The sequence below is a fragment of the Sphingorhabdus buctiana genome (genome assembly GCF_042680825.1).
GTDB classification, from domain to species: domain Bacteria; phylum Pseudomonadota; class Alphaproteobacteria; order Sphingomonadales; family Sphingomonadaceae; genus Sphingorhabdus_B; species Sphingorhabdus_B buctiana.
Genome location: NZ_JBHUEL010000011.1, coordinates 113,971 through 170,567 on the forward strand (window position 1 = coordinate 113,971; position 56,597 = coordinate 170,567).

Annotated in this window: 53 protein-coding genes and 1 tRNA gene (2 of these 54 only partly in view); 35 read left to right on the forward strand and 19 right to left on the reverse strand. The window is 58.0% G+C overall.

Annotated elements, in window-relative coordinates; all coding sequences use genetic code 11:
- A protein-coding gene (locus tag ACFSAG_RS13075; RefSeq protein ID WP_381515592.1) for a PHA/PHB synthase family protein crosses the window boundary here: on the forward strand, positions 1-379 show its 3' end. 1,283 nt of this gene lie to the left of the window's left edge; only the last 379 of its 1,662 coding nucleotides appear in the window; the start codon falls outside the window, past its left edge; it ends in the stop codon at positions 377-379.
- Here ACFSAG_RS13075 and ACFSAG_RS13080 read toward each other — a convergent pair.
- A complete protein-coding gene (locus tag ACFSAG_RS13080; protein ID WP_381515596.1) occupies positions 361-1,560 on the reverse strand; it encodes an MFS transporter in 1,200 nt (399 codons plus the stop codon). The two genes, ACFSAG_RS13075 and ACFSAG_RS13080, sit on opposite strands and share 19 nt — an antisense overlap.
- A gap of 174 nt (positions 1,561-1,734) precedes the next feature.
- On the opposite strand from ACFSAG_RS13080, the gene ACFSAG_RS13085 reads away from it, so the two are divergent.
- The 4 genes from ACFSAG_RS13085 to clpS all read left to right on the forward strand — a co-directional run bounded on the left by ACFSAG_RS13085 (position 1,735) and on the right by clpS (position 5,466).
- The gene (locus ACFSAG_RS13085) at positions 1,735-2,928 is read left to right on the forward strand and encodes an acyl-CoA dehydrogenase family protein (protein ID WP_374612690.1); all 1,194 of its coding nucleotides are present in this window, start codon (positions 1,735-1,737) and stop codon (positions 2,926-2,928) included.
- A 14-nt stretch (positions 2,929-2,942) separates the two neighbouring features.
- Positions 2,943-4,079, forward strand: coding sequence for an acyl-CoA dehydrogenase family protein (locus tag ACFSAG_RS13090; RefSeq protein WP_374612692.1), 1,137 nt, complete (start codon positions 2,943-2,945; stop codon positions 4,077-4,079).
- Positions 4,080-4,245: 166 nt separating this feature from the next.
- Complete coding sequence (locus ACFSAG_RS13095; protein ID WP_381515601.1) at positions 4,246-4,866, forward strand: phasin family protein; 621 nt, start codon at positions 4,246-4,248, stop codon at positions 4,864-4,866.
- 234 nt (positions 4,867-5,100) lie between these two features.
- A complete protein-coding gene (gene clpS / locus ACFSAG_RS13100; protein WP_381515604.1) occupies positions 5,101-5,466 on the forward strand; it encodes an ATP-dependent Clp protease adapter ClpS in 366 nt (121 codons plus the stop codon).
- 4 nt (positions 5,467-5,470) lie between these two features.
- Here the strand turns inward: clpS and ACFSAG_RS13105 are convergent, their stop codons facing one another.
- Complete coding sequence (locus ACFSAG_RS13105; RefSeq protein ID WP_381515607.1) at positions 5,471-7,156, reverse strand: amidohydrolase; 1,686 nt, start codon at positions 7,154-7,156, stop codon at positions 5,471-5,473.
- A 90-nt stretch (positions 7,157-7,246) separates the two neighbouring features.
- Here ACFSAG_RS13105 and ACFSAG_RS13110 point away from each other — a divergent pair, with 90 nt between their 5' ends.
- The 4 genes from ACFSAG_RS13110 to ACFSAG_RS13125 all read left to right on the forward strand — a co-directional run bounded on the left by ACFSAG_RS13110 (position 7,247) and on the right by ACFSAG_RS13125 (position 10,608).
- A complete protein-coding gene (locus ACFSAG_RS13110) occupies positions 7,247-7,972 on the forward strand; it encodes an SDR family oxidoreductase (protein ID WP_381515609.1) in 726 nt (241 codons plus the stop codon).
- Complete coding sequence (locus ACFSAG_RS13115) at positions 7,966-8,571, forward strand: 2-hydroxychromene-2-carboxylate isomerase (RefSeq protein ID WP_381515612.1); 606 nt, start codon at positions 7,966-7,968, stop codon at positions 8,569-8,571. The genes ACFSAG_RS13110 and ACFSAG_RS13115 overlap by 7 nt, the downstream gene beginning before the upstream one ends.
- A gap of 36 nt (positions 8,572-8,607) precedes the next feature.
- Positions 8,608-9,891, forward strand: coding sequence for a UDP-N-acetylglucosamine 1-carboxyvinyltransferase (murA, locus tag ACFSAG_RS13120; protein ID WP_381515615.1), 1,284 nt, complete (start codon positions 8,608-8,610; stop codon positions 9,889-9,891).
- Between the two features lie 102 nt (positions 9,892-9,993).
- Positions 9,994-10,608 carry a LuxR C-terminal-related transcriptional regulator gene (locus ACFSAG_RS13125; protein WP_381516171.1) on the forward strand — a complete coding sequence of 205 codons (615 nt, stop codon included), beginning with the start codon at positions 9,994-9,996 and terminating at the stop codon, positions 10,606-10,608.
- 303 nt (positions 10,609-10,911) lie between these two features.
- Here ACFSAG_RS13125 and ACFSAG_RS13130 read toward each other — a convergent pair whose 3' ends face one another.
- The 5 genes from ACFSAG_RS13130 to ACFSAG_RS13150 form a co-directional block, all read right to left on the reverse strand.
- Positions 10,912-11,160: a ribbon-helix-helix domain-containing protein gene (locus ACFSAG_RS13130; protein ID WP_381515618.1), complete on the reverse strand. Its 249-nt coding sequence runs from the start codon at positions 11,158-11,160 to the stop codon at positions 10,912-10,914.
- Positions 11,161-11,162: 2 nt separating this feature from the next.
- Positions 11,163-11,885, reverse strand: a complete 723-nt coding sequence (gene phbB, locus ACFSAG_RS13135) for an acetoacetyl-CoA reductase (protein WP_381515621.1) — start codon at positions 11,883-11,885, stop codon at positions 11,163-11,165.
- 91 nt (positions 11,886-11,976) lie between these two features.
- Positions 11,977-12,975 (reverse strand): ferrochelatase, encoded by a 999-nt coding sequence (gene hemH / locus ACFSAG_RS13140; RefSeq protein WP_381515624.1) that lies wholly within the window; start codon positions 12,973-12,975, stop codon positions 11,977-11,979.
- A gap of 16 nt (positions 12,976-12,991) precedes the next feature.
- Positions 12,992-15,262, reverse strand: a complete 2,271-nt coding sequence (locus ACFSAG_RS13145) for a xanthine dehydrogenase family protein molybdopterin-binding subunit (RefSeq protein WP_381515627.1) — start codon at positions 15,260-15,262, stop codon at positions 12,992-12,994.
- The gene (locus ACFSAG_RS13150) at positions 15,259-16,236 is read right to left on the reverse strand and encodes an Mrp/NBP35 family ATP-binding protein (protein WP_381515630.1); all 978 of its coding nucleotides are present in this window, start codon (positions 16,234-16,236) and stop codon (positions 15,259-15,261) included. The genes ACFSAG_RS13145 and ACFSAG_RS13150 overlap by 4 nt, the downstream gene beginning before the upstream one ends.
- Before the next feature lie 76 nt (positions 16,237-16,312).
- Here ACFSAG_RS13150 and hflK point away from each other — a divergent pair, with 76 nt between their 5' ends.
- The 5 genes from hflK to ACFSAG_RS13175 all read left to right on the forward strand — a co-directional run bounded on the left by hflK (position 16,313) and on the right by ACFSAG_RS13175 (position 22,160).
- The gene (gene hflK / locus ACFSAG_RS13155; protein ID WP_381516175.1) at positions 16,313-17,452 is read left to right on the forward strand and encodes a protease modulator HflK; all 1,140 of its coding nucleotides are present in this window, start codon (positions 16,313-16,315) and stop codon (positions 17,450-17,452) included.
- A complete protein-coding gene (gene hflC, locus ACFSAG_RS13160) occupies positions 17,449-18,309 on the forward strand; it encodes a protease modulator HflC (protein ID WP_381515633.1) in 861 nt (286 codons plus the stop codon). Before hflK ends, hflC begins: the two co-directional genes overlap by 4 nt.
- A gap of 157 nt (positions 18,310-18,466) precedes the next feature.
- Positions 18,467-19,969, forward strand: coding sequence for a trypsin-like peptidase domain-containing protein (locus ACFSAG_RS13165; protein ID WP_374612714.1), 1,503 nt, complete (start codon positions 18,467-18,469; stop codon positions 19,967-19,969).
- 42 nt (positions 19,970-20,011) lie between these two features.
- Positions 20,012-21,220, forward strand: coding sequence for a M20 metallopeptidase family protein (locus tag ACFSAG_RS13170; protein WP_381515637.1), 1,209 nt, complete (start codon positions 20,012-20,014; stop codon positions 21,218-21,220).
- Between the two features lie 34 nt (positions 21,221-21,254).
- Positions 21,255-22,160, forward strand: coding sequence for a DUF808 domain-containing protein (locus tag ACFSAG_RS13175; RefSeq protein ID WP_381515640.1), 906 nt, complete (start codon positions 21,255-21,257; stop codon positions 22,158-22,160).
- On the opposite strand, the gene nadB is transcribed toward ACFSAG_RS13175, so the two are convergent.
- Positions 22,157-23,755: an L-aspartate oxidase gene (nadB, locus tag ACFSAG_RS13180; protein ID WP_381515643.1), complete on the reverse strand. Its 1,599-nt coding sequence runs from the start codon at positions 23,753-23,755 to the stop codon at positions 22,157-22,159. The genes ACFSAG_RS13175 and nadB overlap by 4 nt on opposite strands.
- Before the next feature lie 197 nt (positions 23,756-23,952).
- Between nadB and ACFSAG_RS13185 the strand changes: the two genes are divergently transcribed.
- A complete protein-coding gene (locus tag ACFSAG_RS13185) occupies positions 23,953-24,630 on the forward strand; it encodes an OmpW/AlkL family protein (RefSeq protein ID WP_374612721.1) in 678 nt (225 codons plus the stop codon).
- Positions 24,631-24,666: 36 nt separating this feature from the next.
- Here ACFSAG_RS13185 and ACFSAG_RS13190 read toward each other — a convergent pair whose 3' ends face one another.
- A complete protein-coding gene (locus ACFSAG_RS13190; RefSeq protein WP_374612723.1) occupies positions 24,667-25,590 on the reverse strand; it encodes an ABC transporter ATP-binding protein in 924 nt (307 codons plus the stop codon).
- Between the two features lie 175 nt (positions 25,591-25,765).
- On the opposite strand from ACFSAG_RS13190, the gene ACFSAG_RS13195 reads away from it, so the two are divergent.
- The 11 genes from ACFSAG_RS13195 to ACFSAG_RS13245 all read left to right on the forward strand — a co-directional run bounded on the left by ACFSAG_RS13195 (position 25,766) and on the right by ACFSAG_RS13245 (position 36,505).
- Positions 25,766-26,266 (forward strand): DUF4402 domain-containing protein, encoded by a 501-nt coding sequence (locus ACFSAG_RS13195; protein ID WP_381515647.1) that lies wholly within the window; start codon positions 25,766-25,768, stop codon positions 26,264-26,266.
- A 118-nt stretch (positions 26,267-26,384) separates the two neighbouring features.
- On the forward strand, positions 26,385-26,894 hold the full coding sequence (locus ACFSAG_RS13200; protein ID WP_381515649.1) for a DUF4402 domain-containing protein: 510 nt from the start codon (positions 26,385-26,387) through the stop codon (positions 26,892-26,894).
- Positions 26,895-26,938: 44 nt separating this feature from the next.
- Positions 26,939-27,142 (forward strand): zinc-finger domain-containing protein, encoded by a 204-nt coding sequence (locus ACFSAG_RS13205; RefSeq protein ID WP_381515652.1) that lies wholly within the window; start codon positions 26,939-26,941, stop codon positions 27,140-27,142.
- A 40-nt stretch (positions 27,143-27,182) separates the two neighbouring features.
- Complete coding sequence (tldD, locus tag ACFSAG_RS13210) at positions 27,183-28,610, forward strand: metalloprotease TldD (RefSeq protein ID WP_381515656.1); 1,428 nt, start codon at positions 27,183-27,185, stop codon at positions 28,608-28,610.
- Complete coding sequence (locus ACFSAG_RS13215) at positions 28,607-29,182, forward strand: DUF924 family protein (protein ID WP_381515659.1); 576 nt, start codon at positions 28,607-28,609, stop codon at positions 29,180-29,182. The genes tldD and ACFSAG_RS13215 overlap by 4 nt, the downstream gene beginning before the upstream one ends.
- Positions 29,183-29,279: 97 nt before the next feature.
- Entirely contained in the window at positions 29,280-30,479 is a 1,200-nt protein-coding gene (locus ACFSAG_RS13220; RefSeq protein ID WP_381515661.1) for a hypothetical protein, read from the forward strand.
- 82 nt (positions 30,480-30,561) lie between these two features.
- Positions 30,562-31,122 carry a pyridoxamine 5'-phosphate oxidase family protein gene (locus tag ACFSAG_RS13225; protein ID WP_381515663.1) on the forward strand — a complete coding sequence of 187 codons (561 nt, stop codon included), beginning with the start codon at positions 30,562-30,564 and terminating at the stop codon, positions 31,120-31,122.
- Positions 31,123-31,124: 2 nt separating this feature from the next.
- Positions 31,125-31,826 (forward strand): endonuclease/exonuclease/phosphatase family protein, encoded by a 702-nt coding sequence (locus tag ACFSAG_RS13230; RefSeq protein WP_381515666.1) that lies wholly within the window; start codon positions 31,125-31,127, stop codon positions 31,824-31,826.
- Between the two features lie 141 nt (positions 31,827-31,967).
- A complete protein-coding gene (locus ACFSAG_RS13235) occupies positions 31,968-32,306 on the forward strand; it encodes a P-II family nitrogen regulator (protein WP_374612740.1) in 339 nt (112 codons plus the stop codon).
- Positions 32,307-32,340: 34 nt separating this feature from the next.
- Entirely contained in the window at positions 32,341-33,804 is a 1,464-nt protein-coding gene (locus ACFSAG_RS13240) for an ammonium transporter (RefSeq protein WP_381515670.1), read from the forward strand.
- Positions 33,805-34,096: 292 nt separating this feature from the next.
- Positions 34,097-36,505, forward strand: a complete 2,409-nt coding sequence (locus tag ACFSAG_RS13245; RefSeq protein WP_374612743.1) for a TonB-dependent receptor — start codon at positions 34,097-34,099, stop codon at positions 36,503-36,505.
- A 71-nt stretch (positions 36,506-36,576) separates the two neighbouring features.
- Here the strand turns inward: ACFSAG_RS13245 and dnaN are convergent, their stop codons facing one another.
- Positions 36,577-37,692: a DNA polymerase III subunit beta gene (dnaN, locus tag ACFSAG_RS13250; protein ID WP_374612745.1), complete on the reverse strand. Its 1,116-nt coding sequence runs from the start codon at positions 37,690-37,692 to the stop codon at positions 36,577-36,579.
- A gap of 187 nt (positions 37,693-37,879) precedes the next feature.
- On the opposite strand from dnaN, the gene ACFSAG_RS13255 reads away from it, so the two are divergent.
- From ACFSAG_RS13255 to ACFSAG_RS13270, 4 genes are all read left to right on the forward strand, one after another.
- Positions 37,880-38,524, forward strand: a complete 645-nt coding sequence (locus tag ACFSAG_RS13255) for a histidine phosphatase family protein (RefSeq protein WP_381515676.1) — start codon at positions 37,880-37,882, stop codon at positions 38,522-38,524.
- The gene (locus tag ACFSAG_RS13260; RefSeq protein WP_381515679.1) at positions 38,521-38,994 is read left to right on the forward strand and encodes a hypothetical protein; all 474 of its coding nucleotides are present in this window, start codon (positions 38,521-38,523) and stop codon (positions 38,992-38,994) included. Before ACFSAG_RS13255 ends, ACFSAG_RS13260 begins: the two co-directional genes overlap by 4 nt.
- Positions 38,995-39,044: 50 nt before the next feature.
- Positions 39,045-40,280, forward strand: coding sequence for a dual-specificity RNA methyltransferase RlmN (gene rlmN / locus ACFSAG_RS13265; protein ID WP_381515682.1), 1,236 nt, complete (start codon positions 39,045-39,047; stop codon positions 40,278-40,280).
- An 82-nt stretch (positions 40,281-40,362) separates the two neighbouring features.
- Positions 40,363-41,607, forward strand: coding sequence for a class I SAM-dependent methyltransferase (locus ACFSAG_RS13270; RefSeq protein ID WP_381515685.1), 1,245 nt, complete (start codon positions 40,363-40,365; stop codon positions 41,605-41,607).
- On the opposite strand, the gene ACFSAG_RS13275 is transcribed toward ACFSAG_RS13270, so the two are convergent.
- Positions 41,608-42,381 carry a thioesterase family protein gene (locus tag ACFSAG_RS13275; RefSeq protein WP_374612755.1) on the reverse strand — a complete coding sequence of 258 codons (774 nt, stop codon included), beginning with the start codon at positions 42,379-42,381 and terminating at the stop codon, positions 41,608-41,610. It lies immediately after the preceding gene.
- Positions 42,382-42,469: 88 nt separating this feature from the next.
- Between ACFSAG_RS13275 and ACFSAG_RS13280 the strand changes: the two genes are divergently transcribed.
- Entirely contained in the window at positions 42,470-43,030 is a 561-nt protein-coding gene (locus ACFSAG_RS13280; RefSeq protein ID WP_381515689.1) for an AraC family transcriptional regulator ligand-binding domain-containing protein, read from the forward strand.
- A 60-nt stretch (positions 43,031-43,090) separates the two neighbouring features.
- A protein-coding gene (locus tag ACFSAG_RS13285; RefSeq protein ID WP_381515692.1) for an IS3 family transposase occupies positions 43,091-44,259 on the forward strand; the annotation gives its coding sequence in 2 pieces (ribosomal slippage) (positions 43,091-43,352 and positions 43,352-44,259; 1,170 coding nt in all).
- A gap of 299 nt (positions 44,260-44,558) precedes the next feature.
- On the opposite strand, the gene ACFSAG_RS13290 is transcribed toward ACFSAG_RS13285, so the two are convergent.
- Positions 44,559-44,633, reverse strand: a tRNA-Val gene (locus ACFSAG_RS13290).
- A gap of 56 nt (positions 44,634-44,689) precedes the next feature.
- A complete protein-coding gene (gene cpdR / locus ACFSAG_RS13295) occupies positions 44,690-45,067 on the reverse strand; it encodes a cell cycle two-component system response regulator CpdR (RefSeq protein ID WP_381516178.1) in 378 nt (125 codons plus the stop codon).
- Positions 45,068-45,184: 117 nt separating this feature from the next.
- Between cpdR and ACFSAG_RS13300 the strand changes: the two genes are divergently transcribed.
- Positions 45,185-46,078: an N-formylglutamate amidohydrolase gene (locus tag ACFSAG_RS13300; RefSeq protein ID WP_381515695.1), complete on the forward strand. Its 894-nt coding sequence runs from the start codon at positions 45,185-45,187 to the stop codon at positions 46,076-46,078.
- Between the two features lie 223 nt (positions 46,079-46,301).
- Here ACFSAG_RS13300 and ACFSAG_RS13305 read toward each other — a convergent pair whose 3' ends face one another.
- From ACFSAG_RS13305 to ACFSAG_RS13315, 3 genes are read right to left on the reverse strand one after another with little or no spacing between them, the layout of a single operon-like run.
- The gene (locus tag ACFSAG_RS13305) at positions 46,302-46,829 is read right to left on the reverse strand and encodes a cytochrome b (protein WP_381515698.1); all 528 of its coding nucleotides are present in this window, start codon (positions 46,827-46,829) and stop codon (positions 46,302-46,304) included.
- A gap of 42 nt (positions 46,830-46,871) precedes the next feature.
- Complete coding sequence (locus tag ACFSAG_RS13310; RefSeq protein ID WP_381515701.1) at positions 46,872-47,651, reverse strand: SapC family protein; 780 nt, start codon at positions 47,649-47,651, stop codon at positions 46,872-46,874.
- Positions 47,652-47,696: 45 nt separating this feature from the next.
- A complete protein-coding gene (locus tag ACFSAG_RS13315; RefSeq protein ID WP_381515704.1) occupies positions 47,697-49,142 on the reverse strand; it encodes an FAD-binding oxidoreductase in 1,446 nt (481 codons plus the stop codon).
- Positions 49,143-49,265: 123 nt separating this feature from the next.
- Here ACFSAG_RS13315 and ACFSAG_RS13320 point away from each other — a divergent pair, with 123 nt between their 5' ends.
- Complete coding sequence (locus ACFSAG_RS13320) at positions 49,266-49,745, forward strand: hypothetical protein (RefSeq protein WP_381515707.1); 480 nt, start codon at positions 49,266-49,268, stop codon at positions 49,743-49,745.
- 106 nt (positions 49,746-49,851) lie between these two features.
- Positions 49,852-51,159: a DEAD/DEAH box helicase gene (locus ACFSAG_RS13325; RefSeq protein WP_381515710.1), complete on the forward strand. Its 1,308-nt coding sequence runs from the start codon at positions 49,852-49,854 to the stop codon at positions 51,157-51,159.
- 61 nt (positions 51,160-51,220) lie between these two features.
- Here ACFSAG_RS13325 and ACFSAG_RS13330 read toward each other — a convergent pair whose 3' ends face one another.
- The 3 genes from ACFSAG_RS13330 to ACFSAG_RS13340 all read right to left on the reverse strand — a co-directional run.
- Complete coding sequence (locus tag ACFSAG_RS13330; RefSeq protein WP_381515713.1) at positions 51,221-53,965, reverse strand: TonB-dependent receptor; 2,745 nt, start codon at positions 53,963-53,965, stop codon at positions 51,221-51,223.
- A 134-nt stretch (positions 53,966-54,099) separates the two neighbouring features.
- Positions 54,100-55,791, reverse strand: a complete 1,692-nt coding sequence (locus ACFSAG_RS13335) for an amidohydrolase (RefSeq protein ID WP_381515716.1) — start codon at positions 55,789-55,791, stop codon at positions 54,100-54,102.
- On the reverse strand, positions 55,788-56,597 hold the 3' portion of the coding sequence (locus tag ACFSAG_RS13340; protein WP_381515718.1) for an NAD(P)-dependent oxidoreductase. Its footprint extends 60 nt past the window's final position; 810 of the gene's 870 nt are visible here — the last part of the coding sequence; its start codon lies beyond the right edge, outside the window; the stop codon is at positions 55,788-55,790. The genes ACFSAG_RS13335 and ACFSAG_RS13340 overlap by 4 nt, the downstream gene beginning before the upstream one ends.

Genomic DNA, 56,597 nt, shown 5'->3' on the forward strand with positions numbered 1-56,597 from the left:
CAAGGTGACGACGCCAACATATGTCCAGGCTGGGCGCGAAGATCATATCGCCCCTGCCGCCAGCGTCTGGAAAATCCGCGACCATTTCAATGGGCCGGTGCGTTTCGTGCTCGCAGGCAGCGGCCACATAGCAGGCGTCGTAAACCCGCCGGCGCAGGGTAAATATCAATATTGGCTCAACGAAGACCCCAAGGTTTCCAGCCTCGACGAATATATCGAGGGCGCGACCGAAACCAAGGGCAGCTGGTGGCCCGATTGGCTGAGCTGGCTATCCACCCAGTCGCCCAAGCAGGTTACAGCAAAAGGCGCACGGCAGCCCGGACAGGGCAAGCTGAAAGCGCTTGAAGAAGCCCCGGGAAGCTATGTGAAAACGCGCTGAGGATTCAAACGCACAAACAGGAAAGCGACCGCAGCAAGCACGTAGGAGACGACTGCGCCCGCCTGGAACAGCGAATAGCTGCCGGTCCAGTCGTGAATCTTACCGAACAGCAGCACGCCGCACAGCGTTCCCATCCATCCGGCGACCTGGGTCCAGCCATAAATCGAACCATAGCGATCAAGGCCGAAACGGCTGGCCACGAAATATGCGACCAGGTCAATTTCCGCACCCTGCTGCACCCCGATTGCGGCGACAGCCAACAAGGCGGCCGCATAATGGTTCTGCGTCTGCCACAATATGATGCAGCCGATCGCGGGAACGAGCGTAAAAAAGAAGGCCGTGCGCTGCGGATGCACGCGATCGAGCAACCACCCGCAAGCCAGTCGACCGAAAAACTGCCCGGCAGCATAGGCCGAAATCCCGAACGCGGCTTGGGCCAAGGTCAGTCCCTCTTCAAGCATCATCGGCGCCATTTGGCTCAGCATCCCGGATGTCGGGATGTTGATGCCGACATAGCTGGCGGCAATCAGCCAGAACGCGCCGCTGCGCCAGAAAGGATCAGGCCCTACCTCTGCAATGCGTCTGGCCTCTTCATGGTCGGGAACTTGGGCTGGTGCGTCCTGCACCAGAAACAGGATCGACGGCAGGCCGATTAGCAGGGCGAGCGCGGCAAGCATGAAATAGCCGGTTCGCCAACCTTCAAGCGTGATGACACGCTCAAGCAGTGGCGGAAGGAAGATGGCCGCGAGCGAAATGCCGGTAGCCGAAAAAGCCAGCGCAAGGCCGCGTTGCTGGAAAAACCAGCCATTTACTGCACGGGTGTAGGAAATCGAGGTCGTCGCAACACCAATCAACCCAGTGGCAAAAACCATCGCTCCAAAAAGTGCCGGGATTACCGGGGATAGGCCGACCACCAGATATAGCAGGGCAATTGCGACCATACCGCCTGCCCAAATCCGGCGGCAACCATAACGATCCATCGCCCATCCAGCGAGCGGGGCAGCGAGCGAGCCAATGCCGACTATGGCCTGAAGCTGGGAAAACTCGCCCAATGTCCAGCCGGTTTCCTTTTGCAGATGCGGAATGAAAAGACTGAAGACAAAATAGAGCAGGTTAACCCCGGTCGCTGCCGCAAGTGCCGCGCCCAGAACGGTCCGCCAACCGCGCCGCCATTCCTCCATTATTGTCCTCTCCAAAGACAAAATCCTCGCGCGCACCATGTTGGTAAAAAGCATGCTCGTCAATTGACGTTTACGTAAACGTCCGGTAATTCGACCCGCAGTCGGAAACGGTGCGAGTCGGCTCGCCTTGCGAGATCGTGCGCGCTAAACTGCCGCCAATTGAGGAGAGCTGACATGGATATGGAATTCACTGCCGAAGACCTCGCTTTCCGCGACGAGGTCCGGACATTCATTGCTGAAAATTACCCGCAGGAACTGCGCGGCAAGCAAGACGAAGGTGACGAACTGGGCAAGGAAGATTTCCTCGCCTGGCATCGCATCCTGCACAAGAAAGGCTGGGTCGCCCCGGCATGGCCCGTCGAATATGGCGGCACCGGCTGGACGCCGACGCAGCGCTATATCTGGTCGGAAGAAACCGCACGTGCGGATTGTATCCGCCTGATGCCGTTCGGCCTCTCGATGGTTGGCCCCGTTATCTACACCTTCGGCACGCCGGAACAGAAAGCCAAATTCCTTCCCCGCATTCTTTCGGGTGAGGATTGGTGGTGCCAGGGCTATTCGGAACCCGGCTCGGGCTCCGACCTTGCTTCGTTGCGTACAAAGGCAGTGCGTGATGGCGACCATTATGTTGTCAACGGCCAGAAGACCTGGACGACGATGGCGCAGCATGCCGATTGGGGCTTCTTCCTCGTCCGCACCGATCCCGACGCAAAGCAGCAGGAAGGCATCAGCTTCCTCCTCATTGACATGAAGACCCCGGGCATCACCGTACGCCCCATCATCACCCTGGGTGGTGAGCATGAGGTCAACGAAGTCTGGCTCGAAGACGTCCGCGTGCCGGTTGAAAATCGCGTCTATGAAGAAAATAAGGGTTGGACCTGCGCCAAGTTCCTGCTTGCGCACGAACGCACCGGCATTGCCGGCGTTGCCGCTTCAAAGCGTGGCATCGAACGCATCAAGGATATTGCCCGTTCCGAAATGGACGGCGATCGCCCGCTGCTCGCCAACCCCTTCTTCAAGCGCAAGGTTGCCGAGTTGCAAACCGACCTGACTGCGCTCGAATTCACCGAGTTGCGCAGCCTTGCGGGTGAAGCCGCTGGCCGCGGCCCCGGACCGGAATCGAGCCTGCTCAAGATCAAGGGTTCGGAAATCCAGCAGCGCATCACCGAACTCGCACTCGAAGCAGTCGGCCATTATGGCGCGCCTTATTTCCGCGGCTTTGGTGAAGGCGATAACGAGCACCCGATCGGCCCGGATTATGCGCACCGCACTGCGCCGAGCTATTTCAACATGCGCAAGACCACCATTTATGGCGGATCCAACGAGATCCAGCACAATATCATCGCCAAGATGGTTCTGGGTCTTTGAGAGGATAAGCAGAAATGGATTTTACCTATAACGAAACCCAGGGGATGATCCGCGACACGCTCGCGCGCTTTCTGGCCGACACCTATGATTTCGATACCCGCCAAAAAATGATCGCGACCGATGCCGGCCGCGACCCGGGCATCTGGAACGCGCTTGCCAATGAACTGGGCCTTTTGGGCGCAGCTTTTGGCGAAGAATACGGCGGTCTTGGTGGCGGCGCGCTCGAAAACGGATTGCTGATGGAAGAATTCGGCAAGGTCATCGCGATCGAGCCTTATCTGCAAACCGTCGTCATCGGTGGCGGTGCGCTGAAGGCTGTCGGCGGTGCGCAAGCTGCGGCGCATATCCCGGGCATCATTTCGGGCGAAACCATCATCGCCTTTGCTTATGCCGAACCGCAGGGCCGCTATGACCTTGCCAACATCCGCACCACGGCCAAGGCCGATGGCAGCGGTTATGTGCTCAACGGCCATAAGGGCGTGGTATATTGCGCGCCTTGGGCAACGCACCTCCTCGTCACGGCCCGCACCGGCGGTTCGACACGTGAGCGCAACGGCGTTGAGCTGTTCCTCGTCGATGCCAACCTGCCCGGTATCACCCGCCGCGATTATCCGACCGTTGACGGCAACCGCGCCTCGGAAGTCTATTTCGAAAATGTTGCGATCCCGGGCGACGCGCTGCTCGCAGGCGGAATGGACCTGATCGAAAAGGTCGTTGACGAAGCGACCGTCGCTGTCTGCGCCGAAGCCACTGGCGTGATGGCAAAGCTGCACGAAGGTACGCTCGAATATTCGAAACAGCGCCAGCAGTTCGGCCAGCCGATTGCCCGCTTCCAGGTGCTGCAGCACCGCATGGTCGACATGTTCATGGAAGTTGAGCAAGCTAAGTCGATGACAACCTATGCAACGCTGCACCTCGACAAGCCGGCCATCGAGCGCATGGCCGCTGTCTCGCAGTGCAAGGCAAAGGTTTCGCGCGGCGCGAAGTTCGTTGGCCAGAATGCCATCCAGACGCATGGCGGCATCGGCATCACGCAGGAACTGGCCATCGGCCACTATTTCAAACGTGCGACGATGATCGAAGGCCAGTTCGGTTCTGCCGATTACCATTATGATCGCTTTGAACGGCTCGTGATCGACGAAGCCGCTTAAGAGACGCATCACCTAAACCGCCCCCGGAAAATCCCGGGGGCGGATTTTGCACCAATCCGCTGTAACAGGCGGATTTTATTTTTTGTGCACTGCACAATTTTACATTGACTTCGCTTGCCCAAACCATTATTGTGCACTGCAACAAAACGGAAATGGTGCAGTAAAAATGGCAAGCAAAGCTGAAACGACCGTAGCCAAGGCCCGCAAGACTGCGGCTCCCAAAGCTGCGCCCGCAAAGCCGGTTGCTGCTGCCAAAGCCAGCCCGAAAAAGGCTGAGCAATTGGTAACCCGCATCGTCTCTGTTGATGAGAAACCCCTCTCCGAAGGAGTGAAGAAAATGACTGAAACCGTAGAAAAGACCGCCAAGGAAGCACAGGCAAAGGCCGTGGATTTCTTCGCTGACGTTCGCGAAAAGGCAACCGAAGCTGCTGAAAAGGGCAAGAAGTTCGCCGCAGAAGCAACCGAATTCAACAAGGCCAATCTCGAAGCACTGGTTGAAGCCGGCAAGATCGCAGCCAAGGGCGCGCAGGATCTGGGCAAGACCAACCTCGAATATGCCAAGAAGAATTTCGAAGAAGTTCAGGCTGCTGTGAAGGAAGTCACCTCGGTGAAGAACCCGACCGACTTCGTGAAGCTGCAGGGCGAATGGATGCGCAAGGGCTTTGACACTGCTGTTGCGCAGGGTTCGAAGAACACCGAAGCTCTTGTGAAGCTTGCCAACGACATGTTCCAGCCGATCTCGAACCGTTTCGCGGTCGCATCTGACTTTTTCAAGAAGGCTGCATAAGCCCTCCTGGAAGATTGCGCCGGTGCGTTAGAGCACCTGCCCCCTCTCTCTCCTCTCCTCCCTGGAGGCAGGAAACCAGACGAACCGGCGCATTTTAAAAGAGCCGTCCTTTCCCAGCGAAAGGGCGGCTTTTTGCTGCGCGCCATCAACCTGCGGTAGAAATGCGATACCGGGGGTCAGATTTACCATTAACAGCACTTGCGAAAGCCCCCTCCCTTACCCTATTTTCAATATATGGTGCTGGACAACAAAACCCCGCTGCGCATTCATGCAGGCCCCGATGGAGATCGCGATGACACGCGTGGACCCGGTGTCGGGCTGGCTACGCGCACGCGCCCCAAGACCAAGAAGCCCAGCCAGTACAAGGTGCTGCTGCTCAACGACGACTACACCCCGATGGAATTCGTCGTCCATGTACTGAAGGCGTTTTTCCAGATGGATACCGAGCAAGCCACCAGGGTAATGCTGCATGTGCATCAAAAGGGCGTCGGCGTGTGCGGAATATTCACCTATGAAGTCGCCGAAACCAAGGTGAACCAGGTGATGGACTTCGCGAAGAAGCACCAGCACCCGCTTCAATGCACACTCGAAAAGGCTTGAGCGCTTAATTCGGTGTGCTGATGGTCAAGCTGCCAAAAACGGCCTTGCCATCCTTGATCGTTGCAACCACCCGCAATTTGTGGAGATCGGCTGGATCGACATTTAGCGGATTGCCGTCGAGCAGCACCAGGTCGGCGCGTTTACCCGGTTCTATGCTGCCTTTCTCCTTATCCTCGCCAATCTGCCACGCCGCGTTGATCGTCACCTGCTGCAGGGCACGGTAAACCGGAATGCGTTCCAGCGGGCCCAAAATGTCACCCGATTGGCTGCGCCGGTTCACCGAAGACCAGACAAGGCGCAGCATGTCTGGCGGCACGACCGGGGAATCGTTATGCGCGGTCGGGCGCAGTCCCATTGCCCATGCGCTGGCTTGCGGCGATATGAAATCCGCACGTTTCGGGCCCAACGCGACATCGCGGTGCCAATCGCCCCAATAAAAAGTATGATTGGCGAAGAAACTGGGCTGGATATCAAGCTGCTTCATTTCCGCCAGTTGGTCCAACTGCACCACCTGATTGTGGATCGCGATGGTTCGCTTGCCCGAAAGGTCGTTCGTGCGGACACCATCGATCAGCGCCTGCGCCGCCGCATCACCGTTCACATGGACAAACACCTGCCACTTGTTTTTGGCGGCATCAGACAGCTTTTCATTTAAGAGTTTGAGGTCGATGGCGGGATAACCGGCATAGCCTTCTTTCTGGCCATGCGGCGGAATCGGTACGGGATCCTTGAGCCACGCTGTGCGCCCCTGTGGCGACCCATCGAGCGTCAGCTTAATCCCGCCAATCCGCAAATGCCCGGCATAGCCTTGGCCGATGCGCGCGCGCACTTCGTCAGGCCAGTTGCGTTCAAACGACACCAAGGCAACGACATCGATAGGAAGCAGCCCACGCTTTGCGGCTTCGTCCAGCGCGCTCCAGCCTTCGGGCATGACCCGCCCATCCTGGCCGGTGGTAATGCCATTTGCCGCATAGATTTTTGCGCCCGCAACAATGGGTGCGATGCTCGCTTCAACGCTCGGCGGCGTAAGCAGTTTCAACACCGGATATAAGGCTGTCTCCTCAATCACACCGTTCGGTGTCTTGCCATCTGCTTCACGCCGGATGACACCGCCCTGCGGATCGGGCGTTTCAGGCCCATAACCGACAAGTTTCAGCATCGCCGAATTCATCGATGCGAAATGCCCACTGACATGGATAATCAGTATTGGCATCGTTGCTGAAACCGCATCAAGGTCCGCCCGCGTCGGATGGCGGCGTTCGGCCAATTGGGAATCGTCATAGCCATTCCCGATTATCAACGGCACACCTTCCGGACGTTTGTAGTTGCGAAGCGCCGTTTGCAGTTCGGCTATGTTGGTAACGCCGCCCACGGGTGGCGGTTGCAACTGCGCCATTGCAGCATTCTGGCCAACATATGTCATATGCCCATGGGCATCGATAAAGCCGGGCAGCATTGTACGCCCGTTGAGGTCGACCGACTGCGCTTTTCCTTTCGCCACCTTTTTCACATCGGCAAGCAAACCCGTGGCGGCAATCCGACCGTCGCGGATAAGCACGGATTCAACTTGCCATGGCTCGTCCCCGGCCATGGTTATGATCGGACCGCCACTGATGATCAAATCATTGGCGCTTGCCGCCGTTGTCACCAGCAGCAATGGTGCCAGTGCAAGCAGTCTGTAACTGCGCATTTTGGTTTCCCCCTCCCAAGGATTATTTGCTCCTCTATCGTTTGCAAAAACGCGGCTGGCAAGCAATCCTCTGGAAAGAGGAGATTCGTCATGTCTGCTGCCCTTATTATCGGTGCCGGTGACGCAACCGGTGGCGCCATTGCAAAGGCTTTTGCGGCTGAAGGCTACACCGCCTGTGTCAACCGGAGACCGCGCCATGCGGATAAGCTGGAAGAACTGGCGCAATCGATCCGCGATGCCGGGCACATGGCCCAAGCCTATCCAGCCGATGCACGCGACGAAGAGGCGATGATTGCGCTTGTCGAAGGAATCGAACGCGACGTCGGCCCTATCGAAGTCGCTGTCTTCAACATCGGGGCTAATGTGCGCTTCGGGATCACGGAAACCACCGCGCAGGTTTATCGCAAGGTTTGGGAAATGGCGACCTTCGCCGGCTTTCTGATGGGGCGTGAGGTGGCGAAGCATATGGTCCAGCGGCAACGCGGGACGATCATCTTCACAGGCGCGACTGCATCGATCCGCGGCGGCGCGGGTTATTCAGCCTTTTCCGGAGCCAAAGCCGCTCTCCGAATGCTGGCCCAATCGATGGCGCGCGAGCTGGGACCGCAAAACATCCATGTCGCTCACAGCATCATCGATGGCGGGATCGACACCGAATTCATCCGGGGCCTGCGGCCCGACTTCGACGATGCAAAGGCCAATGACCTTGTGCTGTCACCGGATGCGATTGCAGAGGCCTATGTCATGCTGCACAAACAGCAACGAAGCGCGTGGACGCACGAATTGGACCTGCGCCCTTGGGGGGAAAAATGGTGAGCAAGACTTTCGAATTCCTTTTCGATTTTGGCGGACCCAACAGCTATCTGGCGCACAAGGTGCTGCCGGAACTTTGCCGCGAAACGGGGGCCACCGCGATTTATGTGCCCATCCTTTTGGGCGGGCTTTTCAAGATCACCAACAATCAGGCGCCGATGATGCGCTATGCGGAAACCCCGGCGAAGCGGAACTATGAAATGCTGGAGTTCGACCGCTTCGTGAAGGCCCATAACATCCCCTTCAAGATGAACCCGAATTTCCCGATCAATTCGTTGTATCTGATGCGCGGCGCGGTGGCGGCGCAGCATCTGGGTTGTTTCATGCCCTATGTCGAGGCGATCATGGCGGCGATGTGGGAGGATGGCCTGAACACCGGCGATCTCGCTGTGGTGAAAGATGTGCTCGACAAGGCTGGCCTCGACAGCGCCGCTCTATTGGCCAAGGCAGAGGAAGCTGATGTGAAAGCAGAGCTTGTTTCCAACACCGAAAAGGCGGCAGCACGCGGTGCTTTTGGCGTTCCCACATTCTTTGTGGGTGAAGAAATCTTCTGGGGCAAGGAACGCTTCTGCCAGGTCGCGGCAGCGCTCAACAAAGGATGAGCTTGCGCGCGGCGCGCATCGCGCTAAACCGCTGCGATGGACAAGATAATCATCCGCGGTGGCAATAAGCTTAAAGGCAAGATTCCGATTTCGGGGGCAAAGAACAGCGCTTTGACGCTGCTTCCTTGCGCGCTCCTCACCGATGAACCGCTGACGCTGCGTAACCTGCCGCGCTTGGCCGATATTGACGGTTTCCAGCATCTGATGAACCAGTTCGGCATTTCGACGACAATTGCCGGGTCGCGCCCCGAAGATTTCGGCCGCGTGATGACGCTGGAGGCAACGCGCATCACCTCTTCGGTCGCGCCCTATGAACTGGTTCGCAAGATGCGTGCGTCCATCCTCGTTCTGGGACCGATGCTGGCCCGCATGGGTGAAGCAACGGTTTCGCTGCCGGGCGGCTGCGCCATTGGCAACCGTCCAATCGATTTGCACCTGAAAGCTCTCGAAGCCTTTGGCGCGGAAATCGAGCTGGCATCCGGCTATGTAAAGGCGACCGCACCCAAAGGCGGCCTGCCGGGTGGAAGCTATACTTTCCCGGTGGTTTCGGTCGGTGCGACCGAGAATGCGTTGATGGCCGCGGTTCTCGCAAAGGGCACCTGCGTCCTCCACAATGCCGCGCGCGAACCTGAAATTGTCGACTTGTGCAACCTGTTGGTTGCAATGGGCGCAGAGATTGAAGGTATCGGCAGTTCCGACCTGACCATCCATGGCAAGGATCGCCTGCACGGCGCGACCTATCGCGTGATGGGCGATCGTATCGAGGCGGGCAGCTATGCCTGCGCTGTTGCGACCACCGGCGGCGAGGTTGAATTGATCGGCGCGAATGAGCGTGAAATGCAGGCGACGGTTGATGCCCTGCGTGCTGCAGGGGTGACGGTCGAAGCAACCAAGGAAGGCTTGCGGGTCGCAGCCGAAGGGCGGCTGAAACCGCTGACGATTTCAACCGCACCCTATCCCGGTTTCGCCACCGACATGCAGGCGCAATTCATGGCAATGCTGTGCATGGCTGATGGTGCCAGCGTGTTGACAGAGACCATCTTTGAAAATCGCTATATGCATGTCCCCGAACTCAACCGCATGGGGGCGCATATTGAAACCAAGGGGCGCACGGCCATCGTCCATGGCGTTCCGAAACTGACCGGTGCTCCGGTGATGGCAACCGACCTTCGTGCTTCGATGAGCCTCATAATCGCCGGACTTGTTGCCGAAGGGCAGACCGAAGTCAGCCGTATCTATCACCTTGATCGCGGCTATGAGCGGTTGGAAGAAAAGCTGAGCCTGGTTGGCGCAGATATCGAACGTGTAGGCGCCGACTGACGATAGATACAGCGTAAAAGCTGTATTGATTTTTCGATATGTTGCAAATGGAGGCGATTTCCGGCATTCTGGCTTCAGAAGGGGTGCCCAGTCGTGAAGCATATGAAAGATTATGAGAGGCGCCGGCACCCTGTGCTGGAATCAATCCAACACAGCCCTATCGCCACAGTGGTCAGCGATCCGCGGCAGAAAGATAACCCGCTGATCGCCGTCAATCAGGCATTTCTCGACCTTACCGGATATGCAGAAGACGAGGTTGTGGGCCGCAATTGCCGGTTCCTGCGCGGCGTCGACACCGAAACCGCCCAAACCGAAAAGCTTCGTACGGCAATTTTCGAACGCAAACCGACGCTGGCAGAACTGATCAATTATAAGAAGGACGGCACCAAGTTCCGCAATGCGGTAATGCTCGCGCCGTTATTCGACGCCAGTGGTGAGCTTGAATATTTTGTCGGCTCTCAAATCGAGATCCCCAAGGCAGAAGACAGCATCACCACCATCCGGCAGCAACAAGCGGCAGAACTGGTCGACACGCTGTCGCCACGTCAACGCGAGATCTTGAAGCTGATGGCCCAAGGCTATCGCACAAAGCAGATCGCCTACATGCTCGACCTCAGCGAAAAGACCGTCCAGATGCATCGCATGTTGCTGTTCAAGAAGCTCTCGACTTCGAACGCAGCCGATGCTGTCCGCATTGCAGTAGAAGCCGGCATTTAAACCACAGACTTAAGCCTATGGGTTTAAAGCGGTATGGTAAACACCGGCCGCTTCCGCCATTCCATTTGCACGGAGCGGAAGATGTAATCTTGTCTGGCAAAGTGCGGTCCCTTACCCTCCCTTGAAACCGCATTTTCCAGTTATTGCGGACCCCCCGAACGAGCGATGACCCGGCTTGTTGCAGGCCGAACGCCAGTCGGATTACTTCTCCCGCAACGTACCTACCGAACGTATCGGGCCAGTCCCGCGCGGTTTGGGTCGCAACCTGTGCCGCCACTGCAATGCAGGGCGGCACTTATTTTTTCAGCCTTTCGATAGCTGCAGCCGCTTTACCAGCCAGATGCGAATGGCGCCGGCAAGACCGCTTGGCGTCGGCGATGCCAGCCGTTCATTGTCGATTGCCGCTACCAGCGCGTTGATCGGCTGACCCGTCTCTTCGGATGCCGCACGCAGCATATCCCAGAACAACGGCTCAAGGCTTATCGACGTCTGATGACCGGCAATGGTTACGCTGCGCTTGACCGGCGGATGGTAAGGCGACTGTTCGGCCATGTTCAATACATGTGCTGCCCGCCGTTGATCGACAGCGTCGAACCAGTGATGAAGCCGGCATTGTCGCTAGTCAGGAATTCGACCCCGCGCGCAATTTCGTCAGCCTGGCCGAGACGACCGATGGGAATTTGGGCAACAATCTTCTCCATCACATTTTCCGGGATCGTCGATAGCATTTCAGTCGCGATATAGCCGGGCGCGATAGCATTCGCGGTGACGCCGAAGCGCGCACCTTCCATCGCGAGCGACTTTGTAAAGCCATGGATACCCGACTTGGCGGCGGCATAGTTGACCTGGCCAATCTGTCCGCCTTGGCCGTTGACCGAACCAACATTGACGATGCGGCCCCATTTGCGTTCGCGCATGCCGGCAAATACAGCCTTGGCCATGTTGAAACAGCCTGTCAGGTCGACGCGGATCACCTCGTCCCACTGCTCGAATGTCATCTTCACCATCGTCGCATCGCGGGTGATACCGGCGTTGTTGACCATGATATCGATCGGGCCGAATTCAGCCTCGATAGCCGCGCATGCATCAAGGCAGGCTTGGTGGTTGCCAACATCCCATTTGCGCACGGCAATTCCGGTGCGATCCGAAAATTCCTTGGCCGCTGCATCATTGCCACCATAGTTGGCGATGACCAGCCGACCCTTTTCCTTCAGCTTCAAACTGATTGCTTCACCGATGCCGCGTGTACCGCCGGTTACTACTGCTATGCGCGTCATTCACCCACTCCTGCTATATCCTTGTCTTGCCAAGGGCATAGCCAGAGTCCGAAGGGGCAACAAGTTTACGTGAACGTCAGTGCAATGCTATTCATAGCCAGCCCGAAAGCTCTCGTCTGACAAGCGTTTCGAGCATTTCCATCCCTGCGGCATCGGCATTCAGGCATGGCAGATAGGCGTAACGCTCACCCCCTGCTTCCTCAAACTGCTCCTTGCCTTGCAGTGCCAGCTCCTCGAGTGTTTCGAGGCAATCGGCTGAAAAACCGGGCGCAAATATTGCGATCTTCTTTTTACCCTCTTCCGCCAACCGCTTGATCGTGTCTTCGGTTGATGGCTCAAGCCACTTGGCCCGGCCGAAGCGCGATTGGAAGGCGATGGTCAACGGCTTGCCAAGCGCTTCCGAAAGCAAGCGTGCCGTTTTATGGCACTGGCAATGATAAGGGTCACCCAGATGCAATGTCCGTTCGGGCATTCCGTGGAAGCTCGCGATAATCGCATCCGGTTCAAAGTCGAGCTTGGCGAGTTCGCTTTTCAGCGATGCTGCCAGCGCGTCGATATAGGCCGGATCGTCATGATAGGTCGGCATTGTCCGGAGCGCGGGTTGCCAACGCATCGCAGCAAGTGATCGGAAAGCCTCATCGACCACGGTCGCCGTAGTTGCACCCGAATATTGCGGATAGAGCGGTGCAAGCAGGATACGGTTGCAACCATCTGCTTTCATCGCCGCCAACTGGCGCTCGATCGAAGGCTGGCCATACCGCATGGCGTAGCGAACATCGACAGCATCCCCCAATCGGGCCTGCAGCGCCTCAGCCTGCGCTTTGGTGTAAACTGCCAGGGGCGATCCTTCGGGCATCCAGATCTTGGCATAGTTGGCCGCGGATTTCTTGGGCCGCACATTGAGGATGATGCCGCGCAATATCGGTTGCCAGATGAGAGACGGGATTTCCACCACCCGCTTGTCTGAAAGGAACTGCTTCAGATAGCGGCGCACTGCCGGAGCGTTAGGCGCCTCAGGCGTACCGAGATTGACCAGCAACACCCCGATACGAGGTGTCTTGATGGGTGGATGGTTGGCTGGAATGTTCATGCGCCGCGCTTATCGATCACAGCCCGCGCGACAATAAGGGCAATTCCCTTAGCCGCACGCCTGCAGCGGAGAAAAGAGCATTGGCAATGGCAGGTGCGACCGCAGGCACGCCAAGCTCACTAAGGCCGCCGGGTTCTTCTTCGTTGCGGATGAATTCGATGTCGATCTCAGGAATGTCCGAAAGCTGGGGCAGGTCAATGTCGCGCAAGCGCCGTGCAACCGGAAGGCCATTTTCATATTCGGTTGCCGAACCGAGCGCCTGTGCGAGCCCGAAGATGATGCCGCCTTCGACTTGCTGGCGGGCGATTTCTGGATTGATCAGCCGTCCGCAATCGACGACCGCCGAGATGCGTTCGACGCGCACACCCTGTTCCCCGGTGCGGGCAGTGGCGATTACAGCGATGTGGCTGCCGTACATCGAATGGCAGGCAAGCCCCTTCCCGCTATTCTCAGCCCCGCCATCCCATCCCGCAAGCGCGGCAACATTGGTCAGGCAGCGAGCAAGGCGCGTTTGCCCGACCAGCATCTGCATGCGGAACGACAATGGTTCGATCCCTGCAGCAGCGGCCAGTTCATTGATAAAGCTTTCGACGAAAAATGCGGTGTAGCCATGACCATTACCGCGCCACAATCCGGTCGGCAGCGGCAGGTCGACCGGGAAATGATCAACGCTGAGATTGGGAATCGAATAAGGCGGAACGGCGCCATCGATGGCGAGTGGATCATGATCTCCGGTGACCGCTCTCAACGCCTCGACCGGCGTGTCACCCTTGAGCCGCCGGATCTGTTGCCGCGCCATGGCAGGAACCGCGATGCGTACCGCTAGCCCTTCAATGACGCCGCCCCTGCCCAACGCCGCAGTCATCCGCGCATGTGCCGGTGGGCGGACGATATCGCGGATGAAGTCTTCGGGGCGCGACCATATTACCTGCACCGGGCGGCCAGCATGTTGCGCCAAAATTGCCGCCTGTTCGGCGATGCGGTTGTCGAGGTTGCGGCCGAAACTGCCCCCCGCCATCATCTGTATCAGCGTGACATTATCGGCATCGATGCCAATCGCCTTGGCGGCGGCGAGCTTTGCAGACTCTGGCGCCTGGGTCGCCAGCCACAAGGTCAGCCGCCCCTTTTTGAATTCCGCAGTCGCACTGCGCGTTTCAATCGGGGCATGCAGCGCAGGCTGCACGGAATATTGGCTGCGATAAACCTTGGTGCCTGCTGATTTATCGAGCGCGGCATCGACCGACCCGATATCGACAAAGCGCGAACCAGGCCCCTTGTCGAGCGCGCGCTCCATCGCTTCATTCATTATGCCGCTGTCGGGCATACGGCCGATGGTTGCAAACACCGGTGCCATTGCATCGAGTGCCTTGTTCGCCACCCACCAGTTGGTGCCGAGTGCAGCGACCCAACCATCGGTCCGCACGACATCGACCAGGCCTTTGAGGCCTCTGGCCCCTTCGCGATCCAATTCCTTGAGGCGCGTATCCCCAATCGGTCCTGCGCGGACCGACGCATAGAGCATTTCCGGAAGGCGCACATCACCTGCAAAATTCGCGCTGCCATCAACCTTTGCCGGCACATCGAGGCGGACCGCCTCGCGACCGGAAAGGCCGTTGACCGGCGAAGCGCGCAGGGGGACGGGGCTTGGCGGATCATAGGTCGCCGCGTCCGCAACCAGTTCAGCGAACGGGATTCGCTTTTTGCCAAACGTCACAAAGCCATTGGCGGTATCGCAATTTTCCCACGCCGTGTCCCAACGTTCCGCCGCTGCCTGACACAACACTGTGCGAGCTGCAGCTCCGGCGATGCGGCAGGGCCGTTCGAACTGACGGATCGAAGTCGATCCTGCCGTGATCATGAAGCCGGTGCGCTTCGCCCATTCCTTGTGCAAGGCATCCGATGCGCCGCTATTGGCGAATGTCCCAAGCGATGCGGGGAGGAAAGCGGCGCTCCATTCGCGAACAAAAAGGTCGTTGGAAAAATTGGGTCCGGGCAATGCCGGCTGGATTGCGACTGTTCGCCAATCTGCACCCAACTCTCCGGCCACAATTTGGGCAAGTGCGGTATAGCTACCCTGCCCCATTTCGGTTTGCGGGACAGCGATGGTTACCCGGCCATCCTCGCCAATCTTGAGCCAAGGACCAAAAAGATGCTCGCCCTCTTCGAGCATCATATTGGGAAGATATTCGCGCGGCCAGACAGCCCATGCAACGAGCAATCCCGCACCAACGCCCCCGCCGATCAGCAGGTTGCGGCGCGAAAGCTCTATGCCGGGCGTGTCGTTCACCGAACGCCGCCCTTTGGATCGTCAAGCCAGTTGCCCACGCGCTTTGCGATATCGGCAAATGCGCCTGCGACCGGCCCGTCTCCCAGAGCAGGCGGCTCTCCCGCATCGCTGGCAAGGCGGACGGAAATGTCGAGCGGGATCCGGCCGAGGAAGGGAATGCCCAGTTCTGCAGCAGCAGCCTCTGCCCCACCACGGCCAAATGGATCGCTGACTTCGCCGCAATGCGGGCAGATATACCCCGCCATATTCTCGACAAGCCCGATGATCGGAACCTGTGCCTGGTTGAAAAAGCCGATGGCCCGCGTGGCATCCATCAACGCCAAATCCTGCGGGGTGGAGACGATCACTGCACCGACCGGCTTGTGTTTCTGGATCATCGATAGCTGGATATCGCCTGTGCCCGGCGGCATATCGACAACGATCTCGCGTACGTCGCCCCAATGGGCATCCACCAGCTGCGAAAGCGCCTGCCCGGCCATCGGACCGCGCCAGGCAATGGGCTGGCCCGGTGCCGCCAACTGCCCCATCGACAGGAAGGGTACCCCGCCTGCACCCGGCGTCGGATACATTTTCTTGCCTTCCGCTTCAGGCTTTACGCCTTCCAAGCCCAAAAGCCGGGTTTGCGACGGGCCGTAAATATCAGCATCGACCAAGCCGGCAGCGCGCCCGGCCCGGCGCATCGCAACAGCCAGGTTCGCTGAAAGCGTCGATTTACCAACGCCTCCCTTGCCGCTCGCCACTGCAATCAATTTTGGCACAATCCGCTCCGCCGTTTGCAGCAAACGTAGCGGCACATCCGGCGCAACCGCCGCCGCCACGGATTTGATTTTTTCAGACAGTGCATCGCGGCTAGCCGGGTCGAGTCCAGCCACGTCGACGATCATTGAAACAGCGCCGTCTTTCTCCCTGATTCCGCTCACACGCCCGTGCGCAATATCGGCGACCGCTATTTCTATTTTATCGATATCAACCATGGGAAATGCGAATAGAATCAGATTGTCTGGAATGACACTGTTTTTCTTGAAACAGTGTACCTATATGTCGCCCATGATGCAAAAACAGGATAGTGGGACGCCCGAGGCGTTGCATAGCGAAAGCAAAGGGCCATGGGATTTGCCGGGCTCTGGCGAAAACGGAAAACCGGCAGGCGGACGGGCTTCCAAGCCTTCTTCCGCGGGCAGCGATGAACAGCCAAAACCGGCCAATCCGTGGGAACCACAAGCCAATCCGGGCGGCCGTGCACGCGGGCCTTCACTCGAAGAGATTTTTCGACGCCCGGGTGGCGGCAAAGGCGGCGGGTTTGGTGGCTTGCCTCCGCGTGCAGACGGCAAGAGCTGGTGGCCGGTCATCATCGGCGGTCTGTTCGCAATCTGGCTAATCTGGACAAGCATGCACCGTATCGGCCCCGAACAGGAGGGCGTGGTAACGACTTTTGGCAGTTATTCGCGTACCGCGGATTCGGGCATCACCTTCACCTGGCCAGCGCCGATCCAGACTTTGGAAAAAGTCGACACGGCCCAAATCCGTACCACCTCGATCGGTTCGGCGCGGGCGAACAGCGAAAACCTTGTCCTCACCCGCGACCAGAATTTGGTCGATATGGCTTATGACATCCGCTGGTCGATCCGTGATCCCGAACTTTTCCTGTTCCAACTCGACGATCCAGAGCGCAGCGTCAGTGAAGTCGCTGAAAGCGCAATGCGCGCGGCGGTCGCCAATTTTGATCTTATCCAGGTCATCGGCGGTGGCCGGTCCGAAATCGAGGCGCAAGTGCGCCAGCGCATGCAGTCGATCCTCGATGAATATCGCGCTGGTGTGATGATCCAGAGCATTTCGATCCGCGAATCCGATCCGCCGGCAGAGGTCAATGATGCCTTCCGCGAAGTGAACGCAGCGCAGCAGCGTCGTGAAAGCTATCTCAACGAGGCACGCGCCTACGCGAGCCGTGTGACCGAACTGGCCCGAGGTGAAACTGCCGAGTTCGACAAGATCTATGAACAGTATCGCACCGCGCCTGAGGTAACCCGTCGCCGTCTCTATTATGAAACCATGGAGCAGATACTGGGCAAGGTGGACAAGACAATCGTCGAGACTGGCAATGTCACCCCTTACCTGCCGCTGCCTGAAATCCAGCGCCGTGCCGCTAGCGGACAGGGCGAAACCGTAACCGTTACGGGGAAAAAGCAATGAACCGCGCTTTGATGAAAAATCCACTCGCACTCAGCGTGGGCGCTTTGGCAGCGTTAGTTGTTATGGGCATGTCGGTGTCGGTTGTGCCCGAAACCAAGCAGGCCATTATTAGCACCTATGGCCAGCCGCTTCGCGTGGTGAATGGCTACAAGCCAAAACAGCAGTTCGGCGAACGCTTCACCGGCCTTGCGTTCCGCATTCCGCTGGTTGAGCAGATCCAGTTCATCGACAAACGCGTGCTGAGCGTCGAAATGGAGCGGCAGGAAGTGCTGTCCACCGACCAATTGCGCCTGCAAGTCGATGCATTTGCCCGTTTCCGCGTGACCCGACCGATCGTGATGTACAAGACGATCCGCACCGAAGAGCGGCTGCGTGACCAGTTGCGCACCATTTTGGGATCATCGCTTCGGAACGAACTCGGCCGTCGTTCGTTTGCGACGATGTTGAGCCCGGAGCGCGGTGAAGTCATGGAGAATGTGCAGCGCGCGCTGAACCGCGAGGCCCGCAAATATGGTGCTGAAATCATCGACGTGCGCATCAAGCGGGCGGACCTGCCCGATGGCGCTCCGTTGAAGTCCGCGTTCCAGCGGATGCAGAGCGCGCGCCAACAGGAAGCGATCGCCATCGACGCCGAAGGCCAGAAGGAAGCACAGATCATCCGCGCCAATGCAGAGGCAGAGGCCGCTCGCATTTATGCGGAAAGCTATAACAAGGATCCGGACTTCTACGACTTCTATCGCTCGATGCAGTCCTATCGCCGGACCTTCCTTCAGGATGGCCAGAACGGCAATGGCAACACCAATATCGTGTTGTCGCCGAGCAACGATTATCTGCGCAATTTCCGCGAAGGACGTTAAAGGAACCGCAATGTTATTGTCGTTTGTCGAACGCAATCGGCGCTTTGCCAAGCGGTTGACGGGCGTGGGATTTCGTTCAATCGGCGTTCATTTTTTCGCCGCAAGGACGGATTGAGGTTAAATGCCGGCGTTGCCGGTGCGATTTTGAACGAGAGGAATGACTATCGTGCGTTACGCTTATGGAGTGACTGCTCTGCTTCTGCTTTCGGGTAGCGCCTTCGCGCTTTCGACCGGTGATCCGGGACCAGCAGCTGCGATGCAAGGCCCGGTGACCATCGCTCAGTCCGGCCTCGCCCCGCGCGGAGCTCCGAATAGCTTTGCAGATCTCGCCGCCCAATTGCAGCCAGCCGTGGTCAATATCGCCACCAAGCAGAAGGTGCAGGTCGCAACCAGCTTCAACCCCTTCACCGGCGAACGTCGTCCGGTAACGCAGGAACAGCAAAGCGGTGGTTCAGGCTTCTTCATCAGCGCTGACGGCCTGATCGTCACCAACAACCACGTCGTTGCTGGCGGCCCGCGCGGTGAGGCCGTCGACGAAGTGACCGTGACCCTGTTCGACGGACGCGAATTCAAGGCAGAAATCCTTGGCCGCGATGCGACCTCCGACCTTGCCCTGCTGAAGGTGAAGGTGACCGGCGTTCCTTATGTCGAGATGGAAACATCCGAGAACAATCGCGTCGGCGATTGGGTGATTGCCATCGGCAACCCGCTCGGCTTGGGCAGCACCGTGACTGCGGGCATCATTTCCGCGCTTCAGCGCAATATTGGTGCGGGCGGCGCCTATGACCGCTTCATCCAGACGGATACCGCGATCAACCCGGGCAACTCTGGCGGCCCATTGTTCAACCTGCAAGGCAAGGTGATCGGCATCAACAACCGCCTGATTTCGCCCGTAGGTGCGAATATCGGCGTCGGTTTTGCGATCCCAGCCGAAGAAGCCATTCCGGTTATTGATTCGCTGCGCAAGGGCGTGCGTCCGGAACGCGGCTATCTTGGCATCGGCATCCAGCCGGTTGGGGCCGACATGGCTGACGCCCTGGGTATCGACAAGAACAAGGGTGAATTCGTCACCCGCATCGTGCAGGGTGAAGCCGCTGACAAGGCTGGCCTGAAAGAGGGCGATATCGTCCTCAAGGTCAACGGCCGCGATGTGACGCCGGACGATACGCTTTCGTATATCGTCGCCAATATCAAGCCGGGCACCAAAATCCCGCTCGATATCCTGCGCGAAGGCAAACCGATGCGTATAACGGCAACGGTTGGCACGCGCCCAAGCGAAGAGAAGCTTGCACAAAGCACCTTCGATCCGGACGAAAACAAGGATTTCGATCAGCAAGGTGACAATGCCGACAGCAAGACGATCCGCGAGGCTCTTGGCGTCAGCGTGATCGCACTTGACCCGGAAATCGCCCGCCAGCTGGGTATGGGCACCGATGTGAAGGGCGTTGTCGTTGACATCGCCGGCTCGGGCAGCGCCGCCCAGGCCGGCATCCGCCGCGGCGACGTGCTTGTCTCGGTCAACTACAAAGCCGTAACCAACAGTGCCCAACTCGCAGCAGCAATTGCCGAAGCGAAAAAGGCAGGCCGTAATGCCGTGCTCCTTGGCGTCAAACGCCGCGGTGCGCCGACGCAATATGCCACCGTGCGCATTGATGGCTGATGCGGCTACCAACTGATCCAAAGGGGTGTTAGTTTGCGTTGTATGACGCTGACCGACACCCCTTGGCGCGACGACGCCGAAAACCTCCTTCCCGACCTCATCGAACTGCGCCGCGCGATTCATCGCGAGCCTGAGCTCGGCCTGCAAAACCCCAAGACGCTGGCAAAGATCAAAGCTGCGCTTGCAGGGTTACCGCTCGAATATCGCGAGGGCCCTTCGACGACCGGTCTGTTGGCCGTGTTGCGTGGTCCTTCAAACGGACGCACTGTGTTGTTGCGCGGCGATATGGACGCGCTGCCATTGCACGAAGATACTGGCCTCGATTTCGCTTCCGAAACCAGTGGTGCCATGCATGCCTGTGGGCACGACACGCATGTCGCCATGCTGGTTGGGGCCGCCAAAATGTTATGCGCACGCAGGGAACAGCTGACCGGCACCGTCTATTTCATGTTCCAGCCGGGCGAAGAAGGGCATCATGGCGCCCGCTTCATGCTCGATGATGGCCTGCTCGATCCGCTTCCCGATGCAGCTTTCGCGCTCCACATCATGCCCAATGCGCCGCATGGAATTTTTACCGGACGCGCCGGGCCGTTGCTCGCCTCATCGGATGTGCTTTCGATCAAGATTACAGGCAAAGGCGGTCACGCTTCGATGCCGCATGATGCGGTCGATCCGATCCCTGTCGCCTGCGAAATTGTCTCGGCCATACAGACGATGGTGACGCGCAAAGTATCGGTGTTCGATCCGGCTGTAATCACGATTGCCAAGATCGAGGCTGGGACGACCAATAATATCATTCCGGAATGCGCCAACCTTCTCGGCACCATCCGCACGCTCAGCCCGCGCCGCCGTGCGATGGTGGCAGAAGAATTGCATCGCCTCGCCCCCGGCATTGCCGCTGCGCATGGCTGCGAGGCTCAAGTGCATATCGAGCAGGGCTTTCCGGTCACCATGTGCGATGATCGCGCGGTCCGATTTGGCCAGGAAGTGGTTGAAACCACCTTCGGGGCCGAAAGCTGGAAAACGCTCGACGCGCCGATCATGGGGGCGGAGGATTTTGCCTATGTCCTCGAAAAAGTTCCGGGCGCGATGTTCTTCTTGGGCGCCAGCCATGAAGGCGATGACTGGCGGCAATGCTGCGGGCTGCACTCAAACCGTATGGTGCTCGATGAAAATGTGATGGCCAAGGGCGCTGCGCTGCACGCCGCGCTTGCAGAACGCTTCCTTGCGGATGGTTTCGAACCCGCCTAAACTACGCAACCAACGACAAAATCAGGGGAATTTCATGCCATCCGGTCTTGCTGCGCTTCTTGACGATGTCGCCACCATTGCCAAAGTCGCAGCAGCATCAGTCGATGATGTAGCAGCCGCTGCGGGTAAGGCCGGCAGCAAGGCCGCAGGCGTGGTGATCGACGACACCGCGGTAACGCCCCAATATGTCACCGGCTTCACCCCCGATCGTGAGTTGCCCATAATCTGGCGCATCGCCAAGGGATCGCTGTTCAACAAGATCATCATCATCCTGCCGGTTGCATTGCTGCTCAGTTTCTTCCTGCCTTGGGCGATCACGCCGTTATTGATGCTCGGCGGCGCGTTCCTCTGTTTCGAAGGGGCGGAGAAAGTCCTCGAAAAGTTGATGCCGCATGAGGAAGAGACACTCGCAGAAGAGTTTGCCGAAGTCTGCAGCAAGACGCATGAAGAGAATATGGTGAAGGGTGCGGTGCGCACCGACTTCATCCTGTCCGCCGAAATCATGGCAATCGCCCTCAACGAGGTCAAAGGACTGGCCGAAACCTCGATCTGGCTGGAGGCTGCGGTTCTTGCCTTTGTTGCCGTGGCCATCACCATTGCCGTCTATGGTGTCGTCGGTTTCATTGTGAAGATGGACGATATCGGCCTGCACATGGCCCAGCGCGAAAATGGTACTGCGCAGGCATTCGGTCGCGGGCTGGTCAAGGGAATGCCTAAATTGATGGCGTTGCTCTCAACCGTTGGCACCGCGGCGATGCTGTGGGTAGGTGGGCAAATCATCGTCCACGGCTTTGGCCTGCACCCGGCCGAATGGTTTGGCCTGCACGAAGGCGCGCTGGCGTGGCTGGTCGATGCCGGACTGTCGGGCATCGCCGGGCTGGCAATTGGTGCAGTCATCGTCGGCGTCCACCATCTGTGGGCGGCTCGCAAGAAAGCCTAGGGTACGAGGACCGTATCCTTGGCATTGGGCAACAGGTCCGGATAATCGAGCGTGTAATGCAGCCCGCGACTTTCTTTGCGCGATAGCGCGGAGCGAATGATGAGGTCGGCAACCTCAACCAAATTGCGCAGCTCGATAAGGTCAGGCGTCACGCGGAAGTGGCTGTAATAATCCTCCACTTCTTGCCGGAGCAGGTCGATGCGGTGTTTGGCGCGTTCGAGCCGCTTCGTCGTGCGCACGATTCCCACGAAATTCCACATGAACTGGCGGATTTCGCGCCAGCATTGGGCGATGACCACCTCCTCATCGCTGTCGGTGACACGGCTTTCATCCCATGGGCGGATCGCGGGTGGCGGAGGCAGTTCATCCCAATGCGCGTCGATATGCGCGGCACAGGCATCGCCGAAGACGAAACATTCGAGCAGGCTGTTCGAGGCAAGGCGATTGGCGCCATGTAGCCCCGATTGCGTGACTTCACCCGCCGCATAGAGCCCCGGTGCATCGGTGCGCCCATCCAGATCAACCAGCACGCCGCCGCAGGTATAATGCTGCGCGGGAACCACCGGGATCGGTTCCCGAGTGATATCGATGCCGAGCCCCATAAGCTTCTCATAGATGTTCGGGAAATGCTCGCGGACGAAATCCGGGTCCTTGTGGCTGATATCGAGATGGACATAGTCGAGGCCATCACGCTTGATTTCACCGTCATTGGCGCGGGCGACGATATCGCGTGGCGCAAGCTCTGCCCGTGCATCATAATCGGGCATGTAACGATGCCCGGTCTTCGGATTGCGAAGGATGCCGCCTTCGCCGCGCACCGCCTCGGTAATCAGGAAGTTCTTGACCTCCAGGTTGTAGAGGCAGGTCGGGTGGAACTGCATCATTTCCATGTTCGACACGCGGCAACCCGCACGCCAGGCCATCGCGATGCCATCGCCGGTCGCACCGCGTGGAGCCGTCGAATAAAGGTAGGTGCGCCCTGCCCCGCCCGTCGCCAATATCGTGGCCCGCGCAGTGAACGCCTCTACCTTTCCGGTGCTGCGATTGAGCGCGTAGATGCCGTGCACCCGCCCGCTGGTGGAAAAGCGTTCCTGATGCCGTCCGACAATCAGGTCGATCGCCACCATATCGGGGACAAGCGTTATATTGGCATTGTCGCGCGCCGCAGCCTCAAGCGCCTGTTGCACGGCCCAACCGGTTGCATCGTTGACATGGACGATACGGCGATGGCTGTGCCCGCCTTCGCGCGTCAGGTGCCAGCTTTCGCCAAATTCATTGGTCGGTCCACCCAGATTGAACGGCACGCCAAGCTTTGCCAGTCGATCAATCGCTTTCGGGGCCTGTTCAACGACGAACTCCACCGTGGCTCGGTTGTTGAGGCCAGCGCCGGCCACCATCGTATCTTCGATATGGCTATCAAAAGTGTCGCCAGGTTCAAGCACCGCAGCAATCCCGCCCTGTGCCCACGCCGTTGCGCCGTCGGACAAGGCCCCCTTTGCCAGCACGACAACCTTGTACTTCTGCGCCAGTTGCAAAGCGGCGGTCAGGCCGGCGGCGCCAGAGCCGATGATCAATATGTCAGCTTCTTGAGTCACAGTCGCCTCCCTGTGCCTTTCCGCTGTTGCTGTCAATCACTGGGACATAATGGCCGACTGCACAGGTAAAATACCGTAGAGTCAATCAGTTGAACTTTGAACCGCGCGTTCCCAACTGGTGAAGCGGGAGAAACAGGGATGTACTGCCGGTGTGGCGCATCCTGCTGACCGGCTTCAGACCAGATGGAGCTCGCTCAATGAACTTTCTTTCAAAACTATTCATAACTGCCGCGACAGCGGTTGCTGCAACCTCTCCCGCCTTCGCTGAAGACAGCCAAGGCAAAATCCAGGTAAAAGCGTTTGCAACGTTGGTGGATCCCAGCGCCAAGATCACGAAGGTCAATACCGATGCCATCGGATTGGCTGCAGGTTCCCAAACCCGTGCTGATACCAATGTTACGCCGACAGTCGCGGTTGAATATTTCGTCTCGCCCAATTTTTCGATCGAAACAATTGCCGGGGTGACCCAGCATGATGTCGTCGGCGCAGGGGCACTTTCAGGTGCAAAACTGATTTCCAACGCCAACATCATTCCAGCAACAGTAACAGCCAAATTCCACTTTGATCTCGGAAGCGGAGTGAAGCCCTATCTTGGTGCAGGGCCCAGCTATTTCATGATTTTCGGTGAAGATCCGGATTCGACGGCGCAGGCTTTGGGCGCAACGCGGGTGGATCTGTCGAGCGAATTCGGATTTGCATTGCAGGGCGGAGTTGATGTGCCCCTAAACGATGGCGGTCTTGGCCTTTCGATCGATGCGAAGCGCTATTTCATGAACACCACCGCCCGGTTTTTTGCTGGGAACACATTGGCGCTGAGCACAAAGCATGAGCTCGATCCGTGGGTCGTGAGCGCAGGGATCAGCTATCGCTTCTGACCAAACTCCCCTCCTCCGCAAAGGGGGAGGGGAACCTTATTCCGCACCGCCGCTGGTCAGGCTGAGGAATACATCTTCAAGATCGGCTTCCTTGGTGGTCACATCAATGATGCCCAAGCCCAGGCCTTGGACCGCGGCGAGCACCTCACCGGCGTTCATCCGGTCCTTGTTATAAGTGATCTCCACCGTCCGGTCTGCGACAAGCTCGGCTTTCTCGAACGCGTCATGCGTTGGCGCAGTGGCGACATCGCGATCGAGCGTCAGTACCACGGCCTTTTCGCGTGCCATGCCAACCAATTCCTTGGTAGGCTTGTTCGCGATCAGCTTGCCATGGTTGATGATCGCGATGCGGTCGCATAATTGCTCGGCTTCTTCGAGATAGTGCGTGGTCAGCACGACAGTGGTGCCTTGTTTGTTGAGTTCGACCACATATTCCCAGAGCTGTTGGCGCAATTCGATATCGACGCCCGCCGTAGGTTCATCAAGGACGATGACTGGCGGCGAATGCACCATCGCCTTGGCGACCAGCAACCGACGCTTCATCCCGCCCGACAATGTCCGTGCATAGGCATCAGCCTTGTCGTCAAGGCGTACGGCCTTGAGCAGGTCCATCGAATGCCGCTTTTCCTTGGGCACGCCATAAAGGCCGGCGAACAGTTCAAGCGTTTCGAGCGGGGTGAAAAAGGGATCGAACATGATCTCTTGCGGCACGATGCCAATCGATGCTTTCGCATTGCGAGGGTTGGCATCGATATCGAAACCCCAGATGCTCGCTTGGCCCGACGTTTTTTGCACCATTCCGGCAAGGATATTGATGATCGTGGATTTGCCTGCCCCGTTCGGCCCTAGCAGACCGAATATCGAGCCTCGTTCAACATCAAAACTGACACCGTCGAGTGCCTGCTTCCCATTGGAATAGCGCTTGGTAAGATCGCGGATCGATATGGCTGCTTGCGTCATGGTTGTTAGCGATAGCGGAGCGATTATCGCCGCGCAACGCAAGGCTTTGCATCAATGGGTTAAGTTTCGTTAACCATGATCGCTAAGCTGAATTTGCGTTATGCTGTGCCAAAGAGGGTGCATGTGTGGGCCAAAGTTTGAGTATCTTTGTGCGCGATTCGCGCTGGCTGCGGCTATGTTTGCCGCAGCCAGCGTACCAGCGCACGCCGAAACCGAACAACTGAACGCACAGCTTAGCGTCGTTTCTCCGGGCAGTTTCTACAAGGTGGAGGACCTGCATTTCGGAACGATTGTTTCAAGCAATGTCGCCGGAACAGTAACGATTGCCCCCAATGGCACCCGCACCTCTACCGGCGGCGTCACGCTGTGGGGCAATGACCACCACCCCGCGCAATTTGCCGGGATGAAGCCTACCGCAGCCAACCGGCCGGTCCGCATGCGCGTCGGATCGAACAGCATCACCTTGACCGGCCCCGGTGCGCCGATGACCGTCGGGCTGTTTCGTGGTAACACCAACCCGGCCACCGCGTTGACCACCACCCCGCGCAATTACCAGGTGCAGCAGACGACCAATGGCGCATTTGCGCTGTTCGTGGGTGCCACACTCAACGTGAATGCAAACCAGGCACCTGGAACCTATTCGGGCACCTGGACGCTGACGCTCGACTACCAATAATCCTGCTTATCAGGTTGACTGCGATTTCAACGTAAGCCGCTGTTTACTATATAGTTATAACTTAAAGCATATACCGATTTGCATGTTGAGCCGCATTCGCCTTATGCACGCAATTTCCATGGCTGGTTTCGCCAGCCTGTGGCCGTGCACGAGTGTGCTGGCACAAACCGCGGTTGAACAAGGCCAATCACAAGTGGGCGTCGTTACCCCGCTCAGCTTTATCCAAACCGAAGAATTGTCGTTCGGCCGAATACTTTCCAGCAATACTGCAGGCACCGTCACCGTCGCCCCCAATGGCACACGCACACGCAGCGGTGGTGTTACCCTGCATGGCAACGACCAGCAGGCTGCAGTGTTCGCAGGTCTTGGCGCGGTCAACCAGCGCGTACAAATCTCTCTGGGAAGCAATTCGATCTTCCTGACAGGCCCGGGAGTCAGGATGCGTGCCCGCAATTTCGTAATCGGCAGCACACCGACAGCGGTACTGAGCACCACACCACGGGTGTTTCGCATTGCGGGAGCAAATGGCGGTTTCAGTTTCCCGGTCGGGGCAACGCTTGATGTAAACGCCAACCAGGCACCGGGAACCTATCGGGGTACATGGTCAATTACACTGAACTACCAGTGAAAAGCCCCGTTGCTAGACAGCAAGCGCTTTGCTAACGGCGGCGCATGATCGAAGCGCCTGAAACCATTCTCGTCCGTACCCACCGTATCGCCTGCGACGGTAGCGGCGAAGGCGTGCCCGCAGCGCTCGGCCATCCGCGTGTTTGGCTCGAAATCGACGAAAGCGGCATGGTCGAATGCGGCTATTGCGACCGCCGTTTCGTGCTGGTTGGTGGGCCCGCAGATAACGGGTCGACGAATAAGGGCTGAATACCCTTCCGTTCCGCGCCACAGCGCTTATATCGGCGCTATGAGCATCACAGATCCGCGCAGCTTTCTCTATCAACCCGGCCTTCTTGATCCCGATGGCGCGATGCGTGTCACGCGCGAAGCGTTGAAGGCATGCGACGATGGCGAACTCTATTTGCAATATAGCGCGTCGGAAAGCTTCGGGTTTGACGATGGTCGTCTCAAAATGGCTGACTATTCGACAGCGTCGGGATTTGGCCTGCGCGGGGTTTCAGGTGAAATGACGGGCTTCAGCCACGCCAATGACCTGAGCGAAGGCGCGATCCGCCGCGCAGCGGAGACTTTGCAGCTGCTCGATCCTGCCAAGGGACAGGCCGCGCCGCCGCCGCGCAAGAATAACCGCCATCTCTACACCGATGGCAATCCGCTCGACCTCGTTCCCTTCGCCAAGAAGGTTGAACTGTGCCAGAAAATCGATGCCGCAGCGCGCGCGCGCGATCCACGCGTGGCGCAGGTTTCGGTCTCGTTGGCTGGCAGTTGGTCGGTCATCGAGATCGTTCGCGCAGACGGCTTTGTCGCAACCGATATTCGCCCCTTGGTGCGGCTCAACGTTTCGATTGTCACTGAAGAAAATGGCCGCCGCGAAACCGGCACCTTCGGCTTTGGCGGGCGCAAGCTTTACGACGACCTGTTCGAGGAAGCTGCCTGGAACCGCGCAATCGATGAAGCGCTCGCACAGTCACTCACCAACTTGCGGTCGGTCGACGCCCCTGCTGGTGAAATGACCGTTCTCCTCGGGCCGGGATGGCCGGGCGTTTTGCTGCACGAAGCCGTAGGCCATGGCCTTGAAGGCGATTTCAACCGCAAGGGCACCAGCGCTTTTTCCGGCAAGATCGGCCAGCGCGTTGCCGCGCCTGGTGTCACTGTGGTCGACGATGGCGGCATTGCAGACCGCCGCGGTTCGCTGTCGATCGACGATGAAGGCACGCCCACGCAGGAAAACATCCTGATCGAAGATGGTATCCTCAAAGGCTATATGCAGGATCGCCTCAACGCGCGGTTGATGGGCGTCGCACCCACCGGCAATGGACGCCGCCAATCCTATGCCCATGCGCCCATGCCGCGCATGACCAATACATTCATGAAGAGCGGCAATGACGATCCAGCCGAATTGTTGAGCCGCGTGAAGGACGGGATTTTCGCCAAGAGCTTTGGCGGCGGACAGGTCGACATCGTATCGGGCAAATTCGTGTTCAGCTGCACCGAGGCTTATCGGGTCAAAAATGGCAAGCTGGGTGATCCGATCAAGGGGGCAACATTGATTGGTGATGGTCCCACGTCGTTGACCAAGATTATCGGCCTTGGCAATGATATGGCGCTCGACGAAGGCATCGGCGTCTGCGGCAAGGGTGGACAAAGCGTACCTGCTGGGGTCGGTCAGCCGACAACTTTGGTCAGCGCGCTCACCGTTGGCGGCACGGCTGGATGATCGACGACGAGAGCGATCCTTTTCCCCCGCCCGAAAATTGGGCCGACCGGATTCTCCATTTCTGGTTTGTCGAGCACGGCATGGCCGATTGGTTCAGGGGCGGCTCCAAATTCGATGCCAAAGTGACCGAAGGTTTTGCCGGCTGGCGCGATGCGCTTCGCGAACAGCCGGTTAGCGCTTTTGTTGAAAGCAGCAAAACCGCACTGGCAGCAATTATCCTGTTCGATCAGGTACCCCGCAACGCCTATCGGAGCGATGCCGAAGCCTTTGCAACCGATCACCTTGCGCTCGCCATCGCCAAAGCTGCAGTCGAGCATGGTTTTGATCGAGCACTGTCAAAGGACGAACGGCTGTTTCTTTACCTGCCATATGAGCATAGCGAAAATCGCGAAGACCAGCGTGAATCCGTTCGCCTGATCAGCCAACTGGGTGACGGCGACCTGCTGCAATATGCGCTGGACCACCAAGCAATGATCGAGCGTTTCGGCAGGTTCCCCCATCGCAACAAGGCATTGGGACGTGCTGATCGTGCAGGCGAGGCTGAGGCGGTTGCCGCAGGCGGCGGTTGGTAAAAGCTTGCACCTAACCCACGCAGGCATATAACCAAAGCAACAAGAATCGGGTCGCATGGGCAACTGGGGCAATCGCACCAGCAGCAGGAGTACGACCATGCGCTTCACCTATCGTTTCGCTTCACTTGCCGCGCTCGCCGCCACCTTGGCGGTCGTCCCCGGTTCTGCACAGAAAACCACGGACCCCAAAGCCACATATGCAATGGACGTATCGACGATGTCCGGCATGGGTATGGGTGCGATGATGGGGGGCGGTCTTGGCAGCCTGTTTGGTGGTGGCGGCGGCGACAATTACATGCTCGAATTGCGCCTTACCTCCGCAACACCCTCACCTACCCAACCGGAAAAAGGTGACCATTTCTTCCTTCCCATCGCCAAGATGGGCAAGTCGGTTCCGCTGATCGGTGACGCCCCAGGCGAAGCCAAGCCTGATCGCGAATACGACCCCAACCAGACGATGGAGAAACCCAAAGGACGTATCCTGATGTTCTGGGGCTGTCACGCGAATGCCCCCAAAGGGCAGCCGTTCATCATCGATTTTGCGAAGATGCCGACAGCGAAAATGCCAGCCAATATGCCTCAGCAGATGCAGCGTTATCAGGCGGAGGCCAAGGCGCGTGATGCCAATGCGGCATGGTGGCCCAATGGCAAAAACGGCAAACAGCCCAGATCAGGCTCTTCGCTGCGCGGTGAACACCGCATCACCAGCGGCTTTACCCCTGAAATCAAGTTCAGCCTGATCAATGATTATATGGCCTCGTTGAACGTCAATCCCAATGACTCGGCTGCGTTCATCCAGCTCAACTGGAACAGCGTGCCCACCGCGACCGGATATGTCGCATGGGCAATGGGGGGCATGGAACGCGCTGGCCAGGGCGGCGATATGGTGATGTGGACATCAGCCAATAATCGCGATTTCGGCGAAGGCATGGGCTGGCTGTCGCCGGCAGAAGTACAACGCCAGATCGGCCTCAAAAATGTAATGCCGCCGTCACAGACAAGCTGCCAGATCCCCGCCGAGGCGAAGGCGGCAGCGGGTGGAATGATGTTTGGCAGCATGAATGCCTTTGGCCCCGAGGAAAATTTTGCCTTCCCGCCCAAACCCGCCGATCCCAAAGCGGTGTGGAATATCGAATGGACTGCCAAGGCCCGCTTTCGTGCTTTCGCCAGCTTCATGACCGGAATGGGCAGTTCGGGCATGGGTGGAATGGGTGAAGGCGGCACGGCACCCGCGCCCAAAAAGAAGAAGCCATGCAAGGGTCCGCTCGGGATACCCATTCCGGGCACCGAATGCTGACGCCTCCTCTCCCGCTTGCGGGAGCGGAATAAGCTTCTCAATATCGCTGGACCAGCAGCCTCCGCTTTGGCACTAATCTGGTATGTCCGAGTTTTTCGATGCATTGAATGACAAGCATGTCGAGATGATCGGCAAGCAACCGGTCTTCTTTGTCGCCACTGCAGCAAAGGATGGACGCATCAATCTCTCCCCCAAGGGATATGATGCCTTTCGCGTGCTTTCCCCAAAACGCGTCGGCTATCTCGATCTTGGCGGATCGGGCAATGAAACCCATGCCCATTTGTCGGTCGATGGCCGCATCACCTTCATGTTCTGCAATTTCGAACAGCCCGCATTAATCCTGCGCATCTATGGTCGCGGGCGAGCAGTGCTGCCGCAAGACGCGGAATGGGGTGAATTGGCTCCGCACTTTGAGATTATTCCGGGTACGCGCCAGATATTTGTTGCCGATGTGGAGAGTGTGCAGACCAGTTGCGGATGGGGTGTTCCATTCATGGCGTTTCACCGTGAACGCGACACTCTGAAAAAAGCACATGCCGGGATGGACCCCGATGCCTGGCTCACCCGGGCGAAGGGGCGGACAACCAGTATTGATGGGATCAAGACACGAGCGACCGATCGCTATTTCGGGCCCGCTGACTGACCGTGCCGGCAATCAAGGTTGCAACCTATAACATCCGCAAATGCGTAGGCACTGACCGTCGCCGCAATCCTGAACGTATATTGGATGTCCTCGACGAAATCGACGCAGACGTCATCGCTTTGCAAGAGGCCGACCGGCGATTTGGAAACAGGCTAAGCGCAATCCCGCACCATTTGCTGCTCGAACATGGAACATATCGCCCGGTTGAAATCGGCGGTCGCCCACAAAGCATAGGATGGCACGGCAATGCCCTGCTGGTTCGCAATGGAATAACCGTTCGGCACAGCGAAATCGTTCCACTGCCAACGCTCGAGCCGCGCGGCGCGGTGCTGGCTGATCTTCTGATCGAAGGGCGTGCCTTGCGCGTCATCGGCACGCACCTCGATCTATCCGGATTATGGCGCAGGCGGCAAATCCGTGCGCTTCTGGCCCGGCTTGATGGCGCAGAGCATCATCTGCCGACGGTATTGATGGGCGATTTCAACCAATGGAGCGATCGAGGCGCGTTGTCCGAATTCGCATTCCATCACCACCGCCTCGTCAAAACCCCGCCCAGCTTTCACAGCAACCGGCCTGTGGCGCGACTTGATCGCATCATTGTGAGCCATGAAATCGAGGTGGAAGAAGCTGACGCCCATGTCTCCGACCTTTCCAGACGGGCATCGGATCACTTGCCGCTCTGGGCCAGGATAAATATTGCCTAATTTTTATACAGCATATTTTTGCTGATTATATTTTAGGCATATGGCAAATGCCGCCTGCCAATGAATCTAAGGATTCCTTGGCTTTCCAAAGATGGCACGGCCTTTGCTTAGCATGCCCCACAACCACAATAGGGGGCGTGCATGAAGTATATCATTGCCATTATCAAACCGCACAAGCTGGACGAGGTGCGTGAAGCACTCGCCGGATTGGGCGTTTCGGGCATGACAGTTTCCGAAGTAAAAGGCTTTGGCCGGCAAAAGGGCCAGACCGAAGTTTATCGCGGTGCCGAATACACCACCAACATGGTGCCGAAGATCAAGATCGAAGTCGCCTGCACCAGCGAAAGCGCAGGTGCGGTCGTCGAAGCAATCCAGGCCGCAGCCGCAACCGGCTCGATCGGCGATGGCAAGATCTTCGAAATCGAGCTCGCCTCCGCAACGCGCATCCGCACCGGCGAAACCGACGGCGCGGCGCTGTAACCAGAAAATCCGGACTAACCAGGGAAGAAAGCACATGCTGAAAACAATGAAATGGGTTGGCGCGACGGGGGCGGCGATATTTGTCGCACTGCCCGCTTTCGCGCAGGAGGCAGCCGAAGCGGCTGCAGAAGGGGCTGCCGCTGCAACCGCTGCGGTGGCCGACGGGCCGATCAAGGCGCCTACCGTCGAACAGATGGCTGGCATGGTCGACAAGGGCGATACCACCTGGATGCTGATCAGCTCGGCACTGGTGCTGCTGATGTCGATCCCGGCACTCGCGCTTTTCTATGGCGGCCTTGTTCGCACCAAGAACATGCTGAGCCTGCTGATGCAGGTGTTCATGATCGTATCGGTCGCAGCTCTCGTCTGGGTCAGCTACGGCTACAGCCTCGCCTTCACCAGCGGCGGACCTTTCATTGGTGGGTTCTCCAAGGCGTTTCTTGCTGGCGTTGATGCGACCACACTTGCCGCCACCTTCAGCAACAATGTCTACATTCCGGAATATGCCTTTGTCGTATTCCAGATGACCTTTGCCTGCATCACCCCGGCGCTGATCGTCGGTGCCTTTGCAGAGCGCATCAAGTTCACGCCGCTGATCATCTTCACTGTGCTGTGGCTTACCTTTGCCTATTTCCCCATCGCGCACATGGTGTGGTACTGGGCTGGACCGGACTTCCTGCCTGACGCACCGACCGATTACGGCCTGCTGTGGGGAATGGGCGCACTCGACTTTGCTGGCGGCACCGTCGTCCACATCAACGCGGGTATCGCTGGCCTTGTTGGCTGCCTAATCGTAGGCAAGCGCATCGGCTATGGCAAGGAAGCTACCCCGCCGCACAGCCTGACCATGACCATGATCGGCGCCTCACTGCTGTGGGTGGGCTGGTTCGGCTTCAACGCCGGCTCCAACCTTGAAGCCAATGGCCTTGCTGCCCTTGCCTTCATCAACACCTTCGTCGCCACCGCAGCAGCTGCCGTTGCATGGTGCATCATTGAGCAGTTCCACCACGGCAAGCCCTCGCTGCTTGGCGCGGTAACGGGCGCCGTCGCAGGCCTGGTTGCCATCACACCAGCCAGCGGGTTCGCAGCACCCATCACCTCGATCCTGCTTGGCTTCGCAGCGTCAGCGGTCTGCTACCTCTTCGTCGCAGTGGTGAAGAACAAGCTCAAATATGACGACACGCTCGACGTGTTCGGCGTACACGGCATCGGCGGCATCGTCGGCGCCATCGGTACCGGCATTGTTGCAGACCCGGCGCTCGGTGGCCAGGGCTTCTTCGACTACACCGTGTTCCCCGCCGTACCGGGCACCTATGACATTGCTGCACAGGTGATCACGCAGATCAAGGCTGTCGGCATCACCGTGGTGTGGACCGGCGTCGTCTCGGCCGTACTCTTCTACGCGCTCAAATTCACCCTCGGCCTGCGCCCGAGCGAGGAAGCCGAACGCGAAGGGCTGGACCTCTCCGAACATGGAGAGCGCGCCTACAACTACTAAGGTTTATGGAGGGCGTTGCTGGGTAGGCGACGCTTTCCACCAAATTCAGAGCTTGGCGGCGGGGTTTATTCCTCCCTCTCCCAAATCCCGCCGCCTCCCGATGTTCCTCCCGCGAACGTCCAACTTCCAAGCCCGGGTCCGAAATGGCCCGGGCATTTTTTGTTGCAATTATGTTACAATTGGCGGCTTTCTTGCCACAAAGTCCGATAGGGGGTGCCAAGTGGCACCCAATAGCGCGTATAAAAGGACCACTACGGAACCAGTTAACCGTATGGATCTTCGGGAGAAGGAAATGAAAAAAATCAACAACCGCCAAGCGGCGCGCCGCTTTGTCCAACTTATTGCGGGCACTTCGCTCGTCGCCCTTGTTGCGCAGGGTTCGGTTGCACAGGACGCAGCTGACGAAACTGATGAAAACGTCATCATCGTGACCGCAACAAAGCGCGATGCAAACCTGCAAGACATTCCGTTTTCAATCAACGCGCAGACCGCCGATGATATCGAAAAGACCGGCGCAACGACGCTGGAAGACCTTTCGCGCAACGTTGCAGGCCTGACTGTCCAAAACCTCGGGCCCGGCCAAAGCCAGGTTTCGATCCGTGGCGTTTCCGCTGGCCAGATCGTCCGCGACCAACCCGGCGTCAAGGAACAGGTCGGCGTCTATCTTGATGAGTCGGTGATCTCGCTGTCGCTGTTCACCCCCGATCTCGACCTTTTCGACCTCAATCGCGTTGAAACGCTTCGTGGTCCGCAAGGCACGCTGTTCGGCTCCGGATCGGTTGGTGGCACCGTTCGCTACATCACCAATCAACCCAAATTGGGCACAACCGAGGGTTCGGTCGAGGCCAATGTCAACCTGGTCGATGGCGATGATTTGGGCGGCCATGTCAAAGGCGCGGTCAACGCACCTTTGGGAGACAAGGCAGCGATCCGCGCGGTTGGTTATTTCACTCGCTATGGCGGCTTCATCAATGCTCGCCGTGAAGGCGGTGGCATCACCGAAGACATCAACGATGGCGAACGTTATGGCGGCCGCATTGCGCTGACATTCGAACCCAGCGAGAATGTCTCGATCACGCCGCGCGTAATCTACCAGAAAATTTCCACCGATGGCTTCAACCGCCAGGAAGTTTTCAACCTCTATGCCAATCCGTTCACAACTACGCGCCCCGCGGTAACGTTCAAGGAACGCGAACAGCATCTTCTGCTGCAAGAAGGTTTCGAAGACGAAACGATGATCGCTGATGCCACCATCAAAATTGGCCTCGGCGGCGTGGATCTGACTTCGGTCAGCAGCTACACTGATCGCGACATCCTTGTCAGCCGCGATGCCAGCGCACTTACGGGCAGCGTCTCGGTCGATCTTGGTTTCCCGACTGCAGGCGTTCTGCTGCCATCGAACCTGCGCGACACCACCAAGGTGAAGTCGTTTACGCAGGAAATTCGCTTGAGCTCAAACGGCGATGGTCCGCTGCAATGGGTATTGGGCGGTTTCTATTCGAACACCGATCGCGATTACGCACAGCGCCTGCCGACACCGGGCTATGATGCCTTCACCGATGCACGTTTTGGTGCGGGAACATCGGTTGCGGTGGCCAATGGCTTCCCGCTGAATTCGCCTTACAACGCCGATATCAATTATGACATCAAGCAAAAGGCAGTGTTTGGTGAAGCCAGCTATGCCTTTGGCGAGAAGTTCACCCTAACCGCCGGCGGCCGTTACTACGACTTCTCGGAAGATCGCCTGTTCCAGTCGGGCGGCCTGTTCTCGAATGGCGACAACCAGACGGGTAGCACCAAATCGGACGGCTTCACGCCGCGCCTGTTGGCCAGCTTCAACGCGAGCGATAGCGTGACCATCAACGCGCAAGCGTCGAAGGGTTTCCGTCTGGGCGGCATCAACGATCCGTTGAACATTCCGCTCTGCTCGGGCGGCGCCAGCGGGGTTGACGCCCTCACCTATGGCAATCGCCCGCGCTATGATGACGAAACGCTGTGGAACTATGAATTGGGCGTGAAATCGCAGGGTCGCGGCTTCACCTTCAATGCCGCTGCTTTCTACACCGACATCAAGAACCTGCAGGTTACTGCCGATGCCGGTAGCTGCTCGTCGCGTGTTGTCTTCAACGTGCCGAAGGCGCACACCCAAGGTATCGAATTCGAGCTGAGCGCAAGCCCTGCTCAAGGTCTGGACCTCGGCATTTCGGGCAGCATTGTAAGCGCGAAGTTCGATTCATCGGTAACGACCACTGCGGGCGCGGTGATCGCGGGTATCCGCGATGGAAATCGCCTGCCGACCGTGCCGAAATTCCAACTTTCGGCCAATGCGACCTACAGCTTCCCGGTAAGCGATGGTGCAGAGGCCTATGTTGCAACCTCAATCCAGCATGTCGGCAACCGCATCACCCAGCCGAGTGACCAGGAAGGCAATCCGCGCAGCTTTGTTTCGGGTCTGGCCTTTGCCGGTGCACCCGGCACCAACGCGACCACGCTGAACCTCGTCCTGCCCAGCTACCAGCTGGTCAACCTCAGCGCTGGCGTGGATTTCGAAAACGGCCTGTCGATCATCGGTTATGTCAACAACCTGTTCGACGAAAATGCCTTGCTCTCGTTCGACCGCGAACGTGGCGGACGTGCGCGCCTCGGTTTCTCGACCAACAGCCCGCGCACCTATGGTGTCACGGTTCGCAAGTCGTTCTGAAGCACGATTAGATAATCAAAGAAAAGGGCGGCTCTCGGGCCGCCCTTTTTGTTTTGGATTGTCGCCGGCCATTAAACCCGCATCGGCATCAACACGTAGAGCGCGGGTGACTTGTCATTCTCCCGGATCAAAGTCGGCGCACTGGCGTCGGCCAAGTGCAGTTCCACAGTGTCGCCTTCAATCTCCCCCAATATGTCGAGCAGGTAGCGCGCGTTGAAGCCGATTTCGAAGCTGTCGTCCGAATAGCTGCCCGGAACTTCTTCCGCAGCGGTGCCGTTTTCGGGCGACGTGACCGATAGCGTGATCTTGTCCTTGTCGAGCGCCATCTTGACGGCACGGGTCTTTTCGGTGGCGATGGTTGCGACGCGATCGACGCCCTCTGAAAAGCTCTTCGGGTCGATCTTGAGCAGCTTGTCATTCGCTGTCGGGATGACGCGGCTATAATCGGGGAAAGTGCCGTCGATCAGCTTCGAAGTCAGCACGGCGCTGTCAAAGGTAAAACGGATTTTCGACGCCGACAGGTCTATCTGGATCGCATTGCTGCCGCTTTCGTCGAGCAGCTTGCGAAGCTCGGCAACGCATTTGCGGGGGACAATGACGTCCGGCATTCCCTCCGCACCGGCTGGGCGCGGCAGGGTGACGCGGGCAAGGCGATGGCCATCGGTCGCCGCAGCCTTTAGCATCGGATCGGCGTCATCCGTGACGTGCAGGAAGATACCATTGAGGTAATAGCGCGTCTCTTCGGTCGAAATCGCGAAGCGGGTCTTGTCGATAATCTGGATGAGCGAAGCAGCCGGCAGTTCGAAACTGGTCGGCAATTCGCCTTCGGCAATCATGGGGAAGTCATCGCGCGGCAGAGTGGCGAGGCTGAAGCGCGCGCGCCCTGCGTTCACCGCCATGCGGCCATCGGCAGCATTCAGCTGGACTTGGCTACCCTCGGGCAGCTTGCGTGCAATTTCAAACAGCGTGTGCGCGGAAACAGTGGTGGCGCCGGGGATTTCGACATCACCCGCGATGGTCTCCACGATCTGCAGGTCTAGGTCGGTAGCGGTCAGGCGGATGGCGCCATTGTCGCTGGCCTCGATCAGCACATTGGAAAGGATGGGGATTGTATTGCGCCGTTCCACCACCGATTGCACATGGCCCAGGCTTTTCAGCAGTGTGGCGCGCTCGATCGTCGCTTTCATTGTCCGGTCTATCCCCTAATGCCTCGCCCCCACGGGTCTGGCGCGTCTTCCCAAGTGCCGAAAGGCCCAAAAGCCCCAATTTCGGCGAATCTTCCTTAACAACTCCAGCCCCTAGGGCAAGCCGATTGGCTTTACAGCGCGGATTAATCTGTGGAAGAAGGCTGCCAACACAGAAGGGGTTAGAAAATTGAGCACAAACGGAAAAAGACTGTTCATTGCGCGGCACGGCGAAACCGTGTTCAACTCTGTTGCGCGGATGCAAGGGCAGCAGGCGGTACATACCCCTCTGACACGGACAGGATTCTTGCAGGCAGACGCGATGGGTCGTGCATTGGCACCTTGGTTTGAGGGGCAGTCAGTGCCGACATTGTGGTCGTCGACCGCTGGCCGGGCTTTACAGACGCTAGCCATTGTCGCCGAACATGTCGGAGCCGACTGGCACCAGACGCGCGCGGATGACCGGTTGCAGGAAATCGACGTCGGCGATTGGTCGGAACGAACCTATGCCGATATCCATGCCGAAATCGGCCCCTTCGTCGATCCCGACGTCGGGCTGTTTACCGTTCGGCCACCCAATGGTGAATGGTATGACGAAATCGCCCACCGCCTTTCCGATTGGCTGGCGGAGGCAACCGCCGAACCAGGCGACGCCATCGTCCTGATGCATGGTATTTCGGCCCGCGTGTTACGCGGCGTCCTGCTTGGCCTGCCCGTCGATCCGATGTTCGGGGCGCCTATTGCCCCAAGCCTGCCGCAAGGGAGCATGGTAATGATCCGCGATGGCAAGGAAGAGATTGTCACACTCGGCGAAGGCGCACTGGAACGCGCGTGAAACGCATTTTCTGCCTTGCCTTGCTGTTGCTTGCCTCCCCCGCAATTGCGAAGGAGAGGCTGGGCGCCTGGCAAGGCTGGGCTGCATTCCGCGATGCACAAACACCTCGTTGCTATGCCATCGGCGCCCCACGTCAATCGAGTGGTGACAATGGCTATGTCTCGATCGGTTTCTGGCCGAAAAAGGGATTGGGCCACCAGGTCTATGTACAGCTTTCGCGCGAACGCTCGGCGAATAGCGGCATCACATTGAGCGCGGGCGGAAGGCGCTTTCGCTTGATTGCCAATGGTAATAGCGGCTGGGCCAAGGACCGGCAGACCGACATAGCGATCATCGCAGCGATACGATCAGCTCAATCAATCAGCGTTACTAGCGTCGCTCGCGACGGCCGCACGATTGTCGATGCCTATGCGACTCGCGGCGCTGCATCGGCAATCGACGCGGCAGCGCTTGGCTGCGCAGGGCGCTAACCAGCCAAGACTCGCTTTTCGGCCGCGACCTCCCTATATGGCCGCGCATCATGCAAATTCCCGGCCACATCGATCCTGTTGTCACTTCGCGCGCCATAACACCGCGCGCCGATGGTCGTATCGACCTGATGGGCCTGTCGCACTTGCAGATCAGGCAGCTTTTCCTGGAAAGCCAGTTGGACGAAAAGGCCGCAAAGCTGCGGTCCAAGCAGGTGTTCCACTGGATTTATCACCGTGGCGTGACCGATTTCGAAGCGATGACCGATATCGCCAAGACAATGCGCCCCTGGCTGGCGCAGCGTTTCGTCATCGGGCGCCCGCAGGTCGTGGAAGCACAGGTCAGCAGCGATGGCACGCGCAAATGGCTGCTACGTACTGATGACAATCAGGATTATGAAATGGTCTTCATCCCCGATGCTGATCGGGGGACCTTGTGCGTTTCTTCCCAAGTGGGTTGCACGCTCAATTGCCGTTTCTGCCACACCGGAACGATGCGGCTGGTGCGTAACCTGACGCCGGGGGAAATTGTGGGGCAAGTGATGCTCGCGCGCGATGCGCTGGGCGAATGGCCCAAGGGCAACATGGCGGGTGGCACCGAGGACGAGGATGATGAGAGCGGTCACTATACCGCCGATGGCCGCATGCTGACCAACATCGTGATGATGGGCATGGGCGAACCGCTCTACAATTTCGACAATGTTCGTGACGCATTGAAAGTGGTTATGCACGGCGACGGCCTGGCGCTTTCCAAGCGGCGGATTACGCTTTCGACCAGCGGAGTGGTGCCGATGATGGCAAAGGCTGGCGAAGAAATTGGCGTGAACCTCGCCGTCTCGCTCCATGCTGTGAGCAAGGAAATCCGCGACGAAATCGTCCCGCTCAATCGCAAATACGGCATTGAGGAATTGCTGCAGGCATGTGCGGATTATCCGGGTGCCAACAATGCCCGTCGCATCACGTTCGAATATGTGATGTTGAAGGACAAGAATGACAGCGATGAGGATGCGCGCGAACTGGTGCGGCTGATCAAACAGTACAAGCTGCCGGCCAAAGTCAACCTGATCCCGTTCAACCCCTGGCCCGGCGCGCCTTATGAATGTTCGAGCCCCGAACGTATCCGCGCATTCAGCAACATCATTTTTGAACATGGCATCAGCGCACCCGTGCGCACACCACGCGGCCGCGACATCATGGCGGCGTGCGGCCAGCTAAAATCAGCGGCGGAGAAAAAGAGCCGGGCAGAGCTCGACCGACTGGCCGAGGAAAAACAGGCTGCTTTGGGCTGATCTACCAGTAATCGCTTGCTTTCAGGCCGACAATTCGGTCCACTAAACAAACGGGGGCACCGCACGGGTTACGGAGGCTCTCATGGCGCTCATAGAACGTCTGCTTGCCGGAAAGATAAAGCATGGCACGCTCAGGATCGAGCGCGCCGATGGCAGCTTTACCGAATTGGGCAGCAAGCACGCTGGATGGCCCGATGTCACCCTGCGCATTCACACCGCAGCCGCCGAACGTCGCATACTACTCAACCCGCGTCTCGGGCTGGGACAAGCCTATATCGACGGCGGCGTCTCGGTTGGCGACGACGATATCATGGGCCTGATCGAGCTGGTGCGGCGCAACAATCCTTGGGAAAGGGGCGGCGAGATCGGAGATCCCGGAATGCTGAAGCGCCTAGGCAGCCAATTGGTGCGGCCGCTGCGCCAGATGAACAACCTTGGCCGATCACGTGCGAATGTCGCACACCATTACGACCTCTCTAATGATTTCTACAGGCTGTGGCTCGATTCAGACATGCAATATAGCTGCGCCTATTGGCCTGATCCTGATATCGGCCTCGAACAGGCGCAACTCAGTAAGAAGGCGCACATTGCTGCAAAGATGGCGCTTCAGCCGGGGCAGCGTGTGCTTGATATCGGGTGCGGCTGGGGCGGCATGGCGCTGTACCTCAACCGGATCCCCGACGTGGAAGTTTTGGGCATTACCTTGAGCGAGGAACAGCTCAAACTGGCGCGCGAGCGCGCATCGGCTGCAGGCGTTTCAGACCGCGTGACGTTTGAGTTGATCGACTATCGCGATCTCGCACGCACCGCACAGGGTCAATTTGACCGCATCGTGTCGGTGGGCATGTTCGAACATGTCGGTGTTCCGCAGTTTGAAACTTTTTTCCGTAGCGCTGTAAATCTGCTCAAGGATGATGGCGTGATGCTGCTCCACACCATCGGACGAATGGGGAAACCGGGTGCGACGGATGCCTTCACCCGCAAATATATCTTCCCCGGCGGCTATATTCCCGCACTGTCCGAAACGCTGTCAGCGAGCGAAAAATCAAAGCTGATCGCCACCGATATCGAAAATTTGCGCCTGCATTACGCATTCACACTGCGCGCCTGGTACGCACGGGTGATGGCGCAACGCGAAGCGATCATCGCGATGATGGACGCACGTTTCTACCGGATGTGGATCTTTTACCTCGCCGGGGCGACCGCCGCGTTCGAATGGGGCGGCATGTGCAATTACCAGATCCAATTTGCACGCAACCGCCGTAGCTTGCCGATCACCCGTGATTACATGGCGCGCAGCGAGCGCGACATACTTGCGAAGCAATAATCAGACGAACAACGCGACCGACTGCATGCCGGTCATCATCGGCTCACCTTTGCTGTTCCACACGGTCATAAACTGGCTACTCGCACCGTGGACGGCGTGGTGCGTTTCGCTTTCGAGGAACCACCAGCCATTCTCGGTCTCGGGCGCATCGGTCAGCAGGTTGATCTGCCAGTTGATCGAACTGATCATGCCTTCCTTTTTCATCAACCCCATGGTCGATGGCGGCAGGGCATCACCCATGCAGATTAGGTTAGCCACCGGATCGAGGCCTTCGCGCTCTTTCAATCGATGCCAGTTGGCGAGCCGCGGCTTATCCATACCAAGGATCAGCCGCTTTTCAGGATAATCCATATTATGGGTGAAGAATTCGGGCGGCCCGCTGCGGGTTTTGCCGTCCTCCGGAATGGGTGGGAATTCGGGGCGGGGCAGGCCTTCAAAATCGATATGGCTCTCGCGGCGTGCCATGAACACGAAGACGCAGCTAAGTCCGACTTCATCGCCCACGGTGATTTCGCTTTTGATAAAGGCACTGTTGCGGCCGCGGCGCAAAATCTTGCTATGAATTTCAACCTCACCCGACAGCGGCCCTGAAAATGCAATCTGTGCTGTCAGCAACGGGGGCAGATCAGGGGCCACGAGTTTCGCCGATTGATAGGCCAAGGCAGAGCTCAAACCACCGTAAGCGGTGCGGCCTTGATGCCATGTCGACGGGATGGTTATTTTCTGATCGGTGGCGTCGGCACGAAGCTGCGACAGGATATCGGCTAGGTTCATGGCGACCGCATATCGCGCACCTCGGTTTGTCGCAAGCAATCAAGACAATAGGCTTGCATAGCGCCGCTTGCAGTGGTTGAGTTTACCAATGGAGGGAGGCCATCATTTCGCGGTTGTGAAAAGGCTGGTGGGCGGAGAAATTCTGATCCCGCCCGATACCGTTTCGGCCAATATGGTCGGGCGCGTAATCAGCGCCGCTGTAGCGCGTGGCGCGAGCCGACCCATATTGCTGGAAGCAATCGGCATTTCGGAAAGCACCATCCGCAACCAGTTGGCGCGTGTGCCGGGTCAGACGCTCAATCGACTGTTGACCGCGATCGAGGCCCATTTGGGAAATCCGGCCGTGACGCTCGAAATTGGTCGGGACTCGCGCCCGAGTTGCTTTTCGGACCTTGGATTTGCGACGCGCCTGTTGCCGACATTATTCGATGTTATCCGCGAAAATGTCCTGATGCAGGAATTGCGGCAAAGTATGTATCGCGTTGCGCTAACCGACACCGGGGCCGAAGTCATCTTGAGCTGGAACCTGATGGGGCACCCTGCTGAATCGCTGTCAGCGGCTGTGGATTTTTCGATCGCAACCTATTCCCGGCTGGCCAAGGAAATTTACGGCGACGCTACGCAGATCAGAAAAATTACGGCGCAGTGATCTGCCCCCTTCTGAGTGGCCCAATTTCTATTTTAGGAATGGCCACGAAGGAGGAATGGAATGGCAAGGAAGCACAAGCCGGAAGATATCATTGGCAAGTTGCGTGAAGCGGAGATCGTGCTGGCGCAGGGCGGAACGGTTGCAGATGCCTGCCGGCGGATCGGCGTTACCGAACAAAGCTACTACCGTTGGCGCAAGGAGTATGGCGGCCTGAAGATGGACCAGGCTCGGCGGATGAAAGAGCTTGAGAAGGAGAACGCCCGGTTGCGCCGGGCGGTATCCGACCTGACGCTGGACAAGCTGATCCTGCAGGAGGCCGCAAAGGGAAACTTCTGAGCCCTGCGCGCCGCAGGCGCTGTATCGATCATATAAGGGACATGATGCCAGTGTCCGAGCGGCGGGTCTGCCGTGTGCTTGGGCAACATAGATCGACACAGCGCAAGACGCCGCGTGGGGCAGATGACGAGGCTGCGCTGACTGAGGATATCATCGCCCTGGCTCGACAATATGGTCGCTACGGCTATCGCCGGGTGACGGCCTTGCTGCGCGATGCGGGCTGGCATGTGAACCGCAAGCGGGTGGAGCGCATCTGGCGCCGTGAGGGGCTCAAGGTGCCGCAGAAGCAACCGAAGCGGGGAAGGCTCTGGCTCAACGACGGATCATGTATCCGCCTGCGGCCAAAGTATCCGGGGCACGTGTGGTCTTACGACTTTGTCGAGGGGCGCACGCACGATGGCCGCAAGTTCCGCATCCTGTCGATCATCGACGAGGCCAGCCGGGAGTGCCTGGCCCTGCCGGTAGCGCGACGGTTGCGTAGCGAGGACGTTCTGGCAGCCCTGGCTGAACTGTTCGTTACGCGAGGGCCGCCAGCACACATACGGTCAGACAACGGCCCCGAGTTCATCGCCAATGCCGTCCAACAGTGGCTGGCGAAGATCGGCGTGAAGACGCTCTACATCACACCCGGCAGCCCATGGGAGAATGGCTACTGTGAGTCTTTCAATGGCTCGATGCGTGATGAGCTCTTGAATGGGGAGATCTTTTACACTCTGGCTGAGGCAAAGATCCTGATCGAAGCCTGGCGCCGCCACTACAACACTGTCAGGCCACATAGCTCCTTGGGGTATCGCCCACCAGCCCCGGAAACGGCGACACCGCCATGGCAGCCCTCCGGTTCCGCTTCGCTCCACCTGCGGTCACCCATGACGCCGGAGGCAATCTTGCACTAACAATTAACGCGGACCACTCAGTGGGGGCCGGTCACTAGCGCCCTATCGATTCGGCACTCTTGCTCCCTAGCCCAGGCCTCCGCCTCTGCTTTAGTTGGCAATGTCCGGGTTTGCTGTGGGTAGCCCTTGCGCCTGATCTGTACACTCCAGCCGCTACTCCGCTTAGTGATTGTCGCCATCTTTGTGCTCACTGTGTTGAAATTGTGTTGAGCGAGCAAACAGCGTCAAATCCTAGACAGCGTAAGGCTGGCTAGTGCTGACTAAACCTTAGATTTCTTAGGATTTTCTGGAGGGGAAAATGGTGGGCGTAGCAAGGATTGAACTTGCGACCCCTGCGATGTCAACACAGTGCTCTACCACTGAGCTATACGCCCACGCTGCGGGCCCTCTAGCGGGCTAAATGATTCCGTTCAAGCCCGAATCTGGTTGTTCAGATCTGGCCGGTTGCCGCTTCCTTGTTGAACAACCGCTCGACTTCGAGAACGAGGTCTTTGAGGTGGAAGGGTTTCGACAGCACCTTGGCCTGCGGCTTGGCATGGCCTGCGCGCAAGGCGACGCCCGAAAAACCGGTGATGAACATTACTTCAGTCTGCGGTGATACCTTGCCGCAATGGCGGGCAAGTTCGATCCCGTCCATTTCCGGCATCACAATGTCGGTCAGCAGCAGATCAAAATGTTCCTTTTCGAGCAGCGGCACCGCTTCGGTTCCGCGATCCACGGGCACCACTTCGTATCCCGAACGTTCGAGCGCGCGTGTAAGATATTCGCGCATTGCCTGTTCGTCTTCTGCCAGCAGAATCCGGATCATATCCATTTCCATCCATTCGGCATCGGTGCCGTTTGCGAGTCTCTTTCAAGCTACTGATACCACCAGAAATTAAAAAAATTGCATGCGTTTACCATTTTTGTTTTACTGGAAACGGTAATGACACAGGCAGACGGCCAGCTTCCGTTAAATCGGCAAAATGACTGTGGCTTTCGGCTGTTCAATTTGGAGCAAGCGGATTTTCCGATACTGGTTTCTGTACCGCATTCAGGCCGCGATTATCCCACTGCGATTTTGGAAAATTTGCGAATTCCACCCCATGAATTGCTCCGGCTTGAAGACCGATATGCAGATCGCCTGATTGCCCCGGCGTTGGCGCAAGGCATTCCGGCGATAATCGCAAACCGCGCGCGCGCCTGGATCGACCTGAACCGCAGCGTGGAAGAGCTTGATCCCGCTATGGTATCGGGTTGGGATAATTCGCCCCGGCCTGTGGGCAGCGCAAAAATGCGCGGGGGGCTGGGGCTGGTGCCCCGACGCTTGATGCAAAGCGGGGATATTTGGAAAAGCCCGTTTGGTATCTCGGATATCCGGCAGCGGATCGAAACATATCATTCGCCTTATCACGAAAGCATTTCTGCCCAATTGGCGCGGCTGCGTGACCGGTTCGGCGTTGCCCTTCTCGTCGACATCCACTCGATGCCACCGCTGGTTCCGGTGGCGGGCCACCGCCCCCACATCGTAATCGGTGACCGTTTCGGACAAAGCGCAGCTTCCATCTACTCCGAAATGCTAATCGAGCGGCTCAAACAGGCCGGAATGCCGGTTGCGCTCAACCATCCCTACCCCGGGGACTATATTCTGCGCCGTCATGCAGATGTGCGCCGCAATGTGCACGCCATCCAGATCGAAATTGACCGGACGCTCTATCTCGACTCGGAACTGCGCGAGCCTTCGGCGGGTCTGGAATCGACCGCTGCGATCATATCCGAAATGCTGGCGCTGTTGATCGATCTGCTTGGCGGAACAGCGATGTCCTTGGCTGCGGAATAGCCTTAAACCCTCGCAAAACTGCCAAATAAAAAACCACCCCGGAATAATCCGGGGTGGCCAAGGTTCAGGGAGGTGGCGCTGGCTTGCAGCGCCGAAGGACGGATAAGGGAGGGGAGATACCCGTCCTGATACAAAGATGGGAGTTTAAACCCGCCAAATCAATAGCTGAGTCTGTATCAAGGCGTATCAGCGGGATGAAATGCTCCGCTGATGCGAGAAACTCTCAGGGCCACATGCGTTGGACAAAAGGAAGCTTATCCGCAAACTGATGCTTCAAGGCTGCAATAATATGCAGTAAAATCAATATGAAGAGCGGCTTGGTAAGGATTTCATGCGCTTCATGGCCAACGTCTGCCAGGGCCTTGCTCTTATCCACGGGCAGCGTGGCGTCAAACAGGCCGAAAAAGTCAACTGGCGGTGCTTGCGGATGGGCCGATGCCATCAGCCAACCTGAGAACGGCACGGCGATGATGAGGAAATAGAAAAGCAGGTGTACGATGCGCCCTAGCGTCGATTGCCAAGCGGGAATCGCCTCTGGCAGCATGGGCGGCTTGTTGGTCAAACGCCAAACGAGGCGCAGCACCGAAAAGAAAAGGATCGATATGCCGATGGCCTTGTGCGGCGACATCAGCGCGCCTTGGGCCTCGCGTGGCAGGTCTTCTGCCATGCTGGCCAGAACGAAATTGGCGATCACCAATATGGCGATCAACCAGTGCAGTGCGATAGCACCCTTGCTGTACTTGGAAATCATGGCGGCCCTCCCCTAACGCGTCGGGCCGCCATCGAAAACGGATCAGGTCGTCGGCAGCTCGACTTGCTGCGGCACCTTACCTTGCTGCATTTGCAATGCAAATATGTCGCGAACCAGGTTCAGCGAGAAAAGATGCGCGTAAATCAGGGGCAACATGCCGCTCTGGTTCATCTTGCGTAGTTCATCACCGCGCATGTCGCGCAGTTTTTCTTCGTTCACCATCTGGAAACCGCGATAGATGAACGGGTTTTCGCTGCCGTCCTGTTGGATGGCGACTTCGCCTTCCATCAGCAGTTCAAGCTTCTTCAGCTCTTCGACAAATGCCTGGGTGCGGGCACCGGCCTGTTCGAAATCTTCGCAGAACTTCAGGATGTCCTTGGTCATCTGCGTGGGCTCGGCTCCGTCGAACAGCGCTTCACCTTCCTTGAAATCGCCCAATGCTTCGCTCGTCGGATCAAAGCAGAGCGACAGTTCATCGCTATCCGGGCGCAAGCGCGCGAGCATGAATGGATAACGGCGGATATAAGCCGGCAGGTAAACCGGATTATTGAACTTGCCATTCTCGTCCATGTAGACGTTAACGCCTTCGTTCATGCCCATCAGCACCAGCGGAACCGGATTTTCGCCAGCCGAGAAGATGATTGGGTAGTAACGCGACGCAGAAACAAATTCTTCAACGGTCAGCGGAATGGCGTGCTGGCCCTGCATGAAATTGGCATTGTCGATCTGCCGGCTCTTGAAATTTGCATGCTCGTTGCTGTTGAGCGGAACGAGGTCCTTATAGAAGAGGGGCAGGCCTTGCGGCGCGGGCTGGGTAGCCATTAGTTACTCCGTTGTCTGGATTCGAAAATTTGATTGCGGGCGGCTTTAGGCGGCGGCGGGCTTGCTGGCAAGAGGAACGAGTTTTCCCGGATTCATGATGCCGTTGGGGTCCAGGGCCAGCTTGATGGCACGCAAGGCGTTCAGCCGCGCCGGATCCGAAAGTCGTTCAAACTCCACCAGTTTTGCCTGGCCAATTCCATGTTCGGCTGAGATAGAGCCACCATAGGCGGTCACACGATCATAAACGTCCGCGCTGATGGCTTGGGCGAAGCGCGCATACCATTCTTCAGCCGTTGCGCCTTTGGGTGCCTTCACATGGTAGTGGATGTTTCCATCGCCCAAATGGCCGAATGCGACCACCATGGTTCCGGGATAGCGCGCTTCGATCTGCGGGGATTCAGTCTCGATGAACCGCGCCATGGCGGAAACGGGCACGCTGATATCATGTTGTAGGGCAGGACCCTCTGCCCGCTCCGCCTCGGCAATCGAATCCCGGATTTTCCAAAAGGCTTCAGCTTGCGTTTCACTGGCAGCGATCACGGCGTCCTTCGCCAATCCCGCCTCAAGCATCTCGCCGAGGAAATTCTCTGCAAGCGATGTAGGGGCTACCTGATCATCGCTGTCGCGCACCAATTCGATCAAGACATGCCAGCCTTTTTCGCTTTCGACAGGTCGTCTGGTCCCCGGAATATGCTTGATCACATGCTGCAGCGCCACGTCTGGCAGGATTTCGAAGCCTTCCAATGCGGAATCGAGCGCGTTTGTTGCGGCTAACAGCAAGGCATAGGCATCTTGGGGCGTGTCAACCGAAACCCAAGCCACTGCCCGATCGAGCAGAGCCGGTACAAGTTGGAGGGTCGCCCGCGTGACAATGCCAATCGTTCCCTCAGCACCGATCAGCAAATGCTTGAGATCATATCCGCGATTATCTTTTTTTAGAGGAACCAGCCCGTTATAGATCGATCCGTCAGGCAATACCGCCTCGACACCGGCCACAAGGCTGCGCATCGTGCCATGGCGCAAAACCTGCGTGCCGCCTGCATTGGTCGATATCAGCCCGCCAACCGTCGCAGAACCCTTCCCGCCCAAGGTCAAAGGAAAACGCAGGCCCTGTGCGGCAACAGCTTCGTGCAGGTTTTGCAGCACGACGCCTGCTTCGCAGCGCACCTGCCGCGAGGTAGCATCCACCATTTCAATGCGGTTCATCCGGCGTAACGATATGAGGCAGCTCGCGCCGCTTTCATCAGGCGTGGCGCCTGCCACCATTCCACTGTTCCCCCCCTGCGGAACGAGTGTAAGTTGGTGTGCGTTGGCGATCTTGATGATTTCCGAAACTTCAGCGGTTGTTGCCGGGGAAAGCAGCGCTGCGGCCTGCCCGTGATAGCGCCCGCGCCAATCGGTCGTCCAGGGCGCCAGATCGTCAGGATCAGAGGTGAATCCCTTTGATCCGAGCAGTTGGCTAAGCTTCTCCAAAACTTGGCTGTCTGACAAACTCCCACTCCTGTTGTTGATGCAATTGACTTGGCGGTTGGCGCTTCATAGGGCTGGATTAATGCTCCGTTCAACCGTTACCGCTAATTGTCGGAAAAGGCGAATTTTGGTCGGGACCCGGCGTTGCGCATTTTTCTGATACTCATTGCCGGTCTCGCGGTGACGCTTGGCTTTGCGCATAGGGCGCAAGGGCAATCGGTCGACGCCTTTGTCGAGATGATGGAAGGCGTCAAAGACTTTCAGGCGCGTATCGAACAACGCATCATCATCCGCTTTCCGAACCAATCCGTACCCGCCGCTCCAGGCCGTAGCGAGAAGCGCAATGCAACCCTCTATAATGAGGAAAAGATTGGAAAATGCCTGATAATGGATCGCCTGGTTGCGTCACGCCCTGGCCCCAAGAACAGCCTCGAACTGGTTACCCGTGAACGGCAATTGATACGAGCCTATCTGGGCGATGGATGCCTTGCCCGCGAATTTTATGCCGGTGCCTATGTCGAACGATCGAAGGACGGCAAACTTTGTGTCGACCGCGACCTGCTGCACGCACGGACGGGTGCGAAATGCGAGATTGATAAATTCCGCCTGCTCGTTCCCGAGTGAGATGCGCCAAATTCCTTGACTTTTCGCTGCTGTTTCGCCAAGCGCCGCGCACCGGACGTGCGGCTATGTGCTGCCCGCCTGCTTTTTTCCTTTATATTGGAACCTTATGTCTTTTGCCGATCTCGGCCTTTCCGATGAACTTTTGAACGCGGTTACTGCGGCGGGTTACGACACGCCGACTCCGATCCAGGCGCAAGCCATCCCCTCGGTCCTGATGATGCGCGACATCATTGGCATCGCGCAAACCGGCACCGGAAAGACAGCATCATTCGTGCTGCCGATGATCGATATCCTCGCCCATGGTCGGGCGCGGGCGCGCATGCCGCGCAGCCTTATCCTCGAGCCGACCCGTGAACTGGCCGCGCAAGTCGCCGAAAATTTCGAGAAATATGGCGTCAATCACAAGCTATCGATGGCATTGCTGATTGGCGGGGTTTCGATGGGTGATCAGGTAAAGGCGCTGGAAAAGGGCGTCGACGTGCTGATCGCGACACCGGGCCGACTGATGGATCTGTTCGAACGCGGCAACATCCTGCTCAACGGATGCGAATTGCTGGTGATCGACGAAGCCGATCGCATGCTCGACATGGGTTTCATTCCCGATATCGAACATATCTGCACCAAATTGCCGACCAACCGCCAGACGCTGCTGTTTTCGGCAACGATGCCGCCGCCGATCAAAAAGCTTTCGGACAAGTTCCTGTCGAACCCGAAATATATTGAGGTGGCGCGTCCGGCGACCGCCAACATCAATATCGAACAAAAGCTGGTCGAAGTTGCGCCGATGAAAAAGCGCGAAGTCCTGCGTGACCTGATCCGCAGCGAAGATGTGCAGACCGCCATCATCTTCTGCAACCGCAAGACCACGGTGCGCGAACTCAACAAGAGCTTGAAACGGCACGGATTCCGTTCGGGAGAGATCCATGGCGATATCGACCAGGCATCGCGCCTCAAGGAATTGGACGCATTCAAGAGCGGCGCAATCAACCTGCTAGTCGCATCCGATGTGGCAGCGCGCGGCCTTGATATTAAGGGCGTGAGCCATGTATTCAACTTTGACGCGCCCTGGCACCCCGATGATTATGTCCACCGCATCGGCCGCACCGGCCGCGCGGGGGCAAAAGGCAAGGCATTCACCTTCGTCAGCCGCGAAGATGCCGAGCATATCGAGAATATCGAGAAACTGATTGGCCTTAAGATCGATCGATTGGGGCGTCCTTCCCGGGAAACCGAGCGGAGCGAACCGGCGGCCAAGCCGGAGCGCAAGTCGCGCGAAAAGGTGGAACGGCAGAGCAAGCCCCGAAAGGACGAGCCCAAGCCAAAGACCAAACAGGCACCTGCCGCGGCAAAAGAAATCGATGAGGGTTGGAACGGCCCATTGCCCGATTTCTTGAATTTCACGATCGCCCCTTGATCGTCGCTCCATAAAAAAGGCCCGCCGAAGCGGGCCTTTCTTTTAACCTTTCCGCAGGGCTTTAGAACTTGCCGCGAACGGTGATGCCATAAGTGCGCGGCTCTGCAAGGAAGTGCGAGAAGAGCTGGCGGCCACCCGGATATTGCGGGTCAACAAAGGCTGCGCTCGCGCCACCTGCCTGGAAGGGCGTGTTGAACGCGACCTGGGCGTAATCCTTGTTGAAGATGTTCTGGCCCCACAGTTCCACCGACCAGGCATCATCCGGACCACGCACACCAATACGCGCGTTGAACAGCGCATAACCATCCTGTTCCTTTTGCGGGAAAAGGTCAGAGCCGGTGTTGTAGTCGCTGGTCATGCGGGTATCGATGTAGAACAGACCCGAAAGGCCGTTGCTGCCGATTTCCGGAGTCCAGGTGATCGAGCCAGTCGCAACCAGTTCGGGCGCGTTCGACAAATTGTCACCCGGCAGCTTGCGCAGAGCCTGATCAAGCGGGGCACCCGTGTTCGTGCCGATCAGGTCGTCACGATATTTGGTGCGTGCATAGGTAAGGCCTGCAGCAACGCGGAAGTTGCGCGCCGGAACCAGCGAACCTTCAAGTTCGAAGCCCTGCGTACGAACGCCGTAGGAAACATCGTCTGCAGCGCATGCACCGGTTGCGTTGCTGAGATCGGTATCGGCATTGGGGCCGCCGATCAGATCATCACAGCCGTTGATATTCTGGACAAGGAACACGGTGCCGTTGAAGGTATTCAGCTGGAAGCTGCTGAAATCCGAACGGAAGGCCGAGAGGCTGAGGCTGAACGGACCGGTCGCATATTTCGCACCCAGTTCGTAGCTGTCGACCATTTCCGGATCGAATTGCAGGTTACCGACAAGCGCCTGCGCACCACCGACCGAAGCGAAGGTTGCGATCGGCGATTTCAGGGCCGAACGGTCAAGATTGAAACCGCCTGCCTTGTAACCACGAGCGTAGCTGCCGTAGAGCAGCAAGTCGTCGGTCGGCTTCCAGCTCAGGATCGCAGTGCCGGTGAACTCGTCTTCCTTGCGGTCGTCACGGATCGAAACGCCATTCAGTTCAGCGGTCGAGTTGCCTTGGCACGAAAGACCGATGATTCCACCAGCAGTTGCCCCCAATGGCGTCGTCAGGAACGACGAAAGAGCAGCCTGATTTGCAGTACAAACGGTGTTATCGTTACCGAAGGTCGCGTTGAACTTCTTCTTGTCGCTCGTGTAACGAAGGCCAAGGGTCAGATCGAGCGTATCGGTAATGTGCACGATATTGTGCGTGAACAACGCCCAGTTGGTGCCATTCTGGAAATAGCGGTCGTTGGTCGTGCCAACATCATTCATTGTATCAAGGCGGTCCAGTGCGGCCAGAATAGCCGGACCGCCCGCACCCAACGCCGAACCACCGCTAGCGATCAATGCGCGGACTGGCGCGCTCAAGCAAGCCTGCCCAGTCGGCGAATAGCCCGCTGCCAGACCGCCTCCCGACACAATGCGGCAATTTGCAAATCGACCATATTGGTTGCCAAAGCGAAGGTTATCACGAACCGTCAGCTTCTCATTGGCGAAGAAGCCGCCAACCAGCCAGTCGAGCTTGCCATCAAAGGCTTCGCCCTGCAGGCGCAATTCCTGCGTGAAGGTGTGGAACTGGCGATAGGCATCATCGCTGGGTGCGCGATACAGGATATCGACTTCACCATAGTCGTTGTCCGATGCCTGGCCCGAGCGATATTCGCGATAGGCGGTGATCGAGGTCAGCTTGGCGCCGCCGAAGTCATAGTCGACCTGGGCCGAAAAACCATAATCCTTGGTTTCGCCAGTAAAGACGCGGTTCGGGCTGACCGAAATCTTGCGGCCATAACCTTGGTTGAAAGCCGCCAATGGCTGACCGAGGTCACGCAACACGTTGATGATGTTGTTGGCAGCCGTATTGTTGATCGGCGTCGCAAGATTGTTGAGGTTGCCGATATAGGGATTGACCGACGCGTCGACATAGGTCGCAGCGCAGCATTCTTCCTTGCGCGAGGTGTAATCTGCAATCAGGCGGATCGACAGGTCGTCGCTCGGCTCGATCAGCAACTGGCCGCGCAGGAAGTAGCGATCACGATTGTTAACATCGCGACCATTCTGGTCATCGGTGTAGAAACCGTCACGCTTCACATAAACGCCATCGACGCGGAACGCGATGCCGTCGCTGATCGGGCCGGTTACGCTCGAGGTGGCGCGCATGAAATCATAGTTGCCGTAGGTCAGCTCGCCGCTGCCACCAAAGGTGAAGCTCGGCTTTTTCGAATAGATGCTGATAAGGCCGGCCGAAGAGTTACGGCCGCCGAGCGTGCCCTGCGGGCCGCGCTGCACTTCGACGCGATCGATTTCACCGAGTTCATTGAGGCCGATGCCCGAACGCGAACGGTAAACGCCGTCGATAAACACGGGAACCGAGCTTTCGAGACCGGGGTTGTCACCAACGGTACCGATACCGCGAATACGCGCCGAACCATTGGCTTCACTTCCGGTCGACGAAACGAGCAGCGAAGGCGCAACCTGGTTCAATTGGCGAATGTCGTTCGCGCCGCTGTTCTGGAGCGTTTCGGCATTGACTGCCGAAATTGCTACAGGAACGTCTGAAAGGACCTGCGCACGGCCCTGTGCGGTAACGACGATTTCAACCTGTTCGTCGGCCGCATCGTCTGTGCCCTGGCTATCCTGGGCATATGCGAATGACGGCATTGCCAGCGCGCAAGTTGCGGCTGAAACCGACAAAATAGATTTCCGGATCGCAAAACTGACTTTCATATCCCTCTCCTTACGTTGGGCGTTGTTTTTTGCTTATTTAGGCGTTTTAATTGCATAAGTCACCGGCAGCACGGCCGATATGCTTATTTTTCCTACCAATGTTGCCAATCTGCAACAACGGATAAAAGCCGTAGTTAGCGGCTTTCTGCCTCGCCTGGCTTCACCGCCTCATTTTTGTTTTCGCGATTGAACACGGGCCGTCCGCCCACCCAAGCTTCCTTGACAATCGTTGACCGGATTTGCGCCGGGGTTGCCAACAACGGATCGGTATCGACAAGAATGAAATCCGCACGATGCCCAGCGGTCAGCGAACCGAATCTTCCTTCCGCAAAGGCTGCATAAGCGGCACCGATTGTGAACCCTGCCAGGGCCTGCTCTCGGCTGACCCTTTCCGCCGGCATCCAGCCGCCAAAGGGTTCGCCCTTCTCATCTTCGCGGGTGATAGCCGCAGCCAAACCCATGAATGGATTGGGAGATTCCACTGGCGTGTCAGAGCCGAAAGCCAGCCTACCGCCCGCTTTCAGTATGGAGTTCCACGCATAGGCACCTGCCAATCGATCGAGCCCTAATCGGACTTCGGCCATCTGCCGATCGGACGTCTGGTGCACAGGCTGCATCGACGCAATGATCCCGTGATTGGCGAGGCGTGGCAGGTCGACAGGATCGACTATCTGGACATGCTCGATCCGCCAACGGCGATCGCCAGTATAGGTTTCGGCAAGATCCTCTACGGCACCTATCGCGTCGGCATTGGCTGCATCGCCGATTGCATGCACAGCAGTTTGGAACCCGTCCATCGAGGCGCGGACCATCAGGTTGCGGATCTCGGCGCTGGCAAGGAATGACAGTCCGGTTTGCCCGGGGGCATCGGCATAGGGTTTTTTGAGCCATGCACCGCGGCTGCCAAGGGCACCATCGAGGTATAATTTCACCCCGCCAAGGCGCAGCTTGTCTTCATACAGCCATGGCGTCGGACGAGGGCCCGCTATCGCGACCATATTGTCTATACCACCGGCGTAACCAAAAATGCGGACCGACAGCCAGCCGGCATCGCCCGCGCGGCGATAGCTTTGCCAATCCTCAATCGTGGTGCCCATATCGGCAATTGCGGTAACACCAACTGAAAGCAGCGCCTGTTGCGCCTCGGCAAGCGCAAGATCGCGTTCAGCAGGCTTGGGTGCCGGAATATGCTTCGTCACCAGTTCGCTCGCCGCATCGACGAAAATACCGCTTGGCTTTCCGCCTGCCATTTCGATCCGGCCGCCCGGCGGGGATTTGCTCGCCGTCGTTACACCCGAAACTTCCATCGCCCGGCTGTTCGCCCAACCTGCATGGCCATCGACACGTTCCAGCCAGACCGGGCGATCTGCGACAACCGCGTCCAAATCGGCAGCAGTCGGAAAGCGACCCAGCCGCCATTTTTCCTGGTTCCAGCCGCGACCGACAATCCAGCGGCGGTCCGGATATTTGGCGGCATAGGCCTTGATCGCCGCTTGCGCTTCTTCGAGTGAGTTGGTGGCCGAAAGGTCCAGCGTAAGCGCAGCAAAACCGAGGCCCATCACATGCCCGTGCGCATCGATCAGCCCGGGCAGCATCGTCAATCCACGACCATCATGGCGGAAATCAAGTTGTTTGGGAGCCTTTTCCTTACTGGTTAAAAGCTGGCTGACCTTGCCCTCTTTATCGATGAGAATGGCCGAAAAGCGGATAAGCTTGCCATCCTTGTCGAGCGTGATGCCGTTGACATTTTCGACAAGTCCGTCGGCAAAAGCCGGGGTGGCGAATGCGGTGAAGGCTGCAGCTGCCAGAAGCGTAAAAGCTCTCATCGTTTGGGCAACCTCCGCACCAGTGCGCTCGTATCCTGCCGGCCACCTCCCATATATTGGATGTCCGAATAGAATTGATCGGTCATCGCCGCGATCGGAATGCTGGCCCCATTTGCGCGCGCTTCATCAATGGCGAGGCCCAGATCCTTGCGCATCCAATCAACGGCAAAGCCGAAATCAAACTCGCCCTTGGCCATTGTCGCCCAGCGATTATCCATCTGCCAGCTTTGCGCCGCGCCACCTGAAATGGCCTCAAATACTTTATCGAGATCAAGCTCTGCGCATTGGGCGAAGTGCAACGCTTCGGATAGGCCCTGCAAAACACCGGCGATACAGATCTGGTTGACCATTTTTGCCGTTTGCCCGTCACCCGGGCCGCCAACGTGGACAATGCGCTTTGAATAGGCTGCCATCACCGGCTTTGCCGATTCCACCGCAGCTTCGGTGCCGCCGCACATGATGGCAAGCGTGCCGTTCTCTGCCCCGGCCTGGCCTCCCGTTACTGGCGCATCGACGCAATGGATGCCCCTACCCTTCGCTTCGACCGCCAATTGCCGGGCTATGCGCGCCGACACGGTTGTATGGTCGATAAAGGTGCTGCCTTTGGGCATCGCTGCGAAGACACCGTCGCGTCCCAAAGTAATGCTAGCCAAATCATCGTCGGTGCCCACACAACTGACGACAAATTCGGCATCCTGCGCCGCCTCTGCTGGCGATGCGGCTTTTCGGCCGCCATGTTCGGATACCCATTTGTCTGCTTTGGCAGAAGAGCGATTGTACACGGTCATCGAATGACCGGCTTTGGC

Bases quoted from the DNA above. Each gene is read 5' to 3' on its own strand.
- ACFSAG_RS13195 (WP_381515647.1), top strand. From the start codon at position 25,766: ATGTTTGCCGCAGCCAGCGTACCAGCGCACGCCGAAACCGAACAACTG.
- ACFSAG_RS13305 (WP_381515698.1), bottom strand. From the start codon at position 46,829: ATGATTTCCAAGTACAGCAAGGGTGCTATCGCACTGCACTGGTTGATC.
- phbB (WP_381515621.1), bottom strand. From the start codon at position 11,885: ATGACGCGCATAGCAGTAGTAACCGGCGGTACACGCGGCATCGGTGAA.
- ACFSAG_RS13190 (WP_374612723.1), bottom strand. From the start codon at position 25,590: ATGACGCAAGCAGCCATATCGATCCGCGATCTTACCAAGCGCTATTCC.
- ACFSAG_RS13335 (WP_381515716.1), bottom strand. From the start codon at position 55,791: ATGAGAGCTTTTACGCTTCTGGCAGCTGCAGCCTTCACCGCATTCGCC.
- ACFSAG_RS13225 (WP_381515663.1), top strand. From the start codon at position 30,562: ATGTCCGAGTTTTTCGATGCATTGAATGACAAGCATGTCGAGATGATC.
- hflC (WP_381515633.1), top strand. From the start codon at position 17,449: ATGAACCGCGCTTTGATGAAAAATCCACTCGCACTCAGCGTGGGCGCT.
- ACFSAG_RS13085 (WP_374612690.1), top strand. From the start codon at position 1,735: ATGGATATGGAATTCACTGCCGAAGACCTCGCTTTCCGCGACGAGGTC.
- ACFSAG_RS13275 (WP_374612755.1), bottom strand. From the start codon at position 42,381: ATGAACCTAGCCGATATCCTGTCGCAGCTTCGTGCCGACGCCACCGAT.
- ACFSAG_RS13300 (WP_381515695.1), top strand. From the start codon at position 45,185: ATGACACAGGCAGACGGCCAGCTTCCGTTAAATCGGCAAAATGACTGT.
- ACFSAG_RS13170 (WP_381515637.1), top strand. From the start codon at position 20,012: ATGACGCTGACCGACACCCCTTGGCGCGACGACGCCGAAAACCTCCTT.
- rlmN (WP_381515682.1), top strand. From the start codon at position 39,045: ATGCAAATTCCCGGCCACATCGATCCTGTTGTCACTTCGCGCGCCATA.
- ACFSAG_RS13095 (WP_381515601.1), top strand. From the start codon at position 4,246: ATGGCAAGCAAAGCTGAAACGACCGTAGCCAAGGCCCGCAAGACTGCG.
- ACFSAG_RS13240 (WP_381515670.1), top strand. From the start codon at position 32,341: ATGCTGAAAACAATGAAATGGGTTGGCGCGACGGGGGCGGCGATATTT.
- ACFSAG_RS13125 (WP_381516171.1), top strand. From the start codon at position 9,994: ATGAAAGATTATGAGAGGCGCCGGCACCCTGTGCTGGAATCAATCCAA.
- ACFSAG_RS13175 (WP_381515640.1), top strand. From the start codon at position 21,255: ATGCCATCCGGTCTTGCTGCGCTTCTTGACGATGTCGCCACCATTGCC.
- ACFSAG_RS13110 (WP_381515609.1), top strand. From the start codon at position 7,247: ATGTCTGCTGCCCTTATTATCGGTGCCGGTGACGCAACCGGTGGCGCC.
- ACFSAG_RS13270 (WP_381515685.1), top strand. From the start codon at position 40,363: ATGGCGCTCATAGAACGTCTGCTTGCCGGAAAGATAAAGCATGGCACG.
- murA (WP_381515615.1), top strand. From the start codon at position 8,608: ATGGACAAGATAATCATCCGCGGTGGCAATAAGCTTAAAGGCAAGATT.
- tldD (WP_381515656.1), top strand. From the start codon at position 27,183: ATGAGCATCACAGATCCGCGCAGCTTTCTCTATCAACCCGGCCTTCTT.
- ACFSAG_RS13310 (WP_381515701.1), bottom strand. From the start codon at position 47,651: ATGGCTACCCAGCCCGCGCCGCAAGGCCTGCCCCTCTTCTATAAGGAC.
- ACFSAG_RS13200 (WP_381515649.1), top strand. From the start codon at position 26,385: ATGGCTGGTTTCGCCAGCCTGTGGCCGTGCACGAGTGTGCTGGCACAA.
- hflK (WP_381516175.1), top strand. From the start codon at position 16,313: ATGCAAAAACAGGATAGTGGGACGCCCGAGGCGTTGCATAGCGAAAGC.
- ACFSAG_RS13105 (WP_381515607.1), bottom strand. From the start codon at position 7,156: ATGCGCAGTTACAGACTGCTTGCACTGGCACCATTGCTGCTGGTGACA.
- ACFSAG_RS13090 (WP_374612692.1), top strand. From the start codon at position 2,943: ATGGATTTTACCTATAACGAAACCCAGGGGATGATCCGCGACACGCTC.
- ACFSAG_RS13115 (WP_381515612.1), top strand. From the start codon at position 7,966: ATGGTGAGCAAGACTTTCGAATTCCTTTTCGATTTTGGCGGACCCAAC.
- ACFSAG_RS13215 (WP_381515659.1), top strand. From the start codon at position 28,607: ATGATCGACGACGAGAGCGATCCTTTTCCCCCGCCCGAAAATTGGGCC.
- ACFSAG_RS13205 (WP_381515652.1), top strand. From the start codon at position 26,939: ATGATCGAAGCGCCTGAAACCATTCTCGTCCGTACCCACCGTATCGCC.
- ACFSAG_RS13165 (WP_374612714.1), top strand. From the start codon at position 18,467: ATGACTATCGTGCGTTACGCTTATGGAGTGACTGCTCTGCTTCTGCTT.
- ACFSAG_RS13280 (WP_381515689.1), top strand. From the start codon at position 42,470: ATGGAGGGAGGCCATCATTTCGCGGTTGTGAAAAGGCTGGTGGGCGGA.
- ACFSAG_RS13325 (WP_381515710.1), top strand. From the start codon at position 49,852: ATGTCTTTTGCCGATCTCGGCCTTTCCGATGAACTTTTGAACGCGGTT.
- ACFSAG_RS13130 (WP_381515618.1), bottom strand. From the start codon at position 11,160: ATGGCCGAACAGTCGCCTTACCATCCGCCGGTCAAGCGCAGCGTAACC.
- ACFSAG_RS13080 (WP_381515596.1), bottom strand. From the start codon at position 1,560: ATGGAGGAATGGCGGCGCGGTTGGCGGACCGTTCTGGGCGCGGCACTT.
- dnaN (WP_374612745.1), bottom strand. From the start codon at position 37,692: ATGAAAGCGACGATCGAGCGCGCCACACTGCTGAAAAGCCTGGGCCAT.
- ACFSAG_RS13235 (WP_374612740.1), top strand. From the start codon at position 31,968: ATGAAGTATATCATTGCCATTATCAAACCGCACAAGCTGGACGAGGTG.
- cpdR (WP_381516178.1), bottom strand. From the start codon at position 45,067: ATGATCCGGATTCTGCTGGCAGAAGACGAACAGGCAATGCGCGAATAT.
- ACFSAG_RS13185 (WP_374612721.1), top strand. From the start codon at position 23,953: ATGAACTTTCTTTCAAAACTATTCATAACTGCCGCGACAGCGGTTGCT.
- clpS (WP_381515604.1), top strand. From the start codon at position 5,101: ATGGTGCTGGACAACAAAACCCCGCTGCGCATTCATGCAGGCCCCGAT.
- ACFSAG_RS13220 (WP_381515661.1), top strand. From the start codon at position 29,280: ATGCGCTTCACCTATCGTTTCGCTTCACTTGCCGCGCTCGCCGCCACC.
- hemH (WP_381515624.1), bottom strand. From the start codon at position 12,975: ATGAACATTCCAGCCAACCATCCACCCATCAAGACACCTCGTATCGGG.
- ACFSAG_RS13245 (WP_374612743.1), top strand. From the start codon at position 34,097: ATGAAAAAAATCAACAACCGCCAAGCGGCGCGCCGCTTTGTCCAACTT.
- ACFSAG_RS13150 (WP_381515630.1), bottom strand. From the start codon at position 16,236: ATGGTTGATATCGATAAAATAGAAATAGCGGTCGCCGATATTGCGCAC.
- ACFSAG_RS13330 (WP_381515713.1), bottom strand. From the start codon at position 53,965: ATGAAAGTCAGTTTTGCGATCCGGAAATCTATTTTGTCGGTTTCAGCC.